53 protein-coding genes are annotated in these 57,047 nt (G+C 70.3%); 26 read left to right on the top strand and 27 right to left on the bottom strand.

The annotated features are described in order from the left end of the window. Window positions 1-62: 62 nt before the first annotated feature. Complete coding sequence (locus AC5Y5B_RS21745) at window positions 63-1,580, bottom strand: amino acid permease (RefSeq protein WP_112635034.1); 1,518 nt, start codon at window positions 1,578-1,580, stop codon at window positions 63-65. 64 nt (window positions 1,581-1,644) lie between these two features. Here AC5Y5B_RS21745 and AC5Y5B_RS21740 point away from each other — a divergent pair, with 64 nt between their 5' ends. Then, entirely contained in the window at window positions 1,645-3,090 is a 1,446-nt protein-coding gene (locus AC5Y5B_RS21740; RefSeq protein ID WP_112635033.1) for an FAD-dependent oxidoreductase, read from the top strand. A gap of 7 nt (window positions 3,091-3,097) precedes the next feature. Here the strand turns inward: AC5Y5B_RS21740 and manA are convergent, their stop codons facing one another. The 4 genes from manA to AC5Y5B_RS21720 all read right to left on the bottom strand — a co-directional run bounded on the left by manA (window position 3,098) and on the right by AC5Y5B_RS21720 (window position 7,514). After that, window positions 3,098-4,324, bottom strand: a complete 1,227-nt coding sequence (gene manA / locus AC5Y5B_RS21735; protein ID WP_112635032.1) for a mannose-6-phosphate isomerase, class I — start codon at window positions 4,322-4,324, stop codon at window positions 3,098-3,100. A gap of 8 nt (window positions 4,325-4,332) precedes the next feature. Next, the gene (locus AC5Y5B_RS21730) at window positions 4,333-5,433 is read right to left on the bottom strand and encodes a TobH protein (RefSeq protein WP_289176382.1); all 1,101 of its coding nucleotides are present in this window, start codon (window positions 5,431-5,433) and stop codon (window positions 4,333-4,335) included. Beyond that, window positions 5,430-6,836 (bottom strand): phosphomannomutase/phosphoglucomutase, encoded by a 1,407-nt coding sequence (locus tag AC5Y5B_RS21725; protein WP_112634133.1) that lies wholly within the window; start codon window positions 6,834-6,836, stop codon window positions 5,430-5,432. The genes AC5Y5B_RS21730 and AC5Y5B_RS21725 overlap by 4 nt, the downstream gene beginning before the upstream one ends. Window positions 6,837-7,070: 234 nt before the next feature. Continuing rightward, window positions 7,071-7,514, bottom strand: coding sequence for a DUF3499 domain-containing protein (locus tag AC5Y5B_RS21720; protein ID WP_205869155.1), 444 nt, complete (start codon window positions 7,512-7,514; stop codon window positions 7,071-7,073). Between the two features lie 188 nt (window positions 7,515-7,702). On the opposite strand from AC5Y5B_RS21720, the gene AC5Y5B_RS21715 reads away from it, so the two are divergent. Next, window positions 7,703-8,125, top strand: coding sequence for a metallopeptidase family protein (locus AC5Y5B_RS21715; protein WP_112634131.1), 423 nt, complete (start codon window positions 7,703-7,705; stop codon window positions 8,123-8,125). 55 nt (window positions 8,126-8,180) lie between these two features. Here the strand turns inward: AC5Y5B_RS21715 and AC5Y5B_RS21710 are convergent, their stop codons facing one another. Next, window positions 8,181-8,519 carry a WhiB family transcriptional regulator gene (locus AC5Y5B_RS21710; RefSeq protein WP_066868492.1) on the bottom strand — a complete coding sequence of 113 codons (339 nt, stop codon included), beginning with the start codon at window positions 8,517-8,519 and terminating at the stop codon, window positions 8,181-8,183. A gap of 391 nt (window positions 8,520-8,910) precedes the next feature. Between AC5Y5B_RS21710 and cofD the strand changes: the two genes are divergently transcribed. Genes cofD through AC5Y5B_RS21690 form a run of 4 tightly spaced genes read left to right on the top strand, consistent with a single transcriptional unit; the run spans window position 8,911 to window position 13,379 of the window. Continuing rightward, complete coding sequence (gene cofD, locus AC5Y5B_RS21705) at window positions 8,911-9,912, top strand: 2-phospho-L-lactate transferase (RefSeq protein ID WP_500006407.1); 1,002 nt, start codon at window positions 8,911-8,913, stop codon at window positions 9,910-9,912. Continuing rightward, window positions 9,909-11,261: a coenzyme F420-0:L-glutamate ligase gene (locus tag AC5Y5B_RS21700; RefSeq protein ID WP_500006404.1), complete on the top strand. Its 1,353-nt coding sequence runs from the start codon at window positions 9,909-9,911 to the stop codon at window positions 11,259-11,261. Before cofD ends, AC5Y5B_RS21700 begins: the two co-directional genes overlap by 4 nt. Window positions 11,262-11,271: 10 nt before the next feature. Continuing rightward, entirely contained in the window at window positions 11,272-12,846 is a 1,575-nt protein-coding gene (locus AC5Y5B_RS21695; protein WP_112634128.1) for an Eco57I restriction-modification methylase domain-containing protein, read from the top strand. Further along, complete coding sequence (locus AC5Y5B_RS21690; protein WP_112634137.1) at window positions 12,843-13,379, top strand: NUDIX hydrolase; 537 nt, start codon at window positions 12,843-12,845, stop codon at window positions 13,377-13,379. The genes AC5Y5B_RS21695 and AC5Y5B_RS21690 overlap by 4 nt, the downstream gene beginning before the upstream one ends. A gap of 79 nt (window positions 13,380-13,458) precedes the next feature. On the opposite strand, the gene manB is transcribed toward AC5Y5B_RS21690, so the two are convergent. The 3 genes from manB to rfbD are packed head-to-tail and all read right to left on the bottom strand — an operon-like array spanning window position 13,459 to window position 16,352. After that, on the bottom strand, window positions 13,459-14,550 hold the full coding sequence (gene manB / locus AC5Y5B_RS21685; RefSeq protein ID WP_112634127.1) for a mannose-1-phosphate guanylyltransferase: 1,092 nt from the start codon (window positions 14,548-14,550) through the stop codon (window positions 13,459-13,461). A 1-nt stretch (window position 14,551) separates the two neighbouring features. Then, the gene (locus tag AC5Y5B_RS21680) at window positions 14,552-15,442 is read right to left on the bottom strand and encodes a glycosyltransferase family 2 protein (RefSeq protein WP_112634126.1); all 891 of its coding nucleotides are present in this window, start codon (window positions 15,440-15,442) and stop codon (window positions 14,552-14,554) included. After that, complete coding sequence (gene rfbD / locus AC5Y5B_RS21675; RefSeq protein ID WP_500006400.1) at window positions 15,435-16,352, bottom strand: dTDP-4-dehydrorhamnose reductase; 918 nt, start codon at window positions 16,350-16,352, stop codon at window positions 15,435-15,437. Before rfbD ends, AC5Y5B_RS21680 begins: the two co-directional genes overlap by 8 nt. Before the next feature lie 99 nt (window positions 16,353-16,451). Between rfbD and AC5Y5B_RS21670 the strand changes: the two genes are divergently transcribed. The 4 genes from AC5Y5B_RS21670 (at window position 16,452) to ctpC (ending at window position 21,245) form a co-directional block, all read left to right on the top strand. Then, window positions 16,452-17,924 carry an LCP family protein gene (locus AC5Y5B_RS21670; protein WP_500006399.1) on the top strand — a complete coding sequence of 491 codons (1,473 nt, stop codon included), beginning with the start codon at window positions 16,452-16,454 and terminating at the stop codon, window positions 17,922-17,924. A gap of 6 nt (window positions 17,925-17,930) precedes the next feature. Beyond that, a complete protein-coding gene (locus tag AC5Y5B_RS21665; RefSeq protein WP_500006398.1) occupies window positions 17,931-18,659 on the top strand; it encodes a TIGR03089 family protein in 729 nt (242 codons plus the stop codon). A 113-nt stretch (window positions 18,660-18,772) separates the two neighbouring features. After that, complete coding sequence (locus AC5Y5B_RS21660; protein ID WP_112634123.1) at window positions 18,773-19,054, top strand: DUF1490 family protein; 282 nt, start codon at window positions 18,773-18,775, stop codon at window positions 19,052-19,054. A gap of 58 nt (window positions 19,055-19,112) precedes the next feature. Next, entirely contained in the window at window positions 19,113-21,245 is a 2,133-nt protein-coding gene (gene ctpC / locus AC5Y5B_RS21655; RefSeq protein WP_500006397.1) for a manganese-exporting P-type ATPase CtpC, read from the top strand. Window positions 21,246-21,249: 4 nt separating this feature from the next. On the opposite strand, the gene AC5Y5B_RS21650 is transcribed toward ctpC, so the two are convergent. After that, window positions 21,250-21,906, bottom strand: a complete 657-nt coding sequence (locus tag AC5Y5B_RS21650; RefSeq protein ID WP_500006395.1) for a cation efflux transmembrane domain-containing protein — start codon at window positions 21,904-21,906, stop codon at window positions 21,250-21,252. A gap of 139 nt (window positions 21,907-22,045) precedes the next feature. Here AC5Y5B_RS21650 and AC5Y5B_RS21645 point away from each other — a divergent pair, with 139 nt between their 5' ends. After that, a complete protein-coding gene (locus tag AC5Y5B_RS21645) occupies window positions 22,046-22,960 on the top strand; it encodes a class I SAM-dependent methyltransferase (RefSeq protein ID WP_112634120.1) in 915 nt (304 codons plus the stop codon). A 3-nt stretch (window positions 22,961-22,963) separates the two neighbouring features. Next, window positions 22,964-24,169: a CaiB/BaiF CoA transferase family protein gene (locus tag AC5Y5B_RS21640; protein ID WP_500006393.1), complete on the top strand. Its 1,206-nt coding sequence runs from the start codon at window positions 22,964-22,966 to the stop codon at window positions 24,167-24,169. Between the two features lie 4 nt (window positions 24,170-24,173). Here AC5Y5B_RS21640 and AC5Y5B_RS21635 read toward each other — a convergent pair whose 3' ends face one another. The 8 genes from AC5Y5B_RS21635 to AC5Y5B_RS21600 form a co-directional block, all read right to left on the bottom strand. Continuing rightward, window positions 24,174-26,117: a serine/threonine-protein kinase PknD gene (locus AC5Y5B_RS21635; protein WP_500006392.1), complete on the bottom strand. Its 1,944-nt coding sequence runs from the start codon at window positions 26,115-26,117 to the stop codon at window positions 24,174-24,176. A gap of 33 nt (window positions 26,118-26,150) precedes the next feature. Continuing rightward, a complete protein-coding gene (gene pstS / locus AC5Y5B_RS21630; RefSeq protein WP_500006391.1) occupies window positions 26,151-27,254 on the bottom strand; it encodes a phosphate ABC transporter substrate-binding protein PstS in 1,104 nt (367 codons plus the stop codon). A gap of 294 nt (window positions 27,255-27,548) precedes the next feature. Then, a complete protein-coding gene (locus AC5Y5B_RS21625; protein ID WP_066868516.1) occupies window positions 27,549-27,998 on the bottom strand; it encodes a response regulator in 450 nt (149 codons plus the stop codon). Continuing rightward, a complete protein-coding gene (locus AC5Y5B_RS21620) occupies window positions 27,995-29,599 on the bottom strand; it encodes a sensor histidine kinase (protein WP_500006390.1) in 1,605 nt (534 codons plus the stop codon). Before AC5Y5B_RS21620 ends, AC5Y5B_RS21625 begins: the two co-directional genes overlap by 4 nt. Further along, the gene (locus AC5Y5B_RS21615; protein WP_500006389.1) at window positions 29,596-30,741 is read right to left on the bottom strand and encodes a PP2C family protein-serine/threonine phosphatase; all 1,146 of its coding nucleotides are present in this window, start codon (window positions 30,739-30,741) and stop codon (window positions 29,596-29,598) included. The genes AC5Y5B_RS21620 and AC5Y5B_RS21615 overlap by 4 nt, the downstream gene beginning before the upstream one ends. 248 nt (window positions 30,742-30,989) lie before the next feature. Beyond that, entirely contained in the window at window positions 30,990-32,159 is a 1,170-nt protein-coding gene (locus AC5Y5B_RS21610) for an acyl-CoA dehydrogenase (protein WP_112634114.1), read from the bottom strand. 15 nt (window positions 32,160-32,174) lie between these two features. After that, window positions 32,175-32,696, bottom strand: a complete 522-nt coding sequence (purE, locus tag AC5Y5B_RS21605) for a 5-(carboxyamino)imidazole ribonucleotide mutase (protein ID WP_112634113.1) — start codon at window positions 32,694-32,696, stop codon at window positions 32,175-32,177. Next, on the bottom strand, window positions 32,683-34,008 hold the full coding sequence (locus tag AC5Y5B_RS21600; RefSeq protein ID WP_500006388.1) for a 5-(carboxyamino)imidazole ribonucleotide synthase: 1,326 nt from the start codon (window positions 34,006-34,008) through the stop codon (window positions 32,683-32,685). Before AC5Y5B_RS21600 ends, purE begins: the two co-directional genes overlap by 14 nt. Before the next feature lie 110 nt (window positions 34,009-34,118). On the opposite strand from AC5Y5B_RS21600, the gene AC5Y5B_RS21595 reads away from it, so the two are divergent. After that, a complete protein-coding gene (locus tag AC5Y5B_RS21595; RefSeq protein ID WP_112634111.1) occupies window positions 34,119-34,778 on the top strand; it encodes a GtrA family protein in 660 nt (219 codons plus the stop codon). Here the strand turns inward: AC5Y5B_RS21595 and AC5Y5B_RS21590 are convergent. The 3 genes from AC5Y5B_RS21590 to AC5Y5B_RS21580 form a co-directional block, all read right to left on the bottom strand. Then, window positions 34,733-35,251 carry a PH domain-containing protein gene (locus tag AC5Y5B_RS21590; RefSeq protein WP_112634110.1) on the bottom strand — a complete coding sequence of 173 codons (519 nt, stop codon included), beginning with the start codon at window positions 35,249-35,251 and terminating at the stop codon, window positions 34,733-34,735. The genes AC5Y5B_RS21595 and AC5Y5B_RS21590 overlap by 46 nt on opposite strands. A gap of 121 nt (window positions 35,252-35,372) precedes the next feature. Beyond that, on the bottom strand, window positions 35,373-36,197 hold the full coding sequence (locus tag AC5Y5B_RS21585) for a biotin--[acetyl-CoA-carboxylase] ligase (protein WP_112634109.1): 825 nt from the start codon (window positions 36,195-36,197) through the stop codon (window positions 35,373-35,375). Window positions 36,198-36,214: 17 nt separating this feature from the next. Continuing rightward, window positions 36,215-37,762: an FAD-binding protein gene (locus AC5Y5B_RS21580; protein WP_500006387.1), complete on the bottom strand. Its 1,548-nt coding sequence runs from the start codon at window positions 37,760-37,762 to the stop codon at window positions 36,215-36,217. A gap of 148 nt (window positions 37,763-37,910) precedes the next feature. Here AC5Y5B_RS21580 and AC5Y5B_RS21575 point away from each other — a divergent pair, with 148 nt between their 5' ends. The 7 genes from AC5Y5B_RS21575 to AC5Y5B_RS21545 all read left to right on the top strand — a co-directional run bounded on the left by AC5Y5B_RS21575 (window position 37,911) and on the right by AC5Y5B_RS21545 (window position 44,355). Continuing rightward, window positions 37,911-39,551, top strand: a complete 1,641-nt coding sequence (locus tag AC5Y5B_RS21575) for an acyl-CoA carboxylase subunit beta (RefSeq protein ID WP_112634108.1) — start codon at window positions 37,911-37,913, stop codon at window positions 39,549-39,551. Beyond that, a complete protein-coding gene (locus AC5Y5B_RS21570; RefSeq protein ID WP_112634107.1) occupies window positions 39,548-39,829 on the top strand; it encodes an acyl-CoA carboxylase subunit epsilon in 282 nt (93 codons plus the stop codon). Before AC5Y5B_RS21575 ends, AC5Y5B_RS21570 begins: the two co-directional genes overlap by 4 nt. Further along, the gene (locus AC5Y5B_RS21565) at window positions 39,826-40,458 is read left to right on the top strand and encodes a Maf family protein (protein ID WP_500006385.1); all 633 of its coding nucleotides are present in this window, start codon (window positions 39,826-39,828) and stop codon (window positions 40,456-40,458) included. The genes AC5Y5B_RS21570 and AC5Y5B_RS21565 overlap by 4 nt, the downstream gene beginning before the upstream one ends. 22 nt (window positions 40,459-40,480) lie before the next feature. Further along, window positions 40,481-41,371, top strand: a complete 891-nt coding sequence (locus tag AC5Y5B_RS21560; protein ID WP_500006383.1) for a sulfurtransferase — start codon at window positions 40,481-40,483, stop codon at window positions 41,369-41,371. Between the two features lie 14 nt (window positions 41,372-41,385). After that, window positions 41,386-41,817 carry a SufE family protein gene (locus AC5Y5B_RS21555; protein ID WP_500006469.1) on the top strand — a complete coding sequence of 144 codons (432 nt, stop codon included), beginning with the start codon at window positions 41,386-41,388 and terminating at the stop codon, window positions 41,815-41,817. Window positions 41,818-41,943: 126 nt separating this feature from the next. After that, on the top strand, window positions 41,944-43,740 hold the full coding sequence (locus AC5Y5B_RS21550; RefSeq protein WP_112634102.1) for an acetyl/propionyl/methylcrotonyl-CoA carboxylase subunit alpha: 1,797 nt from the start codon (window positions 41,944-41,946) through the stop codon (window positions 43,738-43,740). 180 nt (window positions 43,741-43,920) lie between these two features. Next, window positions 43,921-44,355, top strand: a complete 435-nt coding sequence (locus tag AC5Y5B_RS21545; RefSeq protein ID WP_500006381.1) for an STAS domain-containing protein — start codon at window positions 43,921-43,923, stop codon at window positions 44,353-44,355. Here the strand turns inward: AC5Y5B_RS21545 and AC5Y5B_RS21540 are convergent. The 4 genes from AC5Y5B_RS21540 to AC5Y5B_RS21525 all read right to left on the bottom strand — a co-directional run bounded on the left by AC5Y5B_RS21540 (window position 44,326) and on the right by AC5Y5B_RS21525 (window position 46,707). Beyond that, complete coding sequence (locus tag AC5Y5B_RS21540; RefSeq protein ID WP_112634100.1) at window positions 44,326-45,114, bottom strand: RNA polymerase sigma factor SigF; 789 nt, start codon at window positions 45,112-45,114, stop codon at window positions 44,326-44,328. The genes AC5Y5B_RS21545 and AC5Y5B_RS21540 overlap by 30 nt on opposite strands. Continuing rightward, window positions 45,111-45,548, bottom strand: a complete 438-nt coding sequence (locus AC5Y5B_RS21535) for an ATP-binding protein (protein WP_007773234.1) — start codon at window positions 45,546-45,548, stop codon at window positions 45,111-45,113. Before AC5Y5B_RS21535 ends, AC5Y5B_RS21540 begins: the two co-directional genes overlap by 4 nt. 416 nt (window positions 45,549-45,964) lie before the next feature. Beyond that, complete coding sequence (usfY, locus tag AC5Y5B_RS21530; protein WP_112634099.1) at window positions 45,965-46,276, bottom strand: protein UsfY; 312 nt, start codon at window positions 46,274-46,276, stop codon at window positions 45,965-45,967. Window positions 46,277-46,323: 47 nt separating this feature from the next. After that, window positions 46,324-46,707 (bottom strand): hypothetical protein, encoded by a 384-nt coding sequence (locus tag AC5Y5B_RS21525; protein WP_112634134.1) that lies wholly within the window; start codon window positions 46,705-46,707, stop codon window positions 46,324-46,326. Between the two features lie 401 nt (window positions 46,708-47,108). Here AC5Y5B_RS21525 and AC5Y5B_RS21520 point away from each other — a divergent pair, with 401 nt between their 5' ends. From AC5Y5B_RS21520 to nei2, 3 genes are read left to right on the top strand one after another with little or no spacing between them, the layout of a single operon-like run. Next, window positions 47,109-47,780, top strand: coding sequence for a TetR/AcrR family transcriptional regulator (locus AC5Y5B_RS21520; protein ID WP_112634097.1), 672 nt, complete (start codon window positions 47,109-47,111; stop codon window positions 47,778-47,780). 39 nt (window positions 47,781-47,819) lie between these two features. Continuing rightward, window positions 47,820-52,448, top strand: coding sequence for an ATP-dependent helicase (locus AC5Y5B_RS21515; RefSeq protein ID WP_500006377.1), 4,629 nt, complete (start codon window positions 47,820-47,822; stop codon window positions 52,446-52,448). A gap of 1 nt (window position 52,449) precedes the next feature. Then, window positions 52,450-53,205: an endonuclease VIII Nei2 gene (gene nei2 / locus AC5Y5B_RS21510; RefSeq protein WP_500006375.1), complete on the top strand. Its 756-nt coding sequence runs from the start codon at window positions 52,450-52,452 to the stop codon at window positions 53,203-53,205. Between the two features lie 139 nt (window positions 53,206-53,344). Here nei2 and AC5Y5B_RS21505 read toward each other — a convergent pair whose 3' ends face one another. Beyond that, window positions 53,345-54,262, bottom strand: a complete 918-nt coding sequence (locus tag AC5Y5B_RS21505; RefSeq protein ID WP_500006373.1) for an extracellular catalytic domain type 1 short-chain-length polyhydroxyalkanoate depolymerase — start codon at window positions 54,260-54,262, stop codon at window positions 53,345-53,347. 191 nt (window positions 54,263-54,453) lie between these two features. On the opposite strand from AC5Y5B_RS21505, the gene AC5Y5B_RS21500 reads away from it, so the two are divergent. The 3 genes from AC5Y5B_RS21500 to AC5Y5B_RS21490 all read left to right on the top strand — a co-directional run bounded on the left by AC5Y5B_RS21500 (window position 54,454) and on the right by AC5Y5B_RS21490 (window position 55,972). Beyond that, window positions 54,454-54,819, top strand: a complete 366-nt coding sequence (locus AC5Y5B_RS21500; RefSeq protein ID WP_500006371.1) for a DUF732 domain-containing protein — start codon at window positions 54,454-54,456, stop codon at window positions 54,817-54,819. A gap of 82 nt (window positions 54,820-54,901) precedes the next feature. After that, a complete protein-coding gene (locus tag AC5Y5B_RS21495) occupies window positions 54,902-55,108 on the top strand; it encodes a hypothetical protein (protein ID WP_112633626.1) in 207 nt (68 codons plus the stop codon). A gap of 204 nt (window positions 55,109-55,312) precedes the next feature. Further along, a complete protein-coding gene (locus AC5Y5B_RS21490; protein WP_500006368.1) occupies window positions 55,313-55,972 on the top strand; it encodes a DUF5994 family protein in 660 nt (219 codons plus the stop codon). Here the strand turns inward: AC5Y5B_RS21490 and AC5Y5B_RS21485 are convergent. After that, a partial coding sequence (locus AC5Y5B_RS21485; protein ID WP_500006367.1) for a PPE family protein occupies window positions 55,903-57,047 on the bottom strand: 1,145 nt, incomplete at its 5' end. The two genes, AC5Y5B_RS21490 and AC5Y5B_RS21485, sit on opposite strands and share 70 nt — an antisense overlap.

Below are 57,047 nucleotides of genomic sequence, written 5' to 3'. Positions count from 1 at the left end.
ACAATACTGCCGTCTGCGTCTTGTGTCTAGACAAACAGCGGGTATTTGTAAAGAATGGTTGGCTAGGGCACCGGGCTGTGCGGATCGGCCTCCAGCGACTCGCTGGGCTGGGCCTCCCCTTCCGCCCGCCGGCCCTGCAGCGAATGCCAATAGCCGTAGCCGGCGTAGATCGCCGTGCCGACCACCAACCACACCCCGAACCGGACCCAGGTGAGCGCGGTGAGGTTGAGCATCAGCCACAGGCACGCGGCGATCGACGCGATCGGCAGCACCGGCACCCACGGCGCCTTGAAACCGCGTTCCAGGTCCGGCCGCGTGCGGCGCAACACGATCACGCCGGCCGAGACCAGGACGAAGGCGAACAGGGTTCCGACGTTCACCATCTCCTCGAGCTTGGTGATGGGAAACACCGACGCGGTCACGGCCACCACCAGGGCGACCAGCACGGTGATCCGCACCGGGGTGCCCCGCGATCCCGTCTTGGCCAACGACCGCGGCAACAGCCCGTCGCGCGCCATCGCGAACAGGACCCGGCACTGGCCGAGCATCAGCACCATCACCACGGTGGTCAGGCCGGCCAGCGCGCCGATGGAGATGATCTTGCTCGCCCAGTGGATGCCGTTCGCGGTGAAGGCCGTGGCCAGATTGGCCTGCCCGCGGCCCCGGACCGTCTTGAGCTGGGTGTAGGACACCATGCCGGACAGCACCACCGCGACCGCGACGTAGAGCAGGGTCACGATGCCCAGCGACGCCAGGATTCCCCGCGGCACGTCGCGCTGCGGGTTCTTGGTCTCTTCGGCCATGGTGGCGACGATGTCGAACCCGACGAACGCGAAGAACACGATGGACGCCCCCGCCAACACGCCGTACCAGCCGTAGTGGCTGCTGTGCGCGCCGGTCAGCAACGACAGGACGGACTGGTCGATGCCCTTGGCCTCGCCGCCGGCCTCCGCCTTCGGAATGAACGGCGAGTAGTTGGCCCGCTTGATGTAGAACACGCCGACCACCACGACAAAGATCACCACCGACACCTTGATCGCGGTGACCACCGCGGAGAACCTCGATGACAACTTCGTGCCCAACGCGATCAGGGTGGCCACGCCGCCGACGATCACCAACGCCCCCCAGTCCAGCTGGACCGAGCCGAATTTCGCTGTGCCGCCGGCGAATCCGAACACCGTGCCCAGGTAGCTCGACCAGCCCTTGGCCACCACGGCGGCACCGATCGCCAATTCCAGCACCAGGTTCCAGCCGATGATCCAGGCCAAGAACTCCCCGAAGGTGGCATAGGAGAAGGTGTAGGCGCTACCGGCCACCGGCAACATCGAGGCGAACTCGGCGTAGCACAGCGCGGCCAGCGCGCAGGTGCCCGCCGCGATCACGAACGACACCCAGATGGCGGGGCCGGTGATGTCGCCGGTGGTGGACGCGGTGACCGTGAAGATGCCCGCCCCGATCACCACCGCGACACCGAAGACGACCAGGTCTCGCCAGGTCAGGTCCTTGCGCAGCTTGGTGTCCGGCTCGTCGGTGTCGGCGATTGATTGCTCGATCGACTTGGTCCGCCATCGATTGGCCATGCATGAGCCCTTTCCCAACGCTGGGAGCCATTTGGTCCGTCACAGTACTGGGTACTCTCCGCCAATGCCGGACAGCACAGCAACGGCCAGGGATCACGCCGTCGTCATCGGGGGAAGCATCGCGGGCCTTTGCGCCGCGCGGGTGCTCTCGCAGGCGTATTCGCGGGTGACGGTCTACGAGCGCGACGAATTGCCCACCGGACCGGCGAACCGGGCGGCGGTGCCCCAGGACCGGCACCTGCACATGCTGATGGCGCGCGGGGCGATGGAATTCGAGGACCTCTTCCCCGGGCTGCTCGACGACATGGTGGCCGCCGGCGTGCCCAAACTGGAAAACCGGCCCGACTGCATCCACCTGGGCGCCGCGGGCCACGTGCTGGGCACCGGCCACACGTTGCGCGACGAGTTCACCGCCTACGTGCCCAGCCGCCCCCACCTGGAGTGGCAGTTGCGCACCCGGGTGCGCGGCATCGACAACGTCACCCTGGCGCGGCGCTCGGTGGCCGAGCCGCGCTTCGACCCGGCGCGCCAGCGGGTGACCGGCGTGCTGCTGGATCCGGCCGACCCGGACGGCAACGAGCCGGAGTTCGTGGCCGCGGACCTCGTCGTCGACGCGGCGGGCCGGGGCACCCGGCTGCCGGTGTGGTTGACGCAGTGGGGATTTCAGCGCCCGGTCGAACAAGAGATGGACATCGGCATCCACTACGCCACCCAGCAGTTCCGCATCCCCGAGGGGCTGATCACGGAGAAGGTGGTGGTCGCCGGCGCCTCGCACGACGAGTCCCTGGGAATGGGCATGCTGTGCTACGAGGACGGCACCTGGGTGCTGACCACGTTCGGCGTGGCGAACGCCAAACCACCGAAGACCTTTCCCGAGATGCTGGAACTGGCGCACCGGCTGCTTCCGGAGCACTTCAACGCGGCGCTGACGCGGGCCGAACCGCTGGGCGACCCGGCGTTTCACGCCTTCCCGGCCAGCAGGTGGCGCCGCTACGACAAGCTGGAGCGCCTCCCGGCGGGCATCCTCGCCTTCGGTGACGCGGTGGCCAGCTTCAACCCCACCTTCGGGCAGGGCATGACGATGACGTCGCTGCAGGCCGGTCATCTGCGCCGCGCGCTGCAGCTGCCCGACGACCAGGTGGCCGCGGCACTGAACCGGGCCACCGCCAAGAGCACCTTCCCGGTGTGGACGATGAACGCCATCGGCGATGTCACGTTCCACCACGCCGGCACCAAGGGGACGATCCCGTGGTGGTGGCGTCCCTCAGGGGCGCTGTTCGATCAGTTCCTGGGCGCCGCCGAGACCGATCCCGTTCTGGCGGAATGGTTCCTGCGGCGCTTCTCCCTGCTGGACAGCCTCTACATGGTTCCGCCGCCGCGGATCGTCGGCCGCGCCATGGCGCACAACCTGCGGCTCTGGCTGGGTGAGCGGCGTCAGGCCGCCAAAGAGCGCGTGGCGATCGCGAGCGCGGCGCAGCCGGGCGAAGCGGGTCGCCACCATCGGGCCTAGGCCGCCGTCACAGCCCCACCGTCGCCCTGAACAGCTTGGTGGGTTCGTGCGCGACCAGCCGGATGGGGGCGTCGTCGGCCGCGACCCAGGCGGCCATCCCCCGCTTCAGCGTCAGCGAGCCGGACTTGCCGTGCACCGTCGTGCAGCCCTGGCTGCACAACAGGATCTGCGGACCGTCGTGGCTGCACGTCGCGTCCACCTCGTGGCCGACGTACTCGTCGTCGAGCTGCAGCAGCGCGACGGCGAACTCGTCGGTCGGCGTCTCATAGATCAGGCCGAAGCCCTCGCGGCGGATGGGCGGACGCAGCTGCTCCTCGGTGGTGGGCGCGAAGTCCAGCACGCGCAGCAGCTCCGGCACGTCGACGTGCTTGGGGGTCAGCCCACCGCGTAACACGTTGTCGGAGTTGGCCATCACCTCCACCGCGAAGCCGCGCAGGTAGGTGTGCAGGTTGCCGGCGGAGACGAAAATGGCCTCGCCCGGCGCCAGGGTGATGCGGTTGAGCAGCAGCGCCGCCAGCACCCCGGCGTCGCCGGGATAACGCTCGCCGAGCTCGAGCACGGTCTTGGCCTCGGCCGCGAATTCGGTCGCCCCCGAGCTGAGATACGCGATCGCGCCGTCGAGCACCGCGGTCACCAGCACGTCGATGTCGGGCTGCGGCGCGGTGATCCACGTGGTGAACAGCGCGCGCAGCCCGTCCGCGTCGGACTGGTCGTTGAGCAAGTCGATGTAGGGGTCCAGGTCGGAGACGGCCAGGGCCCGCAACAGTTCGACGGTGCGCGAGGCCTGCCGGAAGCCGGCCAGCGCCTCGAACGGGTGCAGCGCCACCAGCAATTCGGGCTTGTGCGACGTGTCGCGGTAGTTGCGCACCGGCGAGGTCAGCGGGATGCCCACCCGCTCCTCGCGCATGTAGCCCTCGGCTGCCTGCGCGGCGCTGGGGTGGGCCTGCAGGGACAGCGGCTCGTCGGCGGCCAGCACCTTGACCAGGAACGGCAGCACGTCGCCGAACCGGGCCCGTGACGCCGGCCCGAGCTGCCCTTCCGGGTCGTCGACCAACGCCTCGAGCAACGTGATTTCGCCGTTGTCCGTTTCCAGCCAGGCCGGATCGCCCGGGTGCGCCCCAAACCAGAGTTCCGCCTCGGGGTGCGCCGCCGGCACCGGACGCTCGGTGAATTCGGCGATGGCGGTACGCGAACCCCAGGCGTACGTTCTCAAGGCCCCGCGAAGCAGTTCCACTGTTGTATCTATCCCCGCACCAGTCGCATATAAACCGCGGCCATTTCCAGCCGGACGGCCAATACTGCCAGTTGCTGCTCGGGGCTACCGGGGCCCCCCAGTGCCGGCGAAACGCCGTAGCCGGCCGAGCCGCCGGGCCCGTCGGGCACATCCTCGGCGGCGAGCAGGTAGACGTTGTCGAGCCCGGCCGTCCGGGCGGCCACGCCCGGCTGCTCGTCGGCCAGGACCACGGCCAGCACCCGCAACCGGGGCGGCAGCGGCCCGTCGATCTCTTCGTCGTGGAACAAGGCGGCGTCGGGATCCACGATCCCGTCCGACGCGGCGGCGTGCAGGGCGACCAGGGCGTCCGCCAGCCCGGTCGCCGGGGTCACCTGGTTGGCGACCCGCAACAGCACCGAGCTGCCGTGCCGGGCCAGCGCCAGGGTCGCGGCGCCGTCGCCGGCCAGCGCGACCTGACGCTCGGCGACCCGCGCGGCCAGCAGCTTCGCCGGATTGGTGAACAGCTCGCGGGCGGCGCTGTTGCGCAGCGCCTCGGCGTCCAGCTCGTCGGCGAGCAAGCCCAGATCGACGTTCGGTCGCGGGTCCAGGGCGTGCATCACCGCCAGGCCGGCGGCCAGATACCGGCACAGCCCGAACTCGTCGGGAACCAAGAGCCGGGGCGCCAGCACCGCCGCGCGCCCGGCGGTGGCGTCGCGCAGCGGGCCCTCGTACGGCGCCGCCACCACCACCCGGGCGCCGCGGCGCAGCCCGGTGTCCGCCGCGGCGGCCAGCGCCGGGTCGCCGGGATCGCCGCCGGCGACGATCAGCACGTCGAGCGGACCCACCCACGGCGGCGCCTCGCCGGCCAGAACGAAGGGTTGCGACGCGGCTCCGCCCAGCGTCGCGGCCAGCATCGTCCCGGCGCTCTCGGCGGTGCCGCGGCCGGCCACCCAGACGACGCTGCGCGGGCGGTCGTCGGCGCGCAGCGGGTCCAGCGCGCCCTCCTCCACCGCCGTGGCGACCGCGCGCGCCTGGGCGCCGGCCGACGACGCGGCCCGCAGCAGGCCGTCGCGGTCCGCCGTCAGCAGGCCGTCGGTGTCCTCGAGGTCGACCGCCCGGGTGGCGTTCACGGCGCGGCCTTCGCGCCCGCCCCGTTGGCCGAGGCCGCGCTGATCTCGGCGCTGATCTGGGCGACCACCGCGGCCACGTCCTCGGCCGTGCGGGCCTCGACGTTGAGCCGCAGCAGCGGCTCGGTGTTGGAGCTGCGCAGGTTGAACCAGCTGCCGCCGCCCAGGTCGGCCGTCACCCCGTCCACGTGATCGAGGGAGTGGATCCGGGTGCCGAACGATTTGAGCACCGCTTCGGTGCAGCGCGCGGCGTCGGCGACCGTGAAGTTGATCTCGCCGGACGACTCGTAGCGCTGGTAGTCCGCGGTCAGCTCCGACAGCGGGCGGTCCTGCTCGCCGAGCGCGGCCAGCACGTACAGCGCCGCCAGCATGCCGGAGTCGGCGCCCCAGAAGTCGCGGAAGTAATAGTGCGCCGAATGCTCGCCGCCGAAGATCGCGCCGGTGTCGGCCATCAGCGCCTTGATATAGGAGTGCCCCACCCGGGACCGCAGCGGCGTGCCGCCGCGCTCGGCGACCAGTTCGGGCACCGCCCGCGAGGTGATCACGTTGTGGATGATCGTCGCGCCGATCTCGCGGCCCAGCTCGCGGGCGGCCACCAGGCTGGTGACCGTCGACGGCGACACGGGGTTGCCCTGCTCGTCGACCACGAAACAGCGGTCGGCGTCCCCGTCGAAGGCCAGCCCGATGTCGGCGCCGGTCTCGCGCACGAAGGCCTGCAGGTCCACCAGGTTGGCGGGGTCGAGCGGGTTGGCCTCGTGATTGGGGAAGGACCCGTCCAACTCGAAGTACAACGGCTGCAACGTGATCGAGCCGATCGGGCCGAGCACCGCGGGCGTGGTCAGACCGGCCATGCCGTTGCCCGCGTCCACGGCCACCCGCAGCGGGCGCAGCCCGGCGGTGTCCACCAGCGACCGGAGAAACTGCCCGTAGTCGGCTAGCACGTCGCGATCGCTGACGGTGCCGGGCTGTCCGTCGTAGGCGTCGACGCCGGCGATCACGTCGTCGGCGACCAGCCGCAGCCCGGTGTCGGCGCCGACCGGTTTGGCCCCCGCCCGGCACAGCTTGATGCCGTTGTAGGCCGCCGGGTTGTGGCTCGCGGTGAACATGGCGCCGGGGCAGTCCAGCTGCCCGGAGGCGAAGTAGAGCTGATCGGTGGACGCCAGGCCGATGCGCACCACGTCCAGCCCCTGGCTCGTCACGCCGGTGGCGAACGCTGCGGCCAGCGTGGGCGAGCTGTCGCGCATGTCGTGGCCGATCACGACCTGCCCGGCGCCCTCGGCGCGCATCAGTTTGGCGAAGGCTGCGCCGAGGTCGGTGACCAGCGGCTGGTCGAGCTCTTCGCCGACCAGCCCACGCACGTCGTACGCCTTGACGACACGGTGGACAGTCGCGGCGGGCCGAGACATGCGGGACTCCTGACGACGTGAACTCTTGGCCGTCAGCCTATCGGGCCGCGAAGAGCTGGAGCGGGGCTAGTGGCGATCGCAAGCGCGGCGGAGCCGGGCGCAGCGGGTCGCCACCATCGAGGCTAGTGGCGATCGCAAGCGCGGCGGAGCCGGGCGCAGCGGGTCGCCACCATCGAGGCTAGTGGCGATCGCAAGCGCGGCGGAGCCGGGCGCGGCGGATCGCCACCATCGGGGCTAGTCGCTCGGATCGGGCAACACGCGCAGATGCCCGCGGCGCCGTCCGGACCGATGCTCGGGCGGTGCCAGCACGCTGCTGCTGGGCGCGGTCGCCTGGGCGCCGCCGTGATGGAGGTGCGCATCGGCGAAGCCGTTCACCGGTGTCACGGCGCACGGCACGCCGCGATTGCCGCCCTCGCGCACCGCGTCCGCGAGAGCGACCAGGTCGTCCTCGTCGGGATGGGCGGGCTCGGAAAGGAGGGGTCCGGCGTGGCGCACCAGCTCCCATCCGCGGGGCGCGGTGATCCGGCCGGCATGATTGACGCACAAGTCCCAGGAATGCGGTTCCCGCGCGGTCGCCAACGGACCGACGACTGCCGTCGAGTCCGAATAGACGAACGTCAGGGTCGCCACGGCGTAGTGCGGGCACCCGGGCCGGCAACAGCGACGGGGAACGTTCACGAGCGAAAGGCTATCGTGCGCAAACGCCCCGGAAGCGCCGGACACGCGCAACTGGCCGGCCCTCGATGTGCAACCGTTACCATCGGCGCGTGGGCGATTCGCGCAGCTCCCCGCGAAGAGATCGGTTTCACGACGGATCGGCCCCGCGCCGAGCCGCCGGCCATCGACTCTTCCGCCGCGGCCGCGATATGCGCGGCCCGCTATTGCCGCCGACCGTGCCGGGCTGGCGCAGCCGCGCCGAGCGGTTCGACATGGCGGTGCTGGAAGCCTACGAACCCATCGAGCGGAGCTGGCAGGACCGGCTGAGCGAATTGGACGTGGCGGTCGACGAGATTCCGCGCATCTCGGCCAAGGACCCCGACAGCGTGCAGTGGCCACCCGAGGTGATCGCCGACGGGCCGATCCCGCTGGCGCGCTTGATCCCGGCCGGCGTCGACACCCGCGGTAACTCCACGCGGGCGCGAATTGTGTTGTTCCGCAAGCCGATTGAACGACGAGCGAAGGACACCATCGAGCTCGGCGACCTGCTGCACGAAATCCTAGTGGCTCAGGTCGCCATCTACCTCGACGTTGAGCCGTCGGTCATCGATCCGACGATCGACGACGAATAACTTTCCTGGCGCGCCGAGCGTTCGAGCGCTGCGCGCGCGGTGCGAGCAGCGTGCGTCAGATTATGCCGCGCTTGAGGCGGCGGCGCTCGCGTTCGGACAAACCGCCCCAGATTCCGAAGCGCTCGTCGTGCTCGAGGGCGTACTCGAGGCATTCATGACGGACCTCGCAACCCAGGCAGATTTTCTTTGCCTCGCGGGTGGAACCACCCTTTTCCGGGAAGAAGGCCTCGGGGTCGGTCTGGGCGCACAGCGCGCGGTCCTGCCACTGATCGGCGGCCGGCTCGGGCATGGGCTCGGGCTCGAAAGCGATTGGGGCGTCAGGGACCACGGTCAAATGGGGCCGAGCGGGGCGGTCCAGTGCCGGGTCGATGTCGGTGTGCGGCGTGCTCGCCATAGCGCTTCGAAACGTTTCGTAAGACATACGGTCGTCCGCCTCCTCAGCTGGATTGAGAGAGAGATTCATTGGTTTCCCACTGTTCTGATGTAACAGCCAATTCGAACAAGTGATCGAATCTCGGTCTGCGACACCGGAGTCGGCCGGCCAACCGGGAAATGACACTGTTGTGATTAGACACGGGTTGATCTGCCGGGTCAAGCACTTCGGCGCATTTCCATACCATCTCGTGATCGAATTTCGGCGTTTCTGTTGTTTTGGGCCTTCGGCGTGTTGATCACACAGCCCTCAACTTTCCCACGAGTTGCCACAAGCGGTGGGGAACCGCAACTTTGAGGCACCCCCGACGGGCCCGCCACGGCGCGCTCGCCGGGCAGTACTGTCGTGCAATGTGAAGGTCACCGTTCTGGTCGGTGGGGTTGGCGGCGCCCGCTTCCTGCTGGGTGTTCAACAGCTGTTCGGGCTCGGTCAGTTTCAAACGCAACGGCATCCGGACCCGGAACCCGGCAGCCACGAACTGAAGGCCATCGTCAACATTGGCGATGACGCCTGGATCCACGGACTGCGAGTCTGCCCCGATTTGGACACCTGCATGTACACCTTAGGTGGAGGTGTAGATCCGGAGCGAGGGTGGGGGCACCGCAACGAAACCTGGCACGCCAAAGAGGAATTGGCGCGCTACGGGGTGCAGCCGGACTGGTTCGGACTCGGCGACCGGGACCTGGGCACCCACCTGGTCCGCACCCAGATGCTTAACGCCGGCTATCCCCTCTCACAGATCACCACCGCGCTGTGCGACCGCTGGCAGCCCGGCGCGCGGCTGCTGCCCGCCAGCGACGACCGCTGCGAGACCCACGTGGTGATAACCGATCCCGACGACGGCAGCCGGCGGGCCATCCACTTTCAGGAGTGGTGGGTGCGCTACCGCGCCCAGGTGCCCACCCACAGCTTCGCGTTCGTCGGCGCCGAAAAGGCGGCCGCCACAACCGATGCCACGGCGGCCATCGCGGACGCCGACGTCATCCTGCTGGCGCCGTCGAACCCGGTCGTGAGCGTCGGCGCCATCCTGGCCGTCCCCGGCATCCGCGGCGCGTTGCGCGCCGCGCGCGCCCCGATCGTCGGCTACTCCCCGATCATCGGCGGAAAGCCCTTGCGCGGCATGGCCGATGCCTGCCTGTCGGTGATCGGGGTCGAATCCACCGCCGAAGCGGTCGGCCGCCATTACGGCGCGCGCCGCGACACCGGCATCCTGGACGGCTGGCTGGTGAGCGAGGACGACCGCGCCGACATCGACGGCGTGGCCGTGCGCTCGGTGCCGCTGGTGATGACCGACCCGAAGGCGACCGCCGAGATGGTCCGCGCCGGGCTGGACCTGGCGGGGGTGAGCCCGTGACGACACCGCCGGGCGAGCACGGCGCCGCCGCAGCGATCGAAATCCTGCCCGTGGCCGGGCTGCCCGAATTCCGGCCCGGCGACGATCTAGGTGCGGCCCTCGCCGCGGCCGCGCCGTGGCTGCGCGACGGCGACGTCGTGGTGGTCACCAGCAAGGCAGTGTCCAAATGCGAGGGCCGGCTGGTGCCGGCGCCGCGCGACCCCGAGGAGCGCGACCGACTGCGACGCAAGCTGGTCGACGACGAAGCCGTCCGGGTGCTGGCCCGCAAGGGCCGGACCCTGATCACCGAGAACCGGATCGGCCTGGTGCAGGCCGCCGCCGGCGTGGACGGATCCAACGTCGGGCGCGACGAACTCGCGCTGCTGCCGGTCGACCCCGACGGCAGCGCCGCGGCGCTGCGGACCGCGCTGCGCGAGCGGCTCGGGGTCGAGGTCGCCGTCGTCATCACCGACACGATGGGCCGCGCCTGGCGCAACGGCCAGACGGACGCGGCCGTGGGCGCGGCGGGACTGGCTGTGCTGCACGGCTATTCGGGGGCCGTCGACCAGCACGGCAACGAGCTGCTGGTCACCGAGGTGGCGATCGCCGACGAGATCGCCGCGGCCGCCGATCTGGTCAAGGGCAAACTGACCGCGATGCCCGTGGCGGTGGTGCGCGGCCTGGCGGTGACCGACGACGGGTCGACGGCGCGGCGGTTGTTGCGGCCGGGCACCGAGGACCTGTTCTGGCTCGGCACCGCCGAGGCCCTCGACATGGGCCGGCGCGAGGCGCAGCTGCTGCGCCGCTCGGTGCGCCGGTTCAGCGCCGAGCCGGTGCCGGCGGACCTGCTGGAGGCCGCCGTCGCCGAGGCCCTGACCGCGCCGGCTCCCCACCACACCCGCCCGGTGCGGTTCGTCTGGCTGCGGACCCCGGCCACCCGGACCCGGCTGCTGGACCGCATGAAGGACAAGTGGCGCGCCGACCTCGCCGGTGACGGCCGGCCCGCGGACTCGATCGATCGCCGGGTGGCGCGCGGCCAGATCCTCTACGACGCGCCCGAAGTCGTCATCCCGTTCCTGGTGCCCGACGGCGCCCACTCCTATCCCGACGCCGAGCGCACCGGCGCCGAGCACACCATGTTCACCGTGGCGGTCGGTGCGGCCGTGCAGGCCCTGCTGGTCGCCCTGGCGGTGCGCGGGGTGGGCAGCTGCTGGATCGGGTCGACGATCTTCGCCGCCGACCTGGTGCGCGCCGAACTCGACCTGCCCGCCGACTGGGAGCCCTTGGGCGCCATCGCCATCGGCTACGCCGCCGAACCGGCCGGGCCGCGCGATCCGGCGCAGATCGGTGATCTGCTGATCCACAAGTGATACTGAGCCCATGACGTTCGCGGGCAAGGCGGCGGCCACGGCCGACAAGGTCCGCGGCGGCTACTACACCCCCGCGCCGGTGGCCCGCTTCCTGGCCGGCTGGGTCCGCGCGGCCGGGCCCAGGATCGTCGAACCCTCCTGCGGCGACGGCGCCATCCTGCGCGAGCTGGCCCGCCGCAGCGACCAGGTCCGCGGCGTCGAGCTGATCGAGAGCGAGGCGGCCAAGTCGCGCCGGTTCGCGCCCGTCGACCACGCGAGCCTGTTCGCCTGGCTGGCCACCGCCGAGCCCGGCGGCTGGGACGGCGTCGCCGGCAACCCGCCCTACATCCGATTCGGCAACTGGCCCGCGCACCAGCGCGATCCGGCGCTGGAGCTGATGCGGCGCGAGGGGCTGCGCCCCACCCGGCTGACCAACGCCTGGGTGCCGTTCGTGGTCGCGAGCGCCGTGCTGGCGCGCGACGGCGGACGGGTGGGACTGGTGCTTCCTGCCGAACTGCTCCAGGTCAGCTACGCCGCCCAGCTGCGCGAGTTCCTGCTGAGCCGATTCCGCGAGATCACCCTGCTGACCTTCGAGCGCCTGGTGTTCGACGGCATCCTGCAGGAGGTCGTGTTGTTCTGCGGTGTGGTGGGCCCCGGGCCCGCGCGCATCCGCACCGTGCACCTGCCGGACGCCGACGCGCTGGCGCGCGCGGACCTGGACGGCGAATGGGCACCGGCGCTGCTGCACGAAAACGAGAAGTGGACCAAGTACTTCTTGGACCCCGCCGCGATCGGGCTGCTGCGCGCCCTCAAGGGATCCGGCGCCTTGCCCAGGCTCGGCTCCGTCGCCGAGGTGGACGTCGGCATCGTGACCGGGCGCAACGCCTTCTTCACCTTCACCGACGCCCGCGCCGGCGAGCTGGGGTTGCGGCCGCACTGCGTCCCGCTCGTCTCGCGCAGCGCCCAGCTGTCCGGACTGATCTACGACAACGATTGCCGGACAAGCGATGTCGCCGCCGGGCACCGCAGCTGGCTGCTCAACGCGCCGCGCGAGCCGGCCGACGCCGCGCTGAGCGCCCACATCCGCGCCGGCGAAGCCGCCGGGGTGCACCGCGGCTACAAGTGCTCGATCCGCAAGCCCTGGTGGCGCACGCCGTCGCTGTGGCAGCCCGACCTGTTCCTGCTGCGCCAGATCCACCGGGCGCCGCGGCTGACCGTCAACGCCGCCGCGGCCACGAGCACCGACACCGTGCACCGGGTGCGCCTGAGAACCGACGTCGCCCCGGCCGCGCTGGCCGCGGCCTTCCACAACAGCGTGACGTTCGCCTTCGCCGAGATCCTGGGCCGCAGCTACGGCGGGGGCGTTCTAGAGCTCGAGCCCCGCGAGGCCGAGGAGCTGCCCATCCCCCCGCCGGCGCTCGCCGATGCGGAGCTCGCCTGCGACGTGGACCTGTTGCTGAAGGCCAACGAGACCGACAAGGCGCTCGACGTCGTCGACCGGCGCGTGCTGATCGACGGGCTGGGACTGCCGGCCGAGGTGGTGGCCGGCTGCCGCGCGGCGTGGGCGTCGTTGCGGGACCGGCGCAACCGGCGGGGGTCGCGATGAGCGTTCGGGAGTCGGCGATCGCGCTGCTGTCCGGCTGGGAACCGCCCGACGCGGCCCAGGATTCGTTGCGGCACGCCGTGCTGGCCTTCGTGCACGCCCGCGGCGACGCCTGCCAGCGCGAGTGCGTGCCCGGCCACGTCACCGCGTCGGCGCTGGTGCTCGACCACTCCGGGGACCAGGTGCTGCTGACCCTGCATCGCCGGCTGGGCCGGTGGGTGCAGCTGGGCGGTCACTGCGATGACGACGACAGCGACATCGTCGCCGCGGCGCTGCGCGAGGCCACCGAGGAGTCCGGGATCGAGGGGCTGCGCATAGGACCCCGACTGGCCGCGGTGCACGTGCATCCGGTGGTCTGCTCGCTGGGCGTGCCCACCCGCCACCTGGATCTGCAGTTCGTCGCGCATGCGCCAGCCGGGGCGCGGATCGCGATCAGCGACGAGTCCGAGGACCTGCGGTGGTGGCCGGCCGGCGCCCTGCCGGACGGGACCGATTACGCGCTCGAGTATTTGGTCGCCCAGGCCACGCGCCCGTAGCCACCCACCGAGTGTGAAGTTAGTTTCACGCTGGCAGCCGAGCGTGAAATTAGTTTCACGCTCGGCACATCCCGCTCCCTCACACGTCGGACGAGTAGCGGATCCCGCCGTCGGGAATCGACACACCGGGCCACACCCGGGCCCCGCGCAACAGCTCGCAGCGCGCCCCGATGTCGGCGCCGTCGCCGATCACCCCGTCGCGGATCAGCGCCCGCGGGCCGATGCGCGCGCCGAACCCGATGATCGAGCGCTCGATCACGCTGCCCGCCTCGACCTTGACGCCGTCGAAGATCACCGCGCCGTCCAGCCGCACCCCCGGGCCGATCTCGGCGCCGCGCCCGACGACCGTCCCCCCGACCAGCACCGCGCCCGGCGACACGGCCGCGCCGTCGTGCACCAACTGCTCGCCGCGGTGGCCGTGCAGGGCCGGCGACGGCGCGATGCCGCGCACCAGATCCGCCGAACCGCGCACGAAGTCCTCCGGGGTGCCCATGTCGCGCCAGTAGCTGGCGTCGACATAGCCGCAGACCTTGACGCCGGGATCGGCGAGCAGCGCGGGAAACACCTCGCGTTCCACCGACACCTCCCGGCCGCGCGGGATCCGGTCGATCACCGCGCGCGAGAACACGTAGGTGCCGGCGTTGATCTGGTCGGTCGGCGGGTCCTGCGTCTTCTCCACGAAGGCGGTGACCCGGCCTGCGTCGTCGGTGGTCACGCAGCCGAACGCCCGCGGGTCACCGACCCGGACCAGGTGCAGGGTGACGTCGGATTCCTGGGCGGAGTGGAAGTCGAGCATCTGGCCCAGGTCGGCCCCGGACAGCACGTCGCCGTTGAACACCATCACCGTGTCGTGGCGCAGGTGCCCGGCGACGTTGGCGATGCCGCCGCCGGTGCCCAGCGGGTGCTCCTCGGTGACGTATTCGATCTGCAGGCCCAGCTTGGAGCCGTCGCCGAACTCCGCCTCGAACACCGCGGCCTGATACGACGTGCTGAGGATGACGTGCTCGATGCCCGCCGCCGCGACCCGCGACAGCAGATGCGTGAGGAACGGCAGCCCCGCGGTGGGCAGCATCGGCTTGGGCGCCGACAACGTCAGCGGCCGCAGCCGGGTGCCCTTGCCCCCGACCAGGATCACCACATCGACTTGCGGACCGCCCGCGGGATCTGCCACCTCAGTGTCGCCCTTCTAGGAGTTTCTGCCGCCCGGCCGCGCGCACCGCACTGCGCACCATCAGGCGGGACCGCACCGCCAGCGAGGCGCGCAGCGTCCAGCGCAGCGGAGCGCGCAACCAACCGGAATGCCGGTCGGCCAGGAACATATACGTGCTCTTGTGGTGCGCGGCCAGGTGGTTGGCGGGGTCCCCGCCGGTCGAGTGGCCCTTGTGGTGCAGCACCTCCGCCGACGGCACGTAGACGGACAGCCAGCCGGCCTTACCGAGCCGGTCGCCCAGGTCGACGTCCTCCATGTACATGAAGTAGCGCTCGTCGAACCCGCCGATCTGGCCGAACGCCGACCGGCGCACCAGCAGGCACGACCCCGACAGCCAGCCCACCGGCCGCTCGCTGGGCTCCAGGCGCTCCTGGCGGTATGCCGCCGACCACGGATTGCCCTTCCAGAACGGCCCGACGACCGCGTGCATGCCGCCGCGGATCAGGCTGGGCAGGTGGCGGGCCGACGGGTACACCGACCCGTCGGGATCGCGGACCAGCGGGCCCAGCGCCCCGGCGCGGGGCCAGCGCGACGCGGCGTCGAGCAACGCGTCGATGCTGCCCGGGCCCCACTGCACGTCGGGGTTGGCGACGATCACCCAGTCGGCGTCGCGGTCCAATTGCGCGACGGCGCGATTCACCGCCGTCCCGTAGCCCAGGTTGGCGCCGGTGTGGAACAGCCGGACGTTGGGGTAGCGCTCGACGGCCGCCTGCGGGGTGCCGTCGGTGGAGCCGTTGTCGGCCAGCAGCACGCACACCTCGCGCTCCGTGGCCAGCGACAGCGAGGCCAGGAAGCGCTCCAGGTGCGGGCCCGGTGAGTAGGTCACCGTCACGACCGGCAGGACGTCAGTCACGCGTAGAGGGTAACGGTCGATCGGCCGCGACAGCGCCGGCTGCGTCGGTTTGCGAGGCGGCCAGCGCCGCGACAAGCGCGGGGCGCCAGGGCCGCAGCGGCCGCAGGCCCGCCGCGACGGACTGACCGCTGCCCAGCGCCGAATAGACCGGCCGGGGGGCCGGCCGGGGGAAGCGGTCGGTGGAGACCGGTCGCACCCGCTGCGGGTCGGCGCCGCATTCCTCGAAGACCGCGCGGGCCTGGTCGAACCGCGAGCACGCGCCCTCGTTGGCGGCGTGCAGGATCGGCCCCGGCACGCGGTCGTCGACGATCTGCAACAGCGCGGCGGCCAGGTCACCCACGTAGGTCGGCGAACCGGTCTGGTCGTCGACCACGTCGATCGGTCCGTCCCCGGCGGCCAGCCGGCGCATGACCGCTACGAAGTCCTTGCCGGTGCCGCCGGTGTAGACCCAGGCGGTGCGGACGACGACCGCCTCGGGCAGGGCCGCGAGCACGGCGCGCTCCCCCGCGACCTTGCTGCGGGCATAGACGCCCTGCGGCGCGGTCTGGTCGGTGGGCTCGTACGGCCGGGGCGCGGCGCCGCCGAAATCCCCGTTGAACACGTAGTCGGTGGAGACATGGATCAGCTGGGCGCCGGCCTTCGCGCAGGCCACCGCGATGTGGCCGGGGCCGGCTTCGTTGACCGCGAACGCGCCGGCCTCGTCGGTCTCGGCGGCGTCGACGTTGGTGTAGGCCGCGCAGTTGATGACGACGTCGCCGCGCTGCACGATCCGCTCGGCGGCGTCGGGATCGGTGATGTCCCACTGCGACGACGTCAGCGCCAGCGTGTCGCGGCCCTGCCTCGCCGCCAACGAGGTCAAATAGCCGCCCAGCTGCCCACCGGCGCCGGCGATCACGAGTCTGGCTGACATGGTTCGAGTCTGGCATGGCCCGGAAGGCCGGGACGCAGCCCGGGGCACGCGGGGCGCCGGCTACCCGTGAAGCCCCTGTGTCGCAAGTAATGTAGTGGGATGCCTGTGCAACGTGTGGTTCGTGTGATTGCCACCGCGCTGACGCTCGCGGTCGTCCTCGGCACCGGGATCGCGTGGACCAACGTGCGGTCCTTCGAAGACGGCATCTTCCACATGTCCGCGCCCTCGCTGGGCAAGGGCGGCGACGACGGCGCCATCGACATCCTGCTGGTCGGCCTCGACAGCCGCACCGACGCGCACGGCAACCCGTTGTCCCAAGAGGAACTGGACACGCTCAAGGCCGGCGACGAGGAAGCCACCAACACCGACACGATCATCCTGATCCGCATCCCCAACAACGGGCGCTCGGCCACCGCGATCTCGATCCCGCGCGACTCCTACGTCGCCGCTCCGGGCCTGGGCAAGACCAAGATCAACGGCGTCTACGGCCAGACCCGGGAGGCCAAGCGCACCGCGCTGGTCCGGGCCGGGGCCTCCGCCACCGAGGCCGCCGCGCAGGGCACCGAGGCCGGCCGCGAGGCGCTGATCAAGACCGTCGCCGACCTCACCGGCGTCACCGTCGACCACTACGCCGAGATCGGCCTGCTGGGCTTCTCGCTGATCACCGACGCCCTCGGCGGCGTCGACGTCTGCCTCAAAGAGCCGGTCTTCGAACCGCTTTCGGGCGCCGACTTCCCGGCGGGCCCGCAACGACTCAGCGGCCCCGAAGCGCTCAGCTTCGTGCGTCAGCGCCACGAGCTGCCGCGCGGCGACTTGGACCGGGTGGTGCGCCAGCAGGTGGTGATGGCCTCGCTGGCCCACCGGGTCATCTCCGGCAAGACGCTGTCCAGCCCCAGCACGGTCAAGCGGCTCGAGGCCGCCGTCCAGCGCTCGGTGGTGATCTCGGCCGGCTGGGACGTGATGGATTTCGTGCAGCAGATGCAAAAGCTGGCCGGCGGCAACGTCGCCTTCGCCACCATCCCGGTGCTCGACGGCGCCGGCTGGAGCGATGACGGGATGCAGAGCGTGGTGCGGCTGGACCCGCATCAGGTCGCCGACTGGGTCGGTGGGCTGCTACACGAGCAGGAACAGGGCAAGACCGAGGAGATCGCGTACACCCCGGCCAAGACCACAGCCAGCGTCGTCAATGACACCGACATCAACGGATTGGCCGCCGCGGTGTCGGATGTGTTGAGCGCCAAGGGTTTTGCCGCCGGCACGGTGGGTAACAACGACGGCGGTCACGTCAAGGCCAGTCAGGTGCGCGCCGCCAAGAGCGACGACCTGGGGGCCAAGGAGGTCTCCAAGGAACTGGGCGGGCTGCCGGTGGTCGCCGACACCTCGCTGGCGCCGGGCTCGGTGCGGGTGGTGCTGGCCAACGACTACAGCGGTCCGGGTTCGGGCCTGTCGGGCGACGCGACGATCATGCCCGCGAAGGTGTCCACCGCCGGCGCGGTGGCGGCCGATCCCAAGGTTCCGGCGCCGTCGCCGATCCTGACCGCGGGCTCCGACAAGCCCGAGTGCATAAACTGACGACCTGTGCCGCAACCGATCACGCTGAGCGGGGCCATCCTCGATCCGATGCTGCGGGCCGATCCGGTGGGACCGCGCATCACCTACTACGACGACGCCACCGGCGAGCGCATCGAATTGTCCGGGGTGACGCTGGCCAACTGGGCCGCCAAGACCGCCAACCTGCTGCGCGACGAGCTGGGCGCCGGGCCGGCCAGCCGGGTGGCGATCCTGCTGCCCGCGCACTGGCAGACGGCGGCGGTGCTGTTCGGGGTCTGGTGGATCGGCGCCGAGGCGGTGCTGGCGGGCCCGGGCGACCTGGCCGCCGACCTCGCCCTGTGCACGGCCGAGCGACTCGACGAGGCGGATGAGGCGGTGGCCGGCGGCGAGGTGGCGGTGCTGTCGCTGGACCCGTTCGGCCGCCCGGCACCCGACCTGCCGATCGGGGTGACGGACTACGCCACCGCGGTGCGGGTGCACGGCGATCAGATCGTGCCCGAACCGCGGCCCGGCCCGGCGCTGGGTGGGCGATCGGTGGACGAGGTACTGGCCGATTGCCAAAGATCAGCCGCGGCAAGGGGTTTGACGTCCGGCGACCGGGTGCTCTCCGGCGCGTCGTGGCCCGGGCCCGCCGAGCTGGTGGATCACCTGCTGGCGATCCTGGCCGTCGGCGCCTCGCTGGTGCAGGTGGCCAACGCCGACCCGGCCGGACAACAGCGCCGCATCGGGACCGAAAAAGTCACCCGGGTGCTGTAGCGGTCCCGCGGCGCGGCGAGCCACGGCCGATACATATTGATATCGCTATATTTCGATGTTAACGTCGTGCAAGCATGGGCTAAACGCTGAGACGAAACAGGAGGGTTGCGGCGATGGCGGTGTACGGGCTCTTGGCGAAGGCGGCAGGCACGGTGGTCACCGGTTTGGTCGGCGTGACGGCCTACGAGGTGGTGCGCAAGGCCGTGGCCAAGGCGCCGCTGCACGAGACCGCGGTGAAGAGCGCCGAGCTCGGGCTGCGGGGCACCCGCAAGGCCGAGGAGGCCGCCGAGTCGGCGCGGCTGCGGCTCGCCGATGTCATGGCCGAGGCCCGCGAGCGCATCGGCGAAGAGGCCCCCACCCCGTCGGTCGCCGCCCCCCACGACCACGAGCACTGATCCCTTGACGCGGTCGAAAGACCCTGCGCTGCATGTTATTTCGGATGCAGCCGGACGCATGCGGGTGGCTGCCGGATGGGTGCGGGCCGACACCCGGCGCGCCGTCGCGGTCGAAGAGGCCGTCGCCAAGTGCGCGGGCGTGCGCGTGGTGCACGCCTACCCGCGCACCGGATCGGTGGTCGTCTGGTATTCGCCCCGGCGCTGCGACCGTTCCGCGGTGCTCGCCGCCATCGACGAGGCGGCGCACGTCGCCGCCGAACTGATCCCGACCCGCGCGCCGCACTCGGAGGAGATCCGCAACGCCGACGTGCTGCGCATGGTGATCGGCGGCGCCGCGCTGGCGTTGCTCGGGGTGCGCCGCTACGTCTTCGCGCGCCCGCCGCTGCTGGGCCCCAGCGGGCGGTTGTTCGCCGCCGGCGTCACCGTCTTCACCGGGTATCCCTTCCTGCGCGGCGCGCTGCGCTCGTTGCGCTCCGGCAGGGCCGGAACCGACGCGCTGGTCTCGGCGGCGACCGTGGCGAGCCTGGTGTTGCGGGAGAACGTCGTCGCGCTGACCGTGCTGTGGCTGCTCAATATCGGTGAGTACCTTCAGGATCTGACGTTGCGGCGGACCCGCCGGGCCATCTCCGAACTGCTGCGCGGCAGCCAGGACACGGCGTGGATCCGCCTCGACGACGACAACGAAGTGCAGGTGCCGATCGACACCGTGCAGATCGGCGACGAGGTGGTGGTCCACGACCACGTGGCCATCCCGGTCGACGGCGAGGTGGTCGACGGCGAGGCGATCGTCAACCAGTCGGCGATCACCGGGGAGAACCTGCCGGTCAGTGTGGTGGTGGGCGCGCACGTGCACGCGGGTTCGGTGGTGGTGCGCGGACGCCTGGTGGTGCGCGCCAGCGCGGTCGGCAACCAGACCACCATCGGCCGCATCATCACCCGGGTCGAGGAGGCCCAGCACGACCGCGCGCCGATCCAGACGGTCGGCGAAAACTTCTCGCGCCGTTTCGTTCCCACGTCGTTCATCGTCTCGGCCCTCACGCTGGCGGTCACCGGTGACGTCCGGCGCGCGATGACCATGCTGCTGATCGCCTGCCCGTGCGCGGTGGGCCTGGCCACGCCGACCGCGATCAGCGCGGCGATCGGCAACGGCGCGCGGCGCGGCATCCTGATCAAGGGCGGCTCGCACCTCGAGCAGGCCGGCCGGGTGGACGCGATCGTGTTCGACAAGACCGGCACGCTGACGGTCGGTCGCCCGGTGGTGACCAATATCATTGCGCTGCACAAAGATTGGCAGCCCGAGCAGGTGCTGGCGTATGCGGCGAGCTCGGAGATCCACTCCCGGCATCCGCTGGCCGAGGCGGTGATCCGATCCACCGAGGAACGCCACATCACCATCCCGCCGCACGAGGAGTGCGAGGTCCTGGTGGGCCTGGGCATGCGGACCTGGGCCGACGGCCGCACCCTGCTACTGGGCAGCCCCGGGCTGCTGCGGGCCGAGAACGTGCGGGTGTCCAAGAAGGCCTCGGAGTGGGTGGACAGGCTGCGCCGTCAGGCCGAGACCCCGCTGCTGCTGGCCGTCGACGGCAAGCTGGTGGGGCTGATCAGCCTGCGCGACGAGGTGCGTCCCGAGGCCTCCGAGGTGCTGAAGAAGTTGCGCGCCAACGGTATTCGCCGCATCGTCATGCTCACCGGGGATCACCCGGACATCGCCGAGGTGGTCGCGGGCGAGCTCGGAATCGACGAGTGGCGCGCCGAGGTGATGCCGGAGGACAAGCTCGCGGCGGTGCGCGATCTGCAGGACGAGGGCTACACCGTCGGCATGGTCGGCGACGGCATCAACGACGCCCCCGCGCTGGCCGCCGCCGACATCGGGATCGCGATGGGGCTGGCCGGCACCGACGTTGCCGTGGAGACCGCCGACGTCGCGCTGGCCAACGACGACCTGCACCGGCTGCTCGACGTGGGTGACCTGGGCGCCCGCGCGGTCGACGTCATCCGGGAGAACTACGGCATGTCCATCGCCGTCAACGCCGCCGGGCTGATCATCGGCGCGGGCGGGGCGCTGTCCCCGGTGCTGGCCGCGATCCTGCACAACGCCTCGTCGGTGGCGGTGGTGGCCAACAGTTCCCGGCTGATCCGCTACCGGCTGGATGCGCCGCGCGGCGCGACGAACGGCGAACGCGCCGGCTAGGGGTTCAGCAGCCGCACTGCTCGCCGCGCCAGGCGCGCAGGCCCTGCCACAGCGCGACCCCGGCGATCGCCAGCCCGACGGCCGGGTCGATCCACCACGCGCCGGAGGTTAGCGCCGTCATCGCGAGGCCGATCAGCACCCCGGCGGCCTGCGCGGCGCACAGGTAGTTCTGGATGCCTTCGGCCTCGGTGGCCCCCGAGCCCAGCCGGGCGCCCAGCCGGTGGTTGGCCCGTCCCAGCACCGGCATGAGCACCAGCGCGAGGGCGGCCAGCGCGATGCCGATCACCGACGTCTCGGCGTGCTGTGCGCCGGCCAGCTCGCGGATCGACTCGGCGGCGATGTACGGGGCGGTCAGCCAGAACGATACCGCCACACCGCGTTGCGCGCGCCGTTCGGCGTTCTGGGACATAGCGCGCGTCCCGGTGAATCGCCACACCACCATGGCGCTGGCCAGCGCTTCCGACGCGCCGCCCAGGGCCCACCCGGTCAGGGCGACCGAGGACACCGACAGCCCCTGCAACAGCCCGACGACACCCTCGACGAGCACCACCGCCAGGCTGATCCAGGCCAACCGCCGGGCCCACGCGGCGCCGCGCCGCCAGTCGGCGTCGCGCGCCGCGACGCTGCCGCATTCTGCCGTGAGGGCAACCGAAGTGGTCATGGCGCGAGGTTAGCGGCGGCGCGGCCGCCCCCTCGGCCCGCAACGCCCGGCCGTGATCGATCTGTGTCGCACCTCGCGACCCGGTCCGCGGCGCCGGTAGTTATTGTGGCTAACCAGTAGATCGGAAGGGATTTCCTCGATGGCGCGCACCGACGACGACACCTGGGACCTGGCGACCAGCGTGGGAGCGACCGCCACCATGGTGGCCGCCGGGCGGGCCCGCGCCACCCTGGACGGGCTGATCGACGACCGGTTCGCCGAGCCGCTGGTGCGCGCGGTCGGGGTCGACTTCATGACCCGCTGGGCCGCCGGCGAACTGGACTCCGCCGACGTCGACGAGCCCGGCGCCCCGTGGGGCATGCAACGCATGACCGACATGCTCGCCGCGCGGACCCGTTACATCGACGCCTTCTTCGCCGAGGCAGGCGCGGCGGGCATCGACCAGGTGGTCATTCTGGCCTCCGGGCTGGACGCCCGCGCCTATCGGCTCGCGTGGGCGCCGGGCACCACGGTGTTCGAGATCGACCAGCCGCAGGTTCTCGAGTTCAAGGCCGCCACCATCGCCGAACTCGGCGCCGAACCCACCGCCGAGGTGCGCGCCGTTCCCATCGACCTGCGCCACGACTGGCCGGCGGCGCTGCGCCAGGCCGGCTTCGACACCGGGCGTCCCGCCGCCTGGGCGGCCGAGGGACTGGTCGGGTTCCTGCCGCCCGAGGCCCAGGATCGCCTGCTGGACAACATCACCGCCCTGTCCGCCGACGGCAGCCAACTGGTGGTCGAGGTCTTCGCGAACACGGGAATCAACGGGGACGCGCTGAACGCCGCGAGCGAGAAGTGGCGGCGCAACGGGCTGGACATCGCCCTGGGCGACCTCGGGTTCCCCGGCGAGCGCAACGACGTGGCGACCTATCTGCAGCACCGGGGCTGGCAGCCGGTCCGCACCCCGCTCAACCAGCTGCTGGCCAACACCGGCCTGCCGCTGCAGTCGACCGACCCCAATGCGCCCTTCGCCCAGAATCACTACTGCACCGCGGTGCTGAACAAGACGGGGTAGACGATGCCGAACAGCAAGCCCGCCAAGCCACTTGACGGATTCCGGGTACTCGACTTCACCCAGAACATCGCCGGCCCGATGGCCGGACAGGTGCTGGCCGACCTGGGCGCCGAAGTCATCAAGATCGAGGCGCCCGCCGGCGAGGCCGCCCGGCACATCACGGCGGTCCTGCCCGGGCGTCCCCCGCTGGCCACCCTGTTCCTCCCCCACAACCGGGGCAAGAAGTCGGTGATGGCCGACCTGCGCAGCGACGAGGCCAAGGAACGGATCCTGCGGCTGGTCGATACGGCCGACGTTGTGCTGGAAGGGTTTCGGCCCGGGGTGATGGAACGCATGGGCCTGGGCCCCGACGAGCTGCAGGCGCGCAACCGCAAGCTCATCTACGCGCGCCTCTCGGCGTACGGCGGCAACGGCCCGGAGGGCAGCAGGCCGGGCGTGGACCTGATGGTGGCCGCCGAGTCGGGCATGACCACCGGGATGCCCACGCCCACCGGCAAACCGCAGATCATCCCGTTCCAGCTCGTCGACGCCGCCAGCGGTCACGTGCTGGCCCAGGCCGTGCTGGCCGCGCTGCTCAACCGCGAGCGCCACGGCGTCGCCGACGTCGTGCGGGTCGCCATGTACGACGTCGCGGTCAGCCTGCAGGCCAGCCAGCTGACCATCCACCTGAACAAGCCGACCGAGGCCCCCACGCCGGATGCTGCACCGAAACCGAAGCGGCGCAAGGGAGTTGGCTTCGCCACCCAACCGTCGGACGCGTTCAAGGCCGCCGACGGCTACCTGGTGATCAGCGCGTACGTGCCCAAGCACTGGGACAAGCTGTGCGAGATCATCGGCCGCCCCGACATGCGCGACGACGAGCGGTTCATCGACCAGCGCGCGCGGGCGCTCAACTATCCCGAACTGACCGAGGAACTCGAAAAGGCGCTGGCCGCCAAGACCGCCGACGAATGGGTGCGCCTGCTCCAGGAGGGCGGCCTGATGGCCTGCCACGCCTACACCTGGAAGCAGGTGGTGAGCACCGCGCTGTTCGCCGAGAACGAGCTGGCCCTGCCGGTCGGCGAGGGCGCCGACGAAGTCACGGTAATCCGCACCCCGGCGCGCTATTCCAGCTTCGAGGCCGCATCGGCCGGCTGGGCCGCCGAGCCTCCCCCGGCCCTCGGCCAGCACACCGAGGAGTACCTGGGCGCGCCGCAGCCCGCGCCGTAGGCTTTCACGGCGTCAGCTTGACCACCCGGTCGTTGCCGCGGTCGGCGACGTAGACGCTCTGATCCTTGTCGACCGTCACCGCCAGCGGGGTGTTGAGTCCGGTGAAGCCGAGGACGGTCGCGGTCGTCGCCCCCGGCGGGTACTTCACCACGTCGCTCTTGTCGTGCTCGGTGACGTAGACGGTTCCGCTGTTGTCCACCGCGATGCCCCACGGCACGGACAGGTCATGAAATGGCAACTCCGACTGGGTGTTTGACGCCACGTCCAGCTTGACCACCCTGTTGTTGTCGGTGTCGGCGACGTAGACGTTGCCCGCCGGGTCGACGGCCACGCCGTCCGGATTGTTCAGCCCGTTGAACGGCAGCACGGTCTGGTTCTGCGACCCCGCGGCCAGCTTCACCACCCTGCTGTTGCCGCGGTCGGCGACGTACACCCCGCCCTGGCTGTCGACCGCCACACCCTCGGGATAGTTCAAACCGGTGAACGGTAGCGGCTTCTGATCGTTGGAGCCCGCCGCCATGCTGAGCACCCGGTTGTTGAAGTCGGCGACATACACCGTGCCCGCGCCGTCGACCGCCAGGCCCTGAGGCTGGTAGAGCCCGTTGAACGGCAGCACCGTGGTGGCGTCGGAACCGGCCGTCAGCTTCACCACCCGGCCGTACATGCCTTCGCTGGTGACGTAGACGTTGCCCGCGCCGTCCAGCGTCACCCCGCCCGGGGAGAGGCGGAAGTCAATCCCTTTGAACGGCAACACACTTTGGCCGCTGGCCTGCTTCGACGGTCCCGAGGATCCGGTGGACAGGTAGCCGACGACCGCCACCACGAAGGCGACCAGCGCGACCAGCGCGATGGCGCCGACGATGAGCCACTGCTTTCGCTTGTTGTCGGTCGGCGCGGCCGGGCGCCCGAAGTCCGGGGCGGGAACGTACGCGCGGCCGGAAGCCGTTGGGGCGGCGCGGATCAGCGACGGCCGAGGGCCGGACCGCTCGCCCCGGTTCGCGCCGCCGGCCGCCGGGGGCAGCGGTCCGGCCACGGTATCGGCGCTCGGCGACGAGGCGTACGAATCGTGGCCGTCGCGCAGGATCGTGCTGGCCTTGCGCTGCTCGGAGGTGGTCAGCGCGTCATGGGCGGCGGCGGCGAACTCGCCCGCGGTGCGATAGCGGTCCTCGGGGCGTTTGGCCATGCCCTTGGCGATCACCTGATCCAGGGCGGGCGGAAACGCGCCGGGGCGCAGCTGGCTGGGCGGCGGGGCCGTCTTGGTCAGATGCGCGGCGACCAGGCGTTCGACGGTGTCGGCCCGGTACGGCGGCGAGCCGGTCAAACACTCGCTCAACACGCATGCGAGCGAATAGATGTCGACGCTGTTGGTGACCTCGTCCTCGGTGAATCGTTCCGGGGCCATGTAGTAATACGTTCCGATCGCGGTCCCCACCTGGGTCAGCCCGGGATCGGACGCGGCGCGCGCGATGCCGAAGTCCGCCAGGTAGGCGAAGTCGCTGGGGGTGACCAGGATGTTGCCCGGCGTGACGTCGCGGTGCGTCACCCCGGCGGCGTGCGCCGCGTCCAGCGCGGCGGCGACCTGGCTGATGATCGCGATCGCCCGCGGCGCGGCCAGCGGCCCCTCCCGGTGCAACAGCGTGGCCAGATCGATGCCGTCGACGAGGCGCATCTCCACGTAGAATCGCCCGTCGATCTCGCCGTAGTCGTGGATCGGCACCACGTGCGGTTCGGTCAGCCGTCCCGCGATGTCGGCCTCGCGCTGCAGCCGGGCACTGAACTCCGCGTTGCCGGAGAACTGCTGCGAGATCAGCTTGAGGGCCACCAAGCGGCGCTTGCGGGCGTCCTCGGCCTCGTACACCTCACCCATGCCGCCCTGACGCAGAAGCCGCACCAGCCGGTAGGGGCCGAACCACGACCCACCCCTGGTGGCCGGCCCGCTATCGCTCACCGTCGAGCCTCCTTCGCTGGTCCGAGGCGTCGGTCAGGAAATCGCATTGACCGCGCTCGACAACTTCGCCGTGAACGAGCTGGGCAGCGGGATGGAACCGTACTGGTCCAGTCCGTCCTGGCCCGGCCCGATCGCGGCCTGCATGAACGCCTTCACCGCGGAGCCCGTCGCCGCGTCCGGATATTTCGAGCACACGATTTCGTAGGTCGCCAGCACGATCGGGTAGGCGCCCTGCTGGGTCGGCCTGTAGAACGACGAGGTGTCCAGCACCAGATCGTTGCCCTGCCCCTGGAAGGTGGCCCCGGCGATCGTCTTCTCGACGGAGTCCTTGGTGATGGGCACCGCGTCCGGTCCGGCCGACGTGATGATCGACGCCATGCTCAGCTGCTTGCCGACCGCGAACGACCACTCGTTGTAGGTGATCGACCCGTCGGTGTTCTGCAGCAGCGCCGACGTGCCGTTGTTCCCGCTGGCGCCCTGACCGACGCCGCCGGTGAACGTCTCGCTGGTGCCCTTGCCCCAGGCGCCGTTGGACGCGCCGTCGAGGTACTTCTGGAAGTTGGCGGTGGTACCGGACTTGTCGCTGCGGAAGATGACCGCGATGGGCGTCGAGGGCAGGTTCAGGCTCGGGTTGATGGCCTTGAGCGCCGGGTCGTCCCACTTGGTGATGGCGCCGTTGAAGATCTTCGCGACGGTGGGCCCGTCCAGTTTCAGCCCGTTGACCCCGGCGAGGTGGTAGGTCACCGCGATCGGCCCGAAGACCGTCGGCAGGTCCCAGGCCGGCGAATTGCACCGCGCCGCGGCCCGGTCGTTCTGGCCGGTGGTGGGATCCAGCGGCACATCCGAACCGGCAAGGTCGGTCTGATTGTTGACGAACTGCGTGACACCGGCGCCCGAGCCGTTGGCGTTGTAGTCCAGCGTGTAGCCCGGGCAGGCGCGGACGTAGGCGTAGACGAATTGCTCGATCGCGTTCTGCTGCGCGGTGGAGCCGGCGTCCTTGAGCACCTTTTTGCCGCCGCAGTCCACTGATGCCGGCTTGGCCCCGGAGCCCGACGAGTTCGAGTGGCCGCAGCCCGTCAGCGCCAGGGCGGTCGCGGTCGCCAGGATCAGCGGGGCGCCGTATCGAGCGAACCTCACGCAACTCCTTCGCACGTCGCGGCGGCGAACGCGCAGGCCTCACCGCCGGCTACTGCCCAGGGAACAACAAAAGTTAACCAACCGTGAATATACAAACCCTTGACATTCGATAAGAGGTCACTGTGTGCCCGCTGTTTGCAGCCCTAGCACGTAGCATCGATGGCTGATGAGAAGCCCAGGACACCGAGCGATTCCACGGTCCGTTTTCGGCACGGCCGGCTGACCGGCCGTGTTTGTCTTGCTGATCGTGCTCGGGTGGTTGATCGGCTGGCTATCGCGGCGGGCGCCGCGCGATCAGCTCCCGTTGCCGGGTAGCCGCACGACCTGAACGAAGAACTCGTCGATCTGGCGGACGGCCTTCATGAACTGATCGAGGTCGACGGGTTTGGTGACGTAGGCGTTCGCGTGCAGCTTGTAGCTCTTGAGGATGTCTTCCTCCGCCGAGGAGGTGGTGAGCACGACGACCGGGATGCGAGCCAGGTCGGGGTCGGACTTGATCTTCTCCAGCAGCTGGCGGCCGTCGTATTTGGGCAGATTCAGATCGAGCAGGATGAGGTCGGGCCGCGGCGCGTCGGCGTATTCACCGCGCCGGTAAAGGTAGTTGAGGCCTTCCTCCCCGTCGTGGGCGACGTGCAGCCGGTTCTTGAGCTTGTTGTGCTCGAAGGCTTCTCGCGTGATGAGCTCGTCACCCGGATCGTCCTCGACCAGCAGGATGTCGATGGCTCTGCCTTCGGGTGTCGTCATTGATGCGCTCCTTCCAAAGCGACCGGGTCTGCTTCGTCGTCGACGGATTCGGGCATGGGCAGGGTGAATTCGAATCGGGTCCCGTCGGTGTAGGACGTGTCGATCCGCACGGTGCCGCCGTGGTGCTCGATGATCTTCTTCACCAGCGCCAGGCCAACCCCGGTGCCGGCGTACACATCCCGGCCGTGCAGCCGCTGGAAGATCACGAAGACCTTGTCGGAGAACTCCTCCGGGATGCCGATGCCGTTGTCGGCCACGCTCAGCAACCACTGCCCGTCGTGAGTGCCGGTGCCCGGCGCGCAGTCGATGACGATGCGGGGCCGACGATCCTTGTGCCGGAACTTGATTGCGTTGCCGATCAGGTTCTGCCACAGCATGGTCAGCAGCATCGGATCCCCGACGATCTGCGGCAGCGGCTCGGCCGGGCGCACGATCTCGGCGTCGGATTCCTCGATCGCGACGGCCAGGTTGGCCAGCCCGGCGTCCACCGTCGCGTCGAGCGCCACCTCGGTCTCGGTGGTGCCCAGCCGGCCCACCCGGGAGAAGGTGAGCAGGTCGTTGATCAGCGCCTGCATCCGCTTGGCGCCGTCGACCGCGAAGCCGATGTATTCGATGCCGCGCTCGTCGAGCTGGTCGCCGTAGCGCTTTTCCAGCAGCTGACAGAACGACGCGACCTTGCGCAGCGGCTCCTGCAGGTCGTGGGAGGCGACGTAGGCGAACTGCTCGAGTTCGGTGTTGGACCGGCGCAACTCGGCGGCCTGTTCGTCCAGCTGCGCCTGGGCACCGTGCGACACCTCGAGTTCCTCGACGATGCGCTTGCGCATGTTCTCCACGCTGATCGCCATGTTGCGAATGTCCCTGGGCCGCTTGGGAGCCGAGATGGTTTCGTCGAAGCTGCCCTCGGCGATCCGCCGGCAGGCCGCGGCCAGCGCCGCGATCGGGCGGGTGATCGCGGCGCGGCTGAGCAACCCCAGCGCCAGGGCCGCCCCGATGACGATCAGCACCGTGGTGCCCAGCACCCAGTCGCGCCAGCCGTTGATCTCGTTGAGTTCGTCGCTGGCGGCCGCGGCGGCCACCGTCAGATGGGAGTTCTGGGTCTCGAAAAGCTCACGCAGACGGTCGAATTTCATCTTCCCCACGTCGGCCGTGCGGGGGCTGATGACGCTCGGTGTCTTGGGGGCGACGTTGGCGATAAGCGGCTCGGCGTAGCTGTTCCGCCAGTCGGCGGCGGCGGCCTCGACGGCGCCCAGATCGGCCATCAACTCCGCACGCCCGCCCACCAATTGGCGGATCTCGTCGGCGGCGGCCTGTTCGGCGCGTTGCCCGTCGTAATAGGGAGCCAGGAATTGCCGGTCGGCGGCGATCAGGTAGCCACGCATCCCGGTCTCCTGGTCCCGCAGGGCCGCCTGCAGCCGGGCCGCCGCGACCCGCGCCGGCTGGATCTGGGCGGCCACCTCGTGCGACACCTCGTCGGTGCGGTGCAGCAACGCCGCGCCGACCAGCGCCCCGACGAGGACCGTAGCGCCCATGATCCACAACACGAGCGCCAGCCACCCCCGCACGGTGAGTTCCCTCAACCGAAGCGGACGCGATTCCGTCACGGGGTCGTCCTCTCCAACCGCAGCACGGCGATGTCGTCGGTGAGGCCGCCGCGGGGCTGCGCGAGTTCCTGCGCCCCGTTGATCAGCGCGTCGACGAACGCGGGACCCGGCCGGTCGGCGTGCGTGCGGGCCAGGGCAAGCAGGCCGTCCTCGCCGAGCCGTTGCGTGCCTTCGCCCGAATATCCCTCGTAGAGCCCGTCGGTCAGCAACAGCAGGCCCTCACCCGCGCGCAGCTCCAGCTCTTCTCGCGGCCAGTCACCGGCGAGCAGACCCAGCGCCGGGCCGCCCGGCGGCTCCAACCACTCCACCGTTCCGCCGGCCTGCAGCAGCATCCCGGGATGCCCGGCGCGGACGACGCTCATCCCCGGACTGTCGGGCGAGATCTCCAGGCTGAGCACGGTCGCGAAAATCCCGGTGCCGGTGCGTTCCGAATACAAGACCCGCTCGAGCTGGCGCATCCGTTCGACGCCGTGCACCCCGGCGAAGGTAAGCGCGCGAAACGCGATCCGCAGGGCCGCGCCCAGCGCCGCCTCGTGTGGGCCGTGCCCGGCGACGTCGCCGATCAGCACGTGCACGACCCGGTCGGGCGTCTGGACCACGTCGTAGAAATCCCCGCACAGCAGCGCGTCCTCGCGGCTCGGCCGGTATCGGGCGACGATGTCGATGCCCGGGTTGTCCAGCAGCAGCGGCGACGGCAGCAGTCCGCGTTCCAGCAGCGCGTTCTCCCGGGCCCGCAGCTGCGTCGCGTGCAGATCGGCGGCGATGAGCTCGGCACGCTTGCGCTCGATCGCGTACAGCAGCGCGCGGCGCAGCATCTCCGGCTCGACCCGGCCCTTCACCAGGTAGTCCTGGGCACCGGCGGCGACGGCCGACGCCCCGAAGTACTCGTCGTTCAGCCCGGTCAGCACCACGATCGGAACGGTCGCGTCGAGGGTGGCGATGCGGTTCAACGCGTCGAACCCGCTGGCGTCGGGCAGGTGCAGATCCAGCAGCACGCAGTCGGGCCGCGAGGACGCCAGCTCGCGTTCGGCGTGCTCCATGGACTTCGCCCACACCACCCGGATGTCGGTGGCCGCGTCGGTGATCAGCTCTTCCACCAGCACCGCGTCGGCGCGGTCGTCCTCGACCAACAGCAACGACAACGACTGCCAACTCGCCGTCGGCGTGGCGACAGCGCGCGTCGGTATCAATTCCCGGCCATCTGTGAACGGGCTCGGGTAGTCACTTTCTGCACAGCAGACCCCCTTGCCGCGATACGACCCTTTGCTCCGTGAGGTGGTCGGACGTGAGTCGGTGGCTGTTTACCGACTGTCGGTGTGGACTTCACGCACCGAGTGGAGATCCTAAGCGGTGCGGTTCGGCTTTTCCCAGCAGCATCGCCGGAAGGCGATCAGCGCAGCAGCGCCCGCGACATCACGACGCGCTGAATCTGGTTGGTGCCCTCGTAGATCTGGGTGATCTTGGCGTCGCGCATCATCCGCTCGACGGGGAAGTCCACGGTGTAGCCGGCCCCGCCGAACAGCTGCACCGCGTCGGTGGTGACCTCCATCGCGACGTCGGAGGCCAGGCACTTCGAGGCGGCGGAGATGAAGCCCAGGTGGGATTCGCCACGCTCGGCGCGGGCGGCGGCGTGGTAGACCATCAGCCGCGCGGATTCCACCTTCATGGCCATGTCGGCGAGCATGAACTGCACGCCCTGGTTGTCGCTGACCGGATGGCCGAACTGCTTGCGGTCCTTGGTGTAGGCGATGGCGGCGTCCAGCGCGCCCTGGGCGATGCCGACCGCCTGGGCACCGATGGTGGGCCGGGTGTGGTCCAGCGTCGCCAGCGCGGTCTTGAAGCCGGTACCGGGCTCGCCGATGATCCGGTCGCCCGGGACGCGGCAGTTCTCGAAGTAGAGCTCGGTGGTCGGTGAGCCCTTGATGCCGAGCTTGCGCTCCTTGGGCCCCACCGAGAAGCCCTCGTCGTCGGCGTGCACCATGAACGACGAGATGCCGTTGGCGCCCTTGTCCGGGTCGGTCACGGCCATCACCGTGTACCAGCTCGACTTGCCGCCGTTGGTGATCCAGCACTTGGCGCCGTTGAGGATCCAGTCGTCCCCGTCGGCCTTGGCGCGGGTCCGCATCGAGGCCGCGTCGCTGCCGGCCTCGCGCTCGGACAGCGCGTAGGACGCCATCGCGGTGCCGTCGGCGATCGAGGGCAGCACCTGCTTCTTCAGCTCGTCGGAGCCGCGCAGGATCAGCCCCATGGTGCCCAGCTTGTTGACCGCCGGAATCAGCGACGCCGACGCGTCGACGCGGGCGACTTCCTCGATCACGATGCAGGCCGCCACCGAGTCCGCGCCCTGCCCGCCGTACTCCTCGGGCACGTGTACGGCGTTGAAACCGGACGCGTTCAGCGCCGCCAGCGCCTCCTCGGGGAACCGGGAGTTCTCGTCCACGTCGGCGGCGTGCGGGGCGATCTCCTTCTCCGCCAGCGCGCGGATCGCCGCCCGCAATTCCGTGTGCTCCTCGGGCAATTGGAACAAATCAAAGGTGGGGTTTCCGGCCCATCCAGCCATCTCGGCCTCCTATTGCTACTCGCCGGTAACTTTACCCTGACGCTGCTGGAGCGCCTCATCCTTGGCCCGCACGCTCGCGGCCAGCTGCTCCTGGAACTCCACGATCCGCGCCCGCAGCGCCGGGTCCGAGGAACCGAGGATGCGCACGGCCAGCAGGCCCGCGTTGCGGGCTCCCCCGATGGAGACCGTGGCCACCGGCACACCGGCGGGCATCTGCACGATCGACAGCAGCGAGTCCAGGCCGTCCAGGCGCGCCAGCGGCACCGGGACGCCGATCACCGGCAGCGGCGTCGCGGAGGCGACCATGCCCGGCAGGTGCGCGGCTCCCCCGGCCCCCGCGATGATCACCTCGATGCCGCGCCCGGCCGCGTCGCGCGCGTAGTCGAACATCACCTGCGGGGTGCGGTGCGCGGAGACGACCCGGACCTCGGCCGGCACGTCGAACTCGGCCAGCGCCGCCGCGGCGTCGGCCATCACCGACCAGTCGCTGTCGCTGCCCATGATCACGCCGACCCTCGGCTGCTTACTCATGGTCATTTATGCCGCTTCTCCCGCCATTGTCGATCGCACTGCCCTGTTCATCGTCGCCGGCATGTGGATCCCATCCGTCCGCCCACTGCCCGTGTGACAACCAGTGTGCCGCCAGCTCGGCGCGTTCCCGCAGCTTGGCGACGGTGTCACGATCCGCCGGCCCCGAGCGGACGAAGTTGATGTGGCCGACCTTGCGGCCGGGTCGTTCCTGTTTGCCGTACAGGTGCACGCGGGCGTCGGGCATCCGCGCGAACAGGTGGTGCAGCCGCTCGTCGACGCTCATCCGGGGGATCTCGGGGGCGCCCAGCACGTTGGCCATCACCGTCACCGCCGCCAGGGCGTCGGTGTCGCCCAGCGGGTAGTCCAGCACCGCGCGCAGATGCTGCTCGAACTGGCTGGTGCGCGAGCCGTCCATGGTCCAGTGCCCGGAGTTGTGCGGCCGCATCGCCAGCTCGTTGACCAGCAGGTCGCCGTCCACCGTCTCGAAGAGCTCGACGGCGAGCACCCCGACCACGCCCAGCTCGGCCGCCAGCCGCAGCGCCAGCTGTTGCGCGGCGGCGGCCCGTTCGCCGGACAGCTCCGGCGCGGGAGCGATCACCTGCACGCAGATCCCGTCCCGCTGCACGGTCTCGACGACCGGCCACGCGGCACCCTGGCCGAACGGCGACCGGGCCACCAGGGCGGAGAGTTCGCGGCGCAGGTTCACCTGCTCCTCGGCCATCACCGGCACCCCATCGGCCAGGAACGCGGTCGCGATCTCGCGGGCGTGCAGCGGGTCGCGCGCCATCCGCACCCCGCGCCCGTCGTAGCCGCCGCGGACCGCCTTGACGACCACCGGGCCGGCGATGCGCCGCGCGAAGGCGTCGAGTTCGTCGACGCTGCCGATCTCGGCGTAGCGGGGCACCGGGACGCCCAGGGCCTCCAGCCGGCGGCGCATGACGAGCTTGTCCTGCGCGTGCACCAGGGCCTGCGGCGGCGGGGCCACATTGACGCCCTCGGCGACCAGCTTGTCCAGCAGTTCGTTCGGCACGTGCTCGTGGTCGAACGTCAGCACGTCGGCACCCGCCGCCACCCGGCGCAGGTCGTCGATGTCGGTGTGCGATCCGAGGACGACGTCGGGCGCGACCAGCGCGGCCGGCTCGTCGGCGGCGGTGGCCAGCACCCGCAGCGTCTGCCCCAGGGCGATCGCCGCTTGGTGGGTCATTCGGGCAAGCTGGCCGCCGCCGACCATCGCGACGACGGGGACCGCGCGGGGGGCGGTCCGGGACGCTGCGGAGGGGGCGGCGCCCGGCGGGCGTGTACTCGGCACGGCCATCATGGTGTCACGGCGAAACTCCCCGGCGCTAAAGGCGTGTTGACCGGCGCCGACACCGAATTGTTACGTACAATTTTGCGTCGAATTTGTGTCCGTCCGTACACTGACGTGTTGTGTCCTTCGCCGAAGTCACGATTTCGCGTCTGCCTAGGGTTATGCAGCCCTATTTGCTACGCCACCACGAACTGATCAAATTCGCCATCGTCGGCGGAACCACATTCGTCATCGACTCGGCGATTTTCTACACGCTGAAGCTGACAATTCTCGAGTCCAAACCGGTGACGGCAAAGGTGATCGCCGGGATTGTCGCGGTGATCGCGTCCTATGTGCTGAACCGGGAATGGAGCTTCCGCAATCGCGGCGGGCGCGAGCGCCACCACGAGGCGCTGCTGTTCTTCGCGTTCAGCGGCGTGGGGGTGCTGCTGTCCATGGCGCCGCTGTGGTTCTCCAGCTACGTGCTGCAGCTGCGCGAGCCCACGGTGTCGCTGGCCGTCGAAAACGTCGCCGACTTCATCTCGGCCTACATCATCGGCAACCTGCTGCAGATGGCGTTCCGGTTCTGGGCGTTTCGGCGCTGGGTGTTTCCCGACCAGTTCGCCCGCGACCCGGAGAAGGCGCTGGAGTCCGCCCTTACCGCCGGCGGCATCGCCGAGGTCTTCGAGGACGAGATCGAAAACGACAACGTCACCCTGCTGCGCGCCTGGCGCAACCGGGCCGGCCGGCTGGGTCAGCTGGGCGATTCCTCCGAGCCCAGGGTGTCGAAGACTTCGTGATACAGCAGCGCGTGCACCTCGCGCAGCCGCGGAATGTCGTAGAACTCCAACGGATCTTGTGACGCCGATTCGATGATCAGCGTCCCGGTGCGGAACATCCGCTCGGTGATGCGGTCGCGGAATTCCACGCTGTTGATCCGGGCCAGCGGGATGTCGATTCCGGTGCGGGTGAGCACCCCGTGCCGAAACATCACCCGGCGGTTGGTCACCACGAAGTGGGTGGTCAGCCAGCTCAGAAACGGCCACAGCGTCAGCCAGCCGACGATCACCAGCCAGACGCCCCAGATGACGCCGTAGATGATGTTCTTGGCGAGCTGCTCCCAGTGCGTCGAGTTGAGGTAGCCGGAGCCGAACGCGGCCAGGCCGGTCACTCCGATCAGCACCAGCACCGGCCAGATCAGCCGCTTCCAGTGCGGGTGGCGGTGCACGATGACGTGTTCGCCGGCGGCCAAGACGTTATCCGGGTAGCCCATGACGCCGACATTAGCTGTGCGCCGCGCTTGCGATCGCCACTAGCGCAAGCCACTAGCGCAAGCCACTAGCGCAAATGGTGGCGACCCGCTGCGCCCGGCTTCACCGCGCTTGCGATCGCCACTAGCGCAAATGCACCACGTCACCGGCCGCGACGACGACGGTCTGCCCGCCGCTTTCCAGGCACAGCCTGCCCTGGTCGTCGATCGCGGTGGCGGTCCCGTCGACCTGTTTGCCGCCGGGCAGGTGCGCGCGCACCCGGTTGCCGATGGTCAGGCTGCGGGCCCGGTAGTCGGCGGCCAGGGCCCAGTCGGCCCCCCGCGCGGCGCGCCAGCCCACGATCCGGCGCCCCAGCTCGCGCAGCAGGGCCGACACCAGCTGGGTACGGTCGGGCGCGGCGACGCCCAGGTCCAGCAGCGACGTCGCGCCGGGGCCGTCGATCTCCTCGGCGGATTGAGTCACGTTGAGCCCCAAGCCGATTACCACGACGGGCTTCGCCACCTCGGCCAGGATCCCGGCCAGCTTGCCCGGTGAATCCGGCGGCCCGGCCAGCACGTCGTTGGGCCACTTGAGACCCGCCTGGGCCCCGGTGCCCGCCAGCAGTGGCGTCACGGTGTCGACCACCGCCACCCCGGTGGCCAGCGGCAGCCAGCCCCATCCGGTGGTGGGGACGTCGACCACGCTGACCCCCACCGACATGGTGATCTGGGCCCGCGGCGTGGCCGACCAGCCGCGGCCGTGCCGGCCGCGCCCGGCGGTCTGGTGCTCGGCGATCAGCACGGCGCCGGCGACGTCGTCGCCCGCCGCCGCGCGGGCCAGCAGGTCGGCGTTGGTGGAGCCGGTCTGCTCGACGACCTCGAGCTTGCGCCAACCCAGCCCGGTGCCGATCAACTCGGCGCGCAAGGCGCCCTCGTCCAGCGGTGCTCGAAGCCGATCTCGTTCCGTCACCGCACCCAGCCTAGAACTCAGGGCTGACGGTCGCGCATGTCCAGCACGGCCAAATGGCTGAACAGCATGCTGGTTCCGATCGGGTTGCCGCCGCCGGGATACGCCGTGCCGCTGGGCGCGGCCATGGTGTTTCCCGCCGCGTACAGCCCGGGGATCGGGTGACCGGCGCGGTCGAGCACCCGCGCCGCGGTGTCGGTGCGCAGACCCCCCTTGGTGCCCAGATCGGAGAGGCCGAACGCGGCGGCGTGATACGGCGGGAAGTCGATGGGCACCAGCGGAGAGGCGCCCGCCGAGAAGGCGCGGTCGAAGGCCTCGTCGCCGCGGCCGAAGTCCTCGTCGACGCCGGCGGCGGCGAAGGCGTTGAACCGCGCGACCGTCGCCGCCAGCCGCTCACCCGGCACGCCGATTTTCGCGGCGAGTTCCTCGAGGGTGTCCGCGGTGTGCCACAGGCCCGCGGCGACGTATTTTTCGGTCTCGACGATGGCGACGTTGGCCGCCTTGACCGGCGGCACCTCGCCCTCCTTGTCGTCGTAGATCATCCAGTACGGCAACGTCATTGACCCGTCGGCCACCTGCGCGATGATCTCGCGGCCGGCGCGGTCGTAGGCCCGGGACTCGTTGACGAAGCGGTTGCCGTCCTGGTTGACGAAGATGCCGCCGGTGAACCACAGCGCGAACGCGGACCGGCCGTCGGGATGCGTCATGCCCGGCGACCACCAGGCCTGGTCCAGCAGGTCGGTGTCGGCGCCCGCGGCGATGCCGGCCTGCAGCGCCAGGCCGCGACTTCCGGGGCCCCCCATGGTGTCTCGCGACGTTCCCGGCACTCCGTACCGGCGACGCAGCTCCTCGTTGGCCTCGAAGCCGCCGGCGGCCAGCAGCACGCCCCGGCGGGCGCGGATGGCGCGGCGCTCGCCGCCGGTCTCGACGATGGCGCCCGTGACGCGGCCGTCGGTCACCACCAGCTCCACCAGCGCGGCGTCGCGGCGCAGCGACGCGCTCGGGTATTGCCCGATGGCCTTGAGGAACCGCGCGATCAGGGCGCGGCCCCCGAGGTAGTAGTCCGACGGGGGTTCGGCGCCGAGCCGGTCGGTGTCCAGCGGCCCGCGGATCGCCTCGCGGAATTCCGGGGCGGCGGCCACCGCCAGCGGCTTGGCCGCGATATGGCGCTGACCGTCCAGGCGCGCCTTGGGCGCCTTGCCGTAGTAGTCGGGCCAGGGCAACGGCACGAACTTCAGGTTCGGGTCGGCTTCCAGGTATTCGATCAGCGGCGCGCCGCCGCGGACGAAGGTTTCCTGCAGGTCGCGCGCCGTGCGGTCACCGACCACGGCGCGGTAATAGGTCAGCGCGTCCTCGATGGTGTCGTCGGTTCCGGCGCGCAGCAGCACCGGATTGCACGGGAACCAGACGCCGCCGCCGCCGGAGTAGGCGGTGGTGCCACCGAATTTCGACGTCGCCTCGACGAGCAGCACGTCGAGGCCCTCGCGCGCCGCGGTGTAGGCACCGGTCATGCCGCCGCCGCCCGAGCCGGCAACCAGTACGTCGCATTCCTGCGCCCAGTCGACCATCGCCACTCCTGCGCTGCCGTGATTAGGTTCTCAAAACCGCCGGTGCCACCCGATTGTCCGACGACGATACCGAGCGACATCGGCGACGCGACGATTACTTAAGGGCTGCTTAAGGGAGACCGGTGGGGCTGCCGATACCATCGCACCCATGACGAGCGTTACCGACCACACTGCGGAACCCGCTGCCGAGCACACCATCGACATCCACACCACCGCGGGCAAGCTGGCCGAGCTGCACAAGCGCCGGGAAGAGTCGCTGCACCCGGTGGGCGAAGAGGCTGTCGAGAAGGTGCACGCCAAGGGCAAGCTGACCGCCCGCGAGCGCATTCTCGCCCTGCTCGACGAGGACTCGTTCGTCGAGCTCGACGCCCTGGCCCGGCACCGCAGCAAGAACTTCGGCCTGGAGAACAACCGCCCGCTGGGCGACGGTGTGATCACCGGCTACGGCACCATCGACGGCCGCGACGTGTGCATCTTCAGCCAGGACGCCACGGTGTTCGGCGGCAGCCTCGGCGAGGTGTACGGCGAGAAGATCGTCAAGGTCCAGGAGCTGGCGATCAAGACCGGCCGTCCCTTGATCGGCATCAACGACGGCGCCGGCGCGCGGATCCAGGAGGGCGTCGTCTCGCTGGGCCTGTACAGCAAGATCTTCCGCAACAACATCCTGGCCTCCGGCGTCATCCCGCAGATCTCGCTGATCATGGGCGCCGCCGCGGGCGGGCACGTCTACTCCCCCGCCCTGACCGACTTCGTGGTGATGGTCGACCAGACCAGCCAGATGTTCATCACCGGGCCCGACGTCATCAAGACCGTCACGGGTGAGGACGTCACCATGGAGGAGCTGGGCGGCGCCCACACCCACATGGCCAAGTCGGGCACCCTGCACTACGTGGCCTCCGGCGAGCAGGACGCCTTCGACTGGGTGCGCGACCTGCTGAGCTACCTGCCGCCCAACAACGCCACCGACGCGCCGCGCTACGCCGAGCCGCATCCCCCCGGCGCCATCGAGGACAACCTCACCGAGGAGGACCTCGAGCTGGACACGCTGATCCCGGACTCGCCCAACCAGCCCTACGACATGCACGAGGTGATCACCCGAATCCTCGACGACGACGAGTTCCTGGAGGTCCAGGGCGGCTACGCGCAGAACATCGTCGTCGGGTTCGGCCGCATCGAGGGCCGCCCGGTCGGGATCGTGGCCAATCAGCCCACCCAGTTCGCCGGCTGCCTGGACATCAACGCCTCGGAGAAGGCGGCCCGGTTCGTGCGGACCTGCGACTGCTTCAACATCCCGATCATCATGCTGGTGGACGTCCCGGGCTTCCTGCCGGGCACCGGCCAGGAGTACAACGGCATCATCCGCCGCGGCGCCAAGCTGCTGTTCGCCTACGGCGAGGCCACGGTCCCCAAGATCACGGTGATCACCCGCAAGGCCTACGGCGGCGCGTACTGCGTGATGGGCTCCAAGGACATGGGCTGCGACGTCAACCTGGCGTGGCCGTCGGCGCAGATCGCCGTGATGGGAGCGTCGGGCGCCGTCGGGTTCGTCTACCGCAAGCAGCTGAGCGAGGCGGCCAAGGAGGGCCGCGACGTCGACGCGCTGCGCCTGGAATTGCAGCAGGAGTATGAGGACACGCTGGTCAACCCCTACGTCGCCGCCGAGCGGGGCTACGTCGACGCGGTGATCCCGCCGTCGCACACCCGCGGCTACATCGGCACCGCGCTGCGCCTGCTGGAACGCAAGATCTCCCACCTGCCCCCCAAGAAGCACGGGAACATCCCGCTATGACCGAGACGAACGGTTCGGGCCCTGTGGCCGACGAAAACGGTTCTGCGCCAACCGAAGACGCGGCGCACACGCACGAGCCGCACATCCAGATCCTGCGGGGCGAGCCCACCGCCGAGGAGCTGGCCGCCCTGGTCGCGGTGCTCGGTTGCGCCGGCGGCGCCCCGGAGCCCGAACAGCCCGAGCGGACCCGCTGGGGCCTGCCGGTGGACCGGCTGCGGTTCGCGATGACCAACTATCAGCGGCTCACGTTCCAGCAGATGACCCACATGCGGCATTGACCCGCCTGGTGCTGGCGTCGGCGTCGACCGGCCGCCTCAAGGTGCTGCGCCAGGCCGGCGTCGATCCGCTGGTGGTGGTCTCCGGCGTCGACGAGGACGCCGTCGCCGCCGCGCTGGGCCCGGACGCGTCGGCGGACGAGGTGGTGTGCGCCCTGGCCGAGGCCAAGGCCGACCAGGTGGCCGGCACACTGGACGGTGACGTCGCGGCCAATTGCGTTGTCATCGGCTGTGATTCGATGCTGTCGATCGACGGCCGGCTGTGCGGCAAGCCCGGTACGGTCGAGGCCGCCGCGGGCCAGTGGCGCCTGATGGCCGGCCGCTCCGGCGAGTTGCACACCGGGCACTGCCTGCTGCGGCTGCGCGACGGGGACATCACCCACCGTGAAGTCGAATCACGTTGCACCACAGTGCATTTCGCCAGTCCATCGGCAGCGGATCTGGACGCCTACGTGGCCCACGGGGAACCGCGGCACGTGGCGGGCGGCTTCACCCTGGACGGCCTGGGCGGCTGGTTCGTCGACGGCATCGACGGCGACCCGTCGAACGTGATCGGCGTCAGCCTGCCGCTGCTGCGGTCGATGCTGGAGCGGGTCGGGCTGTCGGTATCCGCGCTGTGGGCCGCCGACTGACCCTGGCGGTAGGCTCGGCAGCGTGGCATTACCCCCCGATCCAAGCCCGACACTGTCGGCCTACGCCCACCCGGAGCGCCTGGTGACCGCCGACTGGCTGTCCGCCAACCAAGGCACCCCCGGCCTGGCGATCGTCGAATCCGACGAGGACGTGCTGCTCTACGACGTCGGCCATATCCCCGGCGCGGTGAAGGTCGACTGGCACACCGACCTCAACGACCCCCACGTCCGCGACTACATCGACGGCGCGCAGTTCGCGGAGCTGATGGATCGCAAGGGCATCGCCCGCGACGACACCGTGGTGATCTACGGCGACAAGAGCAACTGGTGGGCCGCCTACGCGCTGTGGGTGTTCACGCTGTTCGGCCACCCCGACGTGCGGCTGCTCAACGGCGGGCGCGACCTGTGGCTGGCCGAACGCCGGGAGACCACGCTGGACGTCCCCACCAAGACCTCCAGCGGCTATCCCGTAGTCACCCGCAACGACGCACCCATCCGCGCCTTCAAGGACGACGTGCTGGCCATTCTCGGCAGCCAGCCGCTGATCGACGTGCGCTCGCCGGACGAGTACACCGGCAAGCGCACCCACATGCCCGAATACCCGGAGGAGGGCGTGCTGCGCGGCGGCCACATCCCCACCGCGCGGTCGATCCCGTGGGCCAGGGCCGTCGACGAGAGCGGGCGGTTCCGCAGCCGCGAGGAGCTCGAGGAGCTGTACGGCTTCATCGAGCCGGACGACAAGACCGTGGTGTACTGCCGCATCGGCGAGCGGTCCAGCCACACCTGGTTCGTGCTGACGCATCTGCTGGGCAAGCCCGGGGTGCGCAACTACGACGGATCATGGACCGAGTGGGGCAACACCGTGCGCACGCCGATCGTGGCGGGTGAAGAGCCGGGCGCCGTCCCGGTCTGAATGGCGGCGCCGCGATTGACTGTCCGATGAGCCTGCCCGCCCCCTTAGCCGAAGTGGTGTCCGACTTCGCCGAAGTCGAGGGCCAGGACAAGCTGGCGCTGCTGCTGGAATTCGCCAACGACCTGCCAGCGCTGCCTCCCGACCTGCAAGAGGCGGCCATGGAGCCGGTGCCCGAGTGTCAGACGCCCCTGTTTTTGCATGTGGACGCCAGCGACCCCGACCGGGTGCGGCTGCACTTCAGCGCGCCCGCCGAATCGCCCACCACGCGCGGGTTCGCGTCGATTCTGGCGACCGGCCTGGACGAACAGCCCGCGGCCGCCATTCTGGCCGTGCCCGAGGATTTCTACGCCGACCTCGGGCTGGCCGCCCTGATCAGCCCGCTGCGGTTGCGCGGCCTGTCGGCGATGCTGGCCCGGATCAAGCGCAGGCTGCGCGAGTCGTCCTGAAAAAAGGTGGGCCGCCTCGTCGGGCCCAACGGCGCGGCGCTTAGACTTCCCGAGAACTCGTTGTAAGAAATTCTCTTAGAGAAGCCCGCAGAAATACGTCTGCGGTTATGCCAAACAGGAGGCGCTGTGGCTAGTCACGCCAGCTCGAGGATCTCCAAAGTGCTCGTCGCCAACCGCGGCGAGATCGCTGTCCGGGTGATTCGCGCGGCCCGCGATGCGGGCCTGTCCAGCGTGGCGGTGTACGCCGAGCCCGACGCCGACGCGCCGCACGTGCGTCTGGCCGACGAGGCGTTCGCGTTGGGTGGTCAGACGTCGGCCGAGTCCTACCTGGACTTCGACAAGCTCCTCGACGCGGCCGCGAAGTCCGGCGCCAACGCCGTGCACCCCGGTTACGGATTCCTCTCGGAGAACGCCGATTTCGCCCAGGCGGTCCTGGACGCGAACCTCATCTGGATCGGCCCCAGCCCGCAGTCCATCCGCGACCTCGGCGACAAGGTCACCGCCCGCCACATCGCCGCCCGCGCGCAGGCCCCGCTGGTCCCCGGGACCCCCGACCCGGTCAAGGACGCCGACGAGGTGGTGGCCTTCGCCAAGGAGTACGGCGTACCGATCGCCATCAAGGCGGCGTTCGGCGGCGGCGGCCGCGGCATGAAGGTGGCCCGCACCATCGAGGAGATCCCCGAGCTGTTCGAGTCGGCCACCCGTGAGGCCGTCGCCGCGTTCGGCCGCGGCGAGTGCTTCGTCGAGCGCTACCTGGACAAGCCGCGCCACGTCGAGGCGCAGGTGATCGCCGACCAGCACGGCAACGTCATCGTCGCCGGCACCCGGGACTGCTCGCTGCAGCGCCGGTTCCAGAAGCTGGTGGAGGAGGCGCCCGCGCCCTTCCTGACCGACGCGCAGCGCAAGGAGATCCACGAGTCCGCCAAGCGGATCTGCAAGGAGGCGCACTACTACGGCGCCGGGACCGTCGAGTACCTGGTCGGCCAGGACGGCCTGATCTCCTTCCTGGAGGTCAACACCCGGCTGCAGGTCGAGCACCCGGTCACCGAGGAGACCGCCGGCATCGACCTGGTGCTGCAGCAGTTCAAGATCGCCAACGGCGAGAAGCTGGACCTCACCGAGGACCCCACGCCGCGCGGGCACGCCATCGAGTTCCGGATCAACGGCGAGGACGCCGGGCGCGGTTTCCTGCCCGCCCCCGGTCCCGTCACCCGCTACGACATCCCGACCGGGCCCGGCGTCCGGCTGGACTCGGGTGTCGAGGCCGGTTCGGTCATCGGCGGCCAGTTCGACTCGATGCTGTCCAAGCTGATCGTGTACGGCGCCACCCGCGAGGAGGCGCTCGCCCGCTCGCGGCGGGCGCTGGACGAATTCCACGTCGAGGGCCTGGCCACCGTCATCCCGTTCCACCGCGCCGTCGTGTCCGACCCGGCGTTCATCGGTGACGGCGAGAGTTTCTCGGTGCACACCCGGTGGATCGAGACCGAGTGGAACAACACCATCGAACCGTTCACCGGCGGCGAGCCCCTGGACGACGAGGACGCCCGGCCGCGCCAGAAGGTGGTCGTGGAGGTCGGTGGCCGCCGGCTCGAGGTGTCGCTGCCCGGCGACCTGGCGCTGTCCAACGGCGGCGCCGCCGACCCGGCCGGTGTCATCCGCAAGAAGCCCAAGGCGCGCAAGCGCGGGGCGCACGCCGGTGCGGCCGCCTCCGGCGACGCGGTCACCGCGCCCATGCAGGGCACCGTGGTCAAGGTCGCGGTCGAGGAGGGCCAGGAGGTTGCCGCGGGCGACCTGGTCGTCGTGCTCGAGGCGATGAAGATGGAGAACCCGGTCACCGCCCACAAGGACGGTGTCATCACCGGACTGGCCGTCGAGGCCGGCGCCGCCATCACCCAGGGCACGGTGCTCGCCGAGATCAAGTAACGGTTGCTGAGAGTTTTCCCAGACAACGTTGTAGGGCCTGGCCACCGCGAGTAGGGTTGCGCGCAAGGTTGAGTTCACAGCCGCCCGGGATACGTTCATGACGTGGGATTAGGCGGCGTTCGTTTCTTCTCCGACCCCTCTTCGCACGGCTGGCGTATCGAGCACGAATCCCCTCAAGGGATGGAGTCAGCGATGTCTGTGGCGCAATCTTGGCAACAAAGCCGCACAGCACAATTCACCGCCCGTTGGGGCCCGACGGGCGCCCTGATCACCGTGGACGGGGAGCTCGACGCGGCCAACGCCGATCAGCTCGCCGCCTACGTGCGGCAGAGCACCAACCGGTCGCGGCGGGTGATCCTGGACCTGCGCGGCCTGAAATTCATTGGTACTGCGGGCTTTTCGGCACTGCACCGGATCAACGTGGCGTGCTCGGCCGCCCAGGTGTCCTGGGCCATGGCCCCCAGTCCGGCGGTGGCGAGGTTGTTGCGGGTCTGCGACCCCGACGCCACGCTTCCGGTGACCACGCCGCGGGCCGAGCCGCTGCTGGAGCCGCTGTGGGTGGACGACGACGAAGAGCCGCGGCCGCTACTGCAACTGGTCCCGGAGCCGCGTTAGCGACTTCGCCAGCAGTCGCGACACGTGCATCTGGGAGATGCCGACCCGTTCGGCGATCTGGGTCTGGGTCATCGACTCGAAGAACCGCAGCACCAACACCGTTCGTTCCCGCTCGGGCAGCGCCTCGAGCAACGGACGTAGCGACTCCTGATCCTCGATGCGGTCCAGGCCGGTGTCGACGTCACCCAGCGTGTCCGCGATGGCGCGGGCTTCCTCTTCCTCGCTGCCGCCGCCGCTGTCGATGGACAAGGTGTTGTAGGAGCTGCCGGCGACCAGGCCCTCGACCACCTCTTCGCGATCCATTTCGAGCTCGGCGGCGAGTTCGGTCGCCGTCGGCGCCCGGCCCAGCCGCTGCGACAAATCGGCGGTGGCGGTGCCCAGCCGCAGGTGCAGTTCCTTGAGCCGCCGCGGAACCTTGACCGACCAGCTGTTGTCGCGGAAGTGCCGGCGAACCTCGCCCATGATGGTCGGCACGGCGAAGGACACGAAGTCCGAGCCGGCGTCGACGTCGAAGCGAACCACGGCATTGACCAATCCGACGCGCGCCACCTGCACGAGGTCGTCGCGCGGTTCGCCGCGGCCCTCGAAGCGGCGCGCGATGTGGTCGGCTAGCGGCAGGCAGCGCTCGACGATCTTGTCCCGTTGACGTTGGAATTCCATGGAGTCGGGCGTGACGTTGGCCAACTCACGGAACATGTCCGGAACATCGGCGTATTCGTTCGGACGCGAAACCGAACCGCCGGCAGCTCGCGCTGTCACCTGCTGGAGGCCGCCCGTCGCGCCGTCAGCGTGATGCCGAAAACGCTGCCGGTTTCATTGGGTTCGCGACCGTCATGGAAGGTCTGGACGTCGTCGGCCAACGACGTCAGCACGTGCCAACTGAAGCTGCCGGGGGCCACCACGTCGTGGGTGTCGCAGGCCGCGGACGCTTCCACCACCAATTGGTCGTCTTGCGGGTCGACCACGACGATCAGGGTCGCGTCGGGGGTGGCCGAACGAATCAACCGGGTGCACACTTCGTCGACCGCGAGCCGCAGGTCTGCCACCGCGTCGAAGTCCAAGTCCTCGAAGGTGCCGATCGCACCGACGAGGGTGCGCAGCATCGCGAGGTTCTCCAGTCGCGCAGCGACATGAAGTTCGACGGCGCGGTGGCCGCGCGGACGCTTGTTAGCGTGCAATCCAGCATCGTTCATATGGTCTCCCGGCAATGTTTGACTGACACTACTACTGCTTCGCAGCCCGCCGTGGACGTCGCGCTCGAGCCGGTTAGTCATGACCGCCGCCGGGTATTCGGCCCGATGTGCACGGGCCTGACACGACAGACGCGACGCGCCGGTAGGGGCGCGTCGCGGTGATCGCCGGGGTCACGCTGGTCGTCTTGATCCTGGTCGCAGTAGGCATTGATGTCGGTGTGTTCGTGATGTTGTCCCCCATGATGGGGTGACCACGCAAACGCAACCGTTCCGGCACTCATCATGGTGCAGACCTGATACCCACAAGTTCGCGGCCGTAACCGCGGATTCGGCTTTCATGCGGTATTTCACACGGCTCGGCGTCGGGGCAGGTCACCGGGGGGAAAACGCGCCGGATGGTCGTCAGCCGGCCGGCCCTAGCTGGCCGGCCACTGCCGGTGCACCTCGGGGTGTTCGGTGTACCAGCGGTCGGCGATCCGGCGAATCCTGCGGTGCTCCACCGCCAGCCACGCCAGCCCCAGCACCGCGGCGATGACCGCGATGATGCCGGCGGTCATGCCCTCGTGGTGATGTCCGCTGCCGAAGGCCGCGATGCTGCCGCAGGCCCCGATCACGCTCGCGACGACCAAGAGGTACCCGGGCCAGTGCAGGACGTCGATCAGCGACTCGCCGGCGAGCGGCCGCGTCGTCCTCAGATGGTCGACGGGGTCATGGTAGGTGTCTCCCATAGCTGCTCCTCACCGCACCATCAACGTTAGATCGCGGGAGAGCAAACCTAAAGAGCCAGCACAGGCCCCGCGATCGGAGCAACACCCATGGCGACCATCAACGCCATCGCGGTCAGCAGGAACCACCCCGCGCCGTGCCAACCCCACCAGGTCCCCTCGGCCTTCCACACCAGATAGGTGCGCACAAACGCCCAGATTCCGCCCACCAAGGCGATCAGCGGGCCCCCGAACGCCAACAGGGTGCGCTGGGGAGGACCGCATGCCACGGTGTCCACACTCACTCCCGGGCACGTACTCACCCAGACCGCCGCGACCAACAGGAAGCCGACGGCAGCGAGCGTGGCCAGAACGGTGAACCGGACGGCGGCCAGCACCTCACCGTCCTCCTGCCCCAAGCGATCGCCACCTGATCGCGCATCCGCTTTCTGCATCGTCGTCACCTCCCCTTCGGGCTTCACGCTCATTTTTTATCGTTCGCCGCGTCGCATTGGTTACCGCGCTAGCTTGTGGGCCGCAGTCCCGCGCTGGTACCAGCGGAAGGCGCACGGGATCAGATACCCCGCGGCAAACCGGGGTAAACCGCTCGACGCGAGGTCAGCGCCTAGATCAGGACCCTCAGCGCACCGCGGACGGCGCGGATCGCGGCGTCGATCTCCGCGCGCGAGACAGACCGGCGGCGGACGGGAATCCGGCACCGACTCGTGGAAGGCCTTCATGCGCCAAAGTGCCGATACCGTCAATTATTCCGGCGAGTTAGCGCTGGCCCAGGGCGTGAAGTCCGGATGAATCCAAAGTGGCCGGGGTCTGATGTCGTATGAGTACTATCTGTCACATGCCGACAGCCCGCAGGCGGTTATCCCCCGAGGATCGACGCGCTGAGCTGCTCGCTTTAGGGGCAGAGGTCTTTGGGAAGCGGCCCTACGACGAGGTCCGCATCGACGAGATCGCGGAACGCGCCGGGGTGTCGCGGGCCCTGATGTACCACTACTTTCCCGACAAGCGGGCATTCTTCGCGGCGGTGGTCAAGGACGAGGCCGACCGCTTGTACGAGAACACCAACATGGACGACGCCACCGGCCTGACCATGTACGAAGAGGTCCGGACCGGCGTGATGGCCTACATGGCCTACCACGAGCAGAACCCCGAGGCGGCGTGGGCCGCCTACGTCGGCCTGGGCCGTTCGGATCCGGTTCTGCTGGGCGTCGACGACGAAGCCAAGAACCGCCAGCTCGAGCACATCATGAGCCGGATCAGTGACCTCGTGGCCAAGACCCCTGCGGGGAAGCTCGAACCCGACGTCGAGCGGGACCTCCGGGTGATCTGCCATGGCTGGCTGGCGTTCACCTTCGAGCTGTGCCGGCAGCGCATCATCGACCCCACCATCAACGCCGATCGCCTCGCCGACGCCTGCGCGCACTCGCTGTTCGACGCCATCGCCCGCGTCCCCGAGATCCCCGAGGAACTGTCCCACGCGATGGCGACCGCACGGATCGAGCAGCGCTAACCCCGACGCCTTGTCGGTGCCCGTTGGCACGATGGTCAGGTGAGCACTCGCGCCGATTCCGGGCCGCCCGGCCGCGCCGACCCGCTGGGCCGGTTCAGCGCGATCACCCGTGAGTGGTTCACCAGCACCTTCGACGCACCCACCACCGCGCAGGCCGAGGCCTGGAACGCCATCGCCGACGGCCACAACACCCTGGTGATCGCCCCCACCGGTTCGGGTAAGACGCTGGCGGCGTTCCTGTGGGCGCTGGACAGCCTCGCCGCCTCGGCCGAGCGTCCGCCCGGCACCCGGGTGCTCTACGTGTCCCCGCTCAAGGCGCTGGCCGTCGACGTCGAACGCAACCTGCGCACTCCCCTGGCCGGGCTGACCCGCATCGCCGACCGCCGCGGCCTGCCCGCCCCCGACATCAGCGTGGGGGTCCGTTCCGGCGACACCCCGCCCGCCACCCGCCGCCAACTGATCACCCGCCCGCCCGACGTGCTGATCACCACGCCCGAGTCGCTGTTTTTGATGCTCACCTCGGCCGCCCGCGAGACGCTGGCCGGCGTGCAGACGGTGATCGTCGACGAGATCCACGCCATCGCCGCAGGCAAGCGCGGTGCGCACCTGGCGGTGTCGCTGGAGCGCCTCGACGCCCTGCGGGAGGGCGCACCCGCGCAGCGCATCGGGTTGTCGGCCACGGTGCGCCCGCCCGAGGAGCTCGCGCGGTTCCTGTCCGGGCAGGCGCCGACGACCATCGTGGCCCCGCCGTCGGCCAAGACGGTCGAGCTCACCGTGGCTGTGCCGGTGCCGGACATGGCCAACCTGGCGAACAACACCATCTGGCCCGACGTGGAGAACCGCCTGGTCGACCTGATCGAATCGCACAACTCGACCATCGTCTTCGCCAACTCGCGGCGGCTGGCCGAGCGACTTACCGCTCGGCTCAACGAGATTCACGCCGAGCGCAGCGGCGTGGAATTGTCCAGCGACGCCAACCCGAAGGTGGCCGGCGGCGCCCCGGCGCACATCATGGGCAGCGGGCAGACCTACGGCGCCGACCCGATCCTGGCGCGCGCCCACCACGGCTCGGTCAGCAAGGAACAGCGCGCCCTGGTCGAAGAGGACCTCAAGCGCGGGCTGCTCAAGGCGGTGGTGGCCACGTCGAGCCTGGAGCTGGGCATCGACATGGGCGCGGTCGATCTGGTGATCCAGGTGGAGGCGCCGCCGTCGGTGGCCAGCGGCCTGCAGCGCATCGGCCGGGCCGGCCACCAGGTCGGCGAAGTCTCGCAGGGCGTGCTGTTTCCCAAGCACCGCACCGACCTGATCGGCTGCGCGGTCAGCGTGCAGCGCATGCTGACCGGCCAGATCGAAACCATGCGGGTGCCCGCCAATCCGCTCGACATCCTGGCGCAGCAGACCGTGGCGGCGGCCGCGCTGGAACCGCTGGACGCCGATCGGTGGTTCGACACCGTCCGGCGGGCCGCCCCGTTCGCGACGCTGCCGCGCAGCGTGTACGAGGCCACCCTGGACCTGTTGAGCGGCAAGTACCCGTCCACCGAATTCGCCGAGCTGCGACCGCGATTGGTCTACGACCGCGACACCGGCACGCTGACCGCCCGGCCCGGGGCGCAGCGGCTGGCCGTGACGTCCGGCGGCGCCATCCCCGATCGCGGGCTGTTCACGGTCTATTTGGCCTCCGAAGCCGACAAGCCTTCGCGGGTAGGCGAACTCGAAGAGGAGATGGTCTACGAGTCGCGTCCGGGCGACGTCATCTCGCTGGGCGCCACCAGCTGGCGGATCACCGAGATCACCCACGACCGGGTGCTGGTGATCCCGGCCCCCGGGCAGCCCGCCCGGCTGCCCTTCTGGCGCGGCGACGGCCTGGGCCGCCCGGCCGAGCTGGGCGCCGCGCTCGGCGCCTTCACCGGCGAGCTGGCCGGCCTCAAGCGCGCGGCCTTCGACACCCGCTGCGCCGAACTGGGTTTCGACGCGTACGCGACCGACAACTTGTGGGGCCTGCTCGAGGAGCAGCGCGAGGCCGCCGGGGTGGTGCCCACCGACACCACGCTGCTGGTCGAGCGGTTCCGTGACGAGCTGGGCGATTGGCGGGTGATCCTGCACTCGCCGTACGGACTGCCGGTGAACGGTCCGCTGGCGCTGGCGGTGGCCCGCCGGCTGCGCGAGCGTTACGGCATCGACGAGAAGCCCACCGCCTCCGACGACGGTGTCGTGGTGCGGCTGCCCGACACCCTTTCGGATACCGGTGAAACCCCGCCCGGGGCAGACCTTTTCGTCTTCGACGCCGAGGAAATCGACCCGATCGTGACCGCCGAGGTGGGCGGCTCGGCGCTGTTCGCGTCGCGGTTTCGCGAGTGCGCGGCCCGCGCCCTGCTGTTGCCGCGGCGCCACCCCGGCCGCCGCTCGCCGCTGTGGCAGCAGCGCCAGCGCGCCGCCCAGTTGCTGGAAGTGGCCCGCAAATACCCCGACTTCCCGGTGGTGCTGGAGACCATCCGCGAATGCCTGCAGGACGTCTACGACGTCCCGGCGCTGACCCTGCTGATGACCGGCATCGCGCAGCGGCGGGTGCGGGTGCTCGAGGTCGAGACGCAGCGGCCGTCGCCGTTCGCGGCGTCGCTGCTGTTCGGCTACGTCGGCGCGTTCATGTACGAGGGCGACAGCCCGCTGGCCGAGCGGCGGGCCGCCGCGCTCTCGCTGGACAGCACGCTGCTGGCCGAGCTGCTGGGCCGGGTGGAGCTGCGTGACCTGCTCGATCCCGAGGTCATCGCCGCCACCGGCCGCCAGCTCCAGCACCTCGCGCCGGACCGCGCCGCCCGCGACGCCGAGGCCGTGGCCGACCTGCTGCGGCTGCTGGGCCCGCTGACCGAGGACGAGGTGGCCGCCCGCGCGGGCGTCGCCGACGTGGGCGGCTGGCTGGAGGGGCTGCGCGCGGCCCGGCGCGCGCTGACGGTGTCGTTCGCCGGCCGCAGCTGGTGGGTGGCCGTCGAGGACATCGGCCGCCTGCGCGACGGCATCGGCATCGCGGTTCCGCTCGGCGTGCCGGCCGCCTTCACCGAGGAGGTGGCCGACCCGCTGGGCGAACTGCTGGGCCGCTACGCGCGCACCCACACCCCGTTCACCACGGCCGAGGCCGCCGCCCGGTTCGGGCTGGGGCTGCGGGTGACCGCCGACATCCTCGGCCGGCTGGCCGGGGATGGCCGGCTGGTGCGCGGCGACTTCGTCGCCGCGGCCGAGGTGCCGGGGGCGCCCGTGGCCGGCGGCGAGCAGTGGTGTGACGCCGACGTGCTGCGCATCCTGCGGCGGCGGTCGCTGGCGGCGTTGCGGGCCCAGGTCGAGCCCGTCAGCACCGCCGCCTACGGCCGGTTCCTGCCGGCCTGGCATCGCGTGGGTGCGGCCGAATCATCGCGCTCCCCAGGCCATTCCGGGCTGGACGGCCTGATGTCGGTGATCGATCAGCTGGCCGGCGTGCGGATGCCCGCCTCGGCGATCGAGCCGCTGGTGCTGGCCCCCCGGGTCCGCGACTACTCCCCCGCGCTGCTCGACGAGCTGCTCGCCTCCGGTGAGGTCACCTGGTCGGGGGCCGGGTCGATCTCGAGCGGTGACGGCTGGATCGCGTTGCACCCCAGCGAATCCGCGCCGCTGACGCTGGCCGGGCCCGCCGACATCGAGTTGGGCGACGCCCACCGCGCCGTGCTGGACACGCTGGCCCCGGGCGGCGCCTACTTCTTCCGCCAGCTCACGCAGAGCGGGTTCGGCGAGTCCGAGCTCAAAGCCGCGCTGTGGGAACTGATCTGGGCCGGCTGGATCACCGGCGACACCTTCGCCCCGGTGCGCGCCCTGCTCGGTGGCACCGGAACCCGCAAGCGCTCGGCGCCAGCGCACCGGTCGCACCGGCCGCCGCGGCTGAGCCGCTACAGCGTCGCGCATCCACACTCCCGGCCCGCCGACCCGACCGTGGCCGGCCGGTGGTCGATCCTGCCGGCCCCGGAGCTGGATTCCACACTGCGCGCCCACTATCAAGCCGAACTCCTGCTGGGCCGTCACGGCGTGCTGACCCGCGGCGCGGTGTCCGCCGAGGGCGTGCCCGGCGGATTCGCCACGCTGTACAAGGTGCTGAGCACGTTCGAGGACGCGGGCCGGTGCCAGCGCGGCTACTTCATCGAGTCGCTGGGCGGGGCGCAGTTCGCCGTCGCGTCGACCGTCGACCGGCTGCGCGCCTACTCCGACGGGGTCGACCCCGAGCGGCCCGAATACCGGGCGGTCGCGCTGGCCGCGGCGGATCCGGCCAACCCCTACGGCGCCGCGCTGCCCTGGCCGGCCGCCCGCGGCGACGGGGGCGGACCCGCCGCCCGCGGCGAGGGCGCCGGACCGGGCGCCCGCCCGGGCCGCAAGGCCGGCGCGCTGGTGGTGCTGGTGGACGGCGAGCTGGCCTGGTTCCTCGAACGCGGCGGCCGATCGCTGCTCACCTTCACCGACGACCCGGCCGCCCATCACGCCGCGGCGACGGCGCTGGCCGACCTGGTCGCCGCCCGCCGCGTCGCCTCGATCCTGGTCGAACGCATCGACGGGGCGCCGGCGCTGCAGTCCCGCGCCGACGGGCCCGGCCCGGTCGACGCCCTGTCCGACGCCGGCTTCGCCCGCACGCCGCGCGGGATGCGGCTGCGCTGACATGCCCGAGGGCGACACCGTCTGGCACACCGCCGCCGTGCTGCGCGAGCACCTGGCCGGGGGCACGCTGACCCGCTGCGACATCCGGGTACCGCGGTTCGCCACCGTCGACCTCACCGGGCAGGTCGTCGACGAGGTGCTCAGCCGCGGGAAGCATTTGTTCATCCGGGTGGGGCCGGCCAGCATTCACTCGCACCTGAAGATGGACGGCAGCTGGCGGGTCGGCAACCGGCCGATGCGCGTCGACCACCGGGCGCGCATCATCCTGGAAACCGGCACCGCCCGGGCCGTCGGCGTCGACCTGGGCATGCTGGAGATCCTGGAGCGTGACCGGGACGGCGACGCCGTCGCGCACCTGGGGCCCGATCTGCTGGGCGAGGACTGGGATCCGAAACTCGCCGCCGCCAACCTGACGACCGACCCGGACCGGCCGATCGCCGAGACGCTCCTGGACCAGCGGGTGCTGGCCGGGGTCGGCAACGTCTACAGCAACGAATTGTGTTTCCTCACCGGGCATCTGCCCACCGCGCCGGTGCGCGACATCGCCGATCCCCTCCGGCTGGTCTCGCGCGCGCGGGACATGTTGTGGCTCAACCGGTTCCGCTGGAACCGGTGCACCACCGGCGACACCAGGACGGGGCGCCAGCTGTGGGTCTACGGGCGATCGGGGCAGCCTTGCCGCCGCTGCGGCACACCGATCAAGTTCGACGACGCGACCGAACGGGTGACCTACTGGTGTCCGTCGTGTCAGCGCTGAGGCTAGTCCTGATGGCGGCGACCCGTCCCCCCGCACGCGGGAGGCACCCCCGGCGCCCGGGCTCGCCGCGCTTGCGATCGCCGCTAGTCCTGATGGCGGCGACCCCCGGCGCCCGGCTTCGCCGCGCTTGCGATCGCCGCTAGTCGCGGGCGTGCGCCAGGAAGAACTGGGCGATGGCCTCGGACCCGTCGAGCGCGCGGGTGGTGGGGCCGATGACGGCCGCCGGCAGGTACTGCTTGCCGCCCGGCCAGGTGTGCCCGCCCCGGTCGATCTTGTAGAACACCACCTCGGTGTTGGCCGCGCACCCCGTCGACTCGTAGCGGTGCACGACCGTGCCGTCGCGGACGTCGGGCAGCGCCTCCATGGCCGGGTCACCCTGGCAGCGGTCGGCCGAGCGCCACTTGTCCACCATGGCGTCCGCTGAGACGGAGTGGCTCAGCCCGCCGCGCCCGCGCACCGCCCCACCCTTGAAGGGCACCAGCGGGTCGGCGGTGCCGTGGGCCGCCCAGACCGACACCGGCTGTGACGGGTTGCAGGCCACCCCGACGCCCAAGGTGCCGGCCACCGGCGCGACGGCGGCGAAGACGTCGGCCCGGTCGCAGGCCAGCCGGTTGCTCATGAAGCCCCCGTTGGACATCCCGGTGACGAACACGTGCCCGGGTGCGATGCCGTAGTCGTGCTGCAGCTTGGTCACCAGCCCGACCAGAAACGCCACATCGTTGATGTGGCGGCGATCGGCGGGTGCGGCGCCGCGACCGTCGGCCCAGCTCTTCTCGTAACCGTCGGGGTAGACCACCAACAGGTCGTGGGCGTCAGCAACGGAGTCGAAACCCGTCAGGGCGCGCTGCGAGATCCCGGTACCGCCGCCGCCGTGCAAACTGAGCACCAGCCCGACGGGGTCGCCCGCCGGCACGTGCAACATGTAGGTTCGGTCCATGCCGTTGGATCGAAAGGTGCCCGGAATGTCTCGAGCGCTCGCCGCCGACACGTGCCGCACGCCGCAGCCGACCACGCATATCGCCACCACAGCGAGCCACAGCCACCGCACATATGCCATGTCGTCAGATCACCGGCAGCGCGCCCGCACGGGCTCGCCGGTAACGCGCTTGCGACGCGGGAGCAAACCCTTGTGTGGCACACACCGCATTATCGGCGATACCGCACCGGGCCGTTCCGCGACATGCAAGCATGCGAACTAGCCCCGCCTTCAGCAAGCAACGGCACTTCTGTTCCACGGGAGTATCAGAAATGACGACCACCCAGATGCGCAAGCCCAGCCGGGCGCGCTCGCTCCTGGCGATCGGCGCCGCGCCGGTCGCCGGGCTGCTCGGCGTGCTGGCCGCAGCCGCGACCGCGAACGCCACCTCCGCCGACGATGCGTTTCTGGCCGCGCTGAAGGCCAAGGGCATCAACTACGAGTCGCCCGACGCCGCGGTCAACTCCGGGCACACCGTGTGCCACGAACTCGACATGGGCCAGTCACCGGAACAGGTCGCCAACAACGTGTTGTCCAGCAGCACGCTGGACAGCTACCACGCCGGCTATTTCGTCGGGGTCAGCATCAAGGCGTACTGCCCCAAATACGCGGATTCGGCCGCTTCTTCCGGGTCCTGAAATTTACCGCCGGTTGACAGGCTCGTGATGCAACCGCGGATAAAATTCGAGGTATCCACAACCAAGAAGCTCGGGGCCGACAATGATTCCGAAACTTTTGGTCGGTGTGGCCGGCATTGCGATCGCCTTCGGCGCGTCGGCCGCGGCGGCGGCCAGCACCGACCCCAACCCCTTCAGCCATCTCAGTTGCGCCTGCCAGGATTCGGATCCACCGGGTAGCCCCGCCCTGCGGGACAAGATCAATCAAGGTGTCCACCAAGGGATTTCGGCCCCGTCCGTGGCGCGGTAGTCCGGTAGGCTACAGCCAGTCGCGGCGCCTGAACATCACGTAGAACTCGATGCCGTCCTGCGCCATGCCGCCGCGCCACACCCGACCGGAAACGTTCGAAGCGATCTGTACCCCGGCATCTTCTCAACCGTTGTTCACGATCGGTAAACCCGCCGGCCACTCGCCCGCGCCGCGGTCGCCGACTAGCCGTGCTGATCTTATCCAATGGAGCGATCAAACCGGTTGCAACTCAAGCCTTATCGGGCCGTGTCCGAGCACATCGACGGCGCCTGGTGGCCGCGGTCGACCAACCTGGTCGACGAGGTGGCGGGCCTGGCGGCGTCGCTGGCCGACCGGCTGGGGCGGATCGTCATGGTGGGCTATCACCGCAACGACTGGCACAACACGCCGGCGCTGGCGCAAACCGACGACCACACAATCGAATTGCTGGGCTTCACCAGCAACGAGCCGGCCAGCGTCATCGTGATGGGCGAGAACGGCCGCCACATCACCCTGCAAGTCATCCGGCCGGACACCGAGGAGGACGCCGCCCGTCGGGCACTCGAGGCCGTGCGCGCGCCCGCCGACGAGGCGGCCCCTCCGGCCGTCCCGGGCGCGGTTGGCCGGTCGGTGACCGACGTCGCCGACAAGCTGGCCCGTCACGAGGGGTTCGGCGATGAACGGCGCACCGCTCAGATCAGGCGCTGGTGCGACGAGACGGCGCAACGATTCATCGACGCACCGGTGCAGACCTTCGTCCCCATCCTGGTCGAGCACATCGTCCGCAACCGCATGATGGAGTCGCGCAGCCCGCGCTATCCCGCCGACGGCGGCCTGTGCATCACGGTGCCCGGAAGCTCGGCGCCGTACTCGATATCGTCGTAGTCGCGTCCCTTGCGCCGCCGGCCGCTCGCCGAGCCGCGGCCCGGACGCACCGGGGCCATCGGGAGCATGGGGGTCTGTCCGGGTCCCGCGGGCAGCGCGGAGGCCGCCGACGTCAGTTGCACCGGCGCCGAAGATTCCAGCATGCCCACCGTCGCCGGCGGCATGGTCAGGTTGCCGAGCGAGACGCCGATGCCCAAAGTCGCGCGGGGCGCCATGGAGGATCCAACGGCACCGACCAGGCTGGCGTCCGCCGAGGACAGCGCGGCGGCGTCTTCGGACAGGCCGCCGAAGATGTCGGCGGCCACGCCGCCCTGCAGGCTTTGGGCGGCGTTGACCTGGGCGATATAGCTGAGCAGGTTGATGGGAAAACCGCCCGCGATGAACTGATTTCCCCAGGTGCTGAAGTACTTGAACCAGCCGGAGTCCGGATCGAGGCCGAAGGCGCTCGAGGCGGCGAGGTCTTCGCTGGCCCCGGAGATGTCGGCCGCCGTCATGATCCCGGAGTCGGTCGTGGTCGTGGCGGGGACCATCGCGGTTTGCATCGTCACGCCCGACGGACTGGTCACCGGCGGCGGCGGTGTGAAGGTCGGCGGTTGGACGGCGCTCGCCGAGGTAGCGGCGTAACGGACCATCGCCGCGGAGTTGTTCACCCACATGGTCTGATATTCAGCCTCGGTTTCGGCGATGGCCGGGTAGTTGATCCCGAAGAAGTTGGTGGCCAACAACATCGCCAGCCGCGCCCGGTTGGCAGCGACCAACGAAGGATGCACCACGGTCCAGTGCGTCAACTCGAAGGCCGTGGTCATGACCTGAACCGAGGTGGCGACCTGCTGGCACTGCTGGGCGGTGACGCGCAACCAGTCGAGGTAGGGCTCGAGCGCCTGGGCCATCGCCAGGGCGGACGGGCCGTGCCACGTCGTCATCAGCCCCAACAACTCCGCGGTGTAGCTGCTGGCGGATTGCTCGAGCTCGGCGCTGAGCTCCTGCCAGACGCCGGCGGCTTCGATCCATGACCAAGCGCCGGGTCCAGAGTGGATCAGCGCCGAAGTGATCTCCGGCGGCAGTATCCCGAAAT

The organism is Mycobacterium sp. NGS33 (assembly GCF_059812885.1).
This window is presented reverse-complemented; position numbering and strand designations above follow the sequence as displayed.

Bases quoted from the DNA above. Each gene is read 5' to 3' on its own strand.
- ctpC (WP_500006397.1), top strand. From the start codon at position 19,113: ATGCGGGTGGCTGCCGGATGGGTGCGGGCCGACACCCGGCGCGCCGTC.
- AC5Y5B_RS21545 (WP_500006381.1), top strand. From the start codon at position 43,921: ATGGAGTCAGCGATGTCTGTGGCGCAATCTTGGCAACAAAGCCGCACA.
- AC5Y5B_RS21660 (WP_112634123.1), top strand. From the start codon at position 18,773: ATGGCGGTGTACGGGCTCTTGGCGAAGGCGGCAGGCACGGTGGTCACC.
- AC5Y5B_RS21495 (WP_112633626.1), top strand. From the start codon at position 54,902: ATGATTCCGAAACTTTTGGTCGGTGTGGCCGGCATTGCGATCGCCTTC.
- rfbD (WP_500006400.1), bottom strand. From the start codon at position 16,352: ATGTCAGCCAGACTCGTGATCGCCGGCGCCGGTGGGCAGCTGGGCGGC.
- AC5Y5B_RS21610 (WP_112634114.1), bottom strand. From the start codon at position 32,159: ATGGCTGGATGGGCCGGAAACCCCACCTTTGATTTGTTCCAATTGCCC.
- AC5Y5B_RS21535 (WP_007773234.1), bottom strand. From the start codon at position 45,548: ATGAACGATGCTGGATTGCACGCTAACAAGCGTCCGCGCGGCCACCGC.
- AC5Y5B_RS21725 (WP_112634133.1), bottom strand. From the start codon at position 6,836: ATGTCTCGGCCCGCCGCGACTGTCCACCGTGTCGTCAAGGCGTACGAC.
- AC5Y5B_RS21625 (WP_066868516.1), bottom strand. From the start codon at position 27,998: ATGACGACACCCGAAGGCAGAGCCATCGACATCCTGCTGGTCGAGGAC.
- AC5Y5B_RS21520 (WP_112634097.1), top strand. From the start codon at position 47,109: ATGCCGACAGCCCGCAGGCGGTTATCCCCCGAGGATCGACGCGCTGAG.
- AC5Y5B_RS21645 (WP_112634120.1), top strand. From the start codon at position 22,046: ATGGCGCGCACCGACGACGACACCTGGGACCTGGCGACCAGCGTGGGA.
- usfY (WP_112634099.1), bottom strand. From the start codon at position 46,276: ATGGGAGACACCTACCATGACCCCGTCGACCATCTGAGGACGACGCGG.
- AC5Y5B_RS21575 (WP_112634108.1), top strand. From the start codon at position 37,911: ATGACGAGCGTTACCGACCACACTGCGGAACCCGCTGCCGAGCACACC.
- AC5Y5B_RS21570 (WP_112634107.1), top strand. From the start codon at position 39,548: ATGACCGAGACGAACGGTTCGGGCCCTGTGGCCGACGAAAACGGTTCT.
- AC5Y5B_RS21590 (WP_112634110.1), bottom strand. From the start codon at position 35,251: ATGGGCTACCCGGATAACGTCTTGGCCGCCGGCGAACACGTCATCGTG.
- AC5Y5B_RS21650 (WP_500006395.1), bottom strand. From the start codon at position 21,906: ATGACCACTTCGGTTGCCCTCACGGCAGAATGCGGCAGCGTCGCGGCG.
- purE (WP_112634113.1), bottom strand. From the start codon at position 32,696: ATGACCATGAGTAAGCAGCCGAGGGTCGGCGTGATCATGGGCAGCGAC.
- nei2 (WP_500006375.1), top strand. From the start codon at position 52,450: ATGCCCGAGGGCGACACCGTCTGGCACACCGCCGCCGTGCTGCGCGAG.
- AC5Y5B_RS21745 (WP_112635034.1), bottom strand. From the start codon at position 1,580: ATGGCCAATCGATGGCGGACCAAGTCGATCGAGCAATCAATCGCCGAC.
- AC5Y5B_RS21505 (WP_500006373.1), bottom strand. From the start codon at position 54,262: ATGGCATATGTGCGGTGGCTGTGGCTCGCTGTGGTGGCGATATGCGTG.
- AC5Y5B_RS21600 (WP_500006388.1), bottom strand. From the start codon at position 34,008: ATGATGGCCGTGCCGAGTACACGCCCGCCGGGCGCCGCCCCCTCCGCA.
- AC5Y5B_RS21640 (WP_500006393.1), top strand. From the start codon at position 22,964: ATGCCGAACAGCAAGCCCGCCAAGCCACTTGACGGATTCCGGGTACTC.
- AC5Y5B_RS21670 (WP_500006399.1), top strand. From the start codon at position 16,452: ATGCCTGTGCAACGTGTGGTTCGTGTGATTGCCACCGCGCTGACGCTC.
- AC5Y5B_RS21690 (WP_112634137.1), top strand. From the start codon at position 12,843: ATGAGCGTTCGGGAGTCGGCGATCGCGCTGCTGTCCGGCTGGGAACCG.
- AC5Y5B_RS21715 (WP_112634131.1), top strand. From the start codon at position 7,703: ATGCGCGGCCCGCTATTGCCGCCGACCGTGCCGGGCTGGCGCAGCCGC.
- AC5Y5B_RS21580 (WP_500006387.1), bottom strand. From the start codon at position 37,762: ATGGTCGACTGGGCGCAGGAATGCGACGTACTGGTTGCCGGCTCGGGC.
- AC5Y5B_RS21490 (WP_500006368.1), top strand. From the start codon at position 55,313: ATGGAGCGATCAAACCGGTTGCAACTCAAGCCTTATCGGGCCGTGTCC.
- AC5Y5B_RS21525 (WP_112634134.1), bottom strand. From the start codon at position 46,707: ATGCAGAAAGCGGATGCGCGATCAGGTGGCGATCGCTTGGGGCAGGAG.
- AC5Y5B_RS21695 (WP_112634128.1), top strand. From the start codon at position 11,272: ATGACGTTCGCGGGCAAGGCGGCGGCCACGGCCGACAAGGTCCGCGGC.
- AC5Y5B_RS21500 (WP_500006371.1), top strand. From the start codon at position 54,454: ATGACGACCACCCAGATGCGCAAGCCCAGCCGGGCGCGCTCGCTCCTG.
- AC5Y5B_RS21740 (WP_112635033.1), top strand. From the start codon at position 1,645: ATGCCGGACAGCACAGCAACGGCCAGGGATCACGCCGTCGTCATCGGG.
- AC5Y5B_RS21710 (WP_066868492.1), bottom strand. From the start codon at position 8,519: ATGGCGAGCACGCCGCACACCGACATCGACCCGGCACTGGACCGCCCC.